Below are 57,671 nucleotides of genomic sequence, written 5' to 3' on the forward strand. Positions count from 1 at the left end.
CCGCATTGCTCGGCTGGGTATTTTTATCAGAGGAACTACCCTTCCAGGCAATTATCGGAATTTCTATCGTGATAGTTGGCGTTTTGATGGCCATTGCATTCGGTAAACGAAAAGACCAGTTGCACAAATGGGAGAGCATAAAAGGCCCCATTGTCGTTGGTGTTCTGTTCGGCACATTGGCTGCGCTTTCTCAATCCGTTGGATCCATCATCATCCGCCCCGTAATGGCAAGCGGTGCTGATCCCGTCGCTGTGTCCTTAATGCGCTGTACCATTGCTGCATTTGGTTTGCTGGCGCTGTTCTACCTGCCGGGAAGACCATTCAAACTTGCCAATCCAATAAACAAAGAAATTGTAGCCTTGGCTTCACTCTCAGGCGTGCTGGGCATGGGTATTGGGATGACCTTGATCCTCTACGCTCTGAGCGGAGGTGAAGTTGGCATTGTGTCCACACTCTCAGCAACCACACCAGCAATGATGCTGCCCGTGCTCTGGTCTCAAACAAAAGAGTGTCCAGCTGTTGGTGCGTGGGTTGGGGCGGCATTGGTTATTGTTGGCTGCGGATTGCTCTTCATGAGCTAGGCGGCGTGTCACTGTTGCTACCAGAGCTAGAGTTTTACCGTATTGAAATACAATATCTGTGAATTTAGCCCGTTAATAGTCTGATTTGGCGAGCGTGCAGTTCCAGATGCTTGACGGCCCCCATTCTAATCTGATCAATAGAATTGTATTTGGTATTTTTGTCATGTTGGCAAAAATGAAAAGGGAACACGATCCGCATAGCGAAAGCCGTGGCTGCCCCCGCAACTGTGAGCGTAGAGCTGATATCCATTATTGCCACTGACAACAGTGTTTAAAGCTGAGTTGGGAAGGCCGGATATGAGTGATGACGCGCAAGCCAGGAGACCTGCCAAATACAGTCACTCACCCAAAGCGCGGGGCGTGCTGTGGGGCGGTACTCCGTTCAAGTGACATTCACAGTGCGTCTGGGCACAAAACCGTTCCTCCTGTTTTTCAGTGGGTCGGGATTGCTGTGTCCGGATATGCACAATGCAAGCAACAGCATGGCATCCAACAGATGCTGTGAATGGTGGACACGACTGTGCGTTTACAAACTCAATACTCAGCTGCGCTGAAATCCAGCGCCGCATTCATTGCGCTCCTCAGCACAATTGCAACCGGCAAAGCAGAGGAGGTTCTGCTCGATGACGTGATCGTCACCGCAAATCGGTATGAGACAGAAGCAGGAAAAACAGGCTCCACCACTATCGTGGTGACAGAAGAAGAGCTGGAAGAAGATGGCTCCGTCTTCGTGCAGGAGTATCTCGCAAAACTGCCGGGTCTCTCTTTTACTCAAAATGGCGGTGCAGGCAAAAAAAGCACAATCACCCTTCGTGGTATGTCGTCGCGCTACATTAAAGTTCTGGTAGACGGCATCGATATCTCCGACCCATCCGGGCCGCAGGTTTCAACTAGGTTGGAACATCTTCTTCTCGCCGATGTTGAACGGATTGAGGTGCTGAAGGGCTCTCAAAGCGCGCTGTATGGCGGCCAAGCGGTTGCAGGTGTCATAAATATCATGACAAAGCGTGCACCTGCCGGAACTGTAAAACAGAACGCTCAGGTGGAAGCTGGCGCTTATAAAACCTTTAAAGCATTCTACGGATTACAAGCCGCAACGGATCGCTCTGATATAGCCATCAGCGCAGAACATTTTCGAACAGAAGGGTTCAGTGCTCAAACTCCAAAGGGAGGCCCAGCTGATATGGATGGATATGAGAACACAACTCTGTCAGCGCGTGGCTCATTTGATGCGACCGACAATCTGAATATCTACTTTTCTGTACGCGGTGCTAAGGGGATTTCAGAAATTGATGGCTATAACGATCCAGATCGTCACGATGAAATGCTCTATCGACAAATCTCAGGGAAACTGGGAGCAAACATTCTCTGGCTGTCAGATCAAGTAACGAGTGATGTCTCGGTAGAGACTACGGATATAAAACGAGAACAAGACTATGCCAAAGCGGGCAAAGCAAACAGTGTTTTTGAGGGGGCTAGGTTAAAATTTGCTCTCCAAAATGACTTGGAAGTCAGTGATCGAGTGACCTTCAATTTGGGTGCCGACTGGATGCGCGAAACGGCAAGAGGTCAGGATGAAGCAAGGTTAGCAGGTGGCTTTGTTCAGGCTCTTATAGAGCCAGTTGATGGGCTCAACTTGGCGGCGTCAGCACGAGTGGATAACCACAGTGAATTCGGGAACTATTGGTCAGGCCGACTAACCGCATCCTATCAAATTTTAGAAAATACACGCCTTCACTCCAGCTTTGGAAATGGATTCAGAGCCCCCTCTCTTTACGAGCTTTACAACCCAGAATATGGCAATGAAAGCCTTGAGCCGGAAACTAGTCTGAGTTTTGATCTTGGAATTGAGCTAGGTTGGTTTGGTGATAAAATCAAAACTTCAGCAACCTACTTTGACATTCTGACAAATAACCTGATTGTCTACCATGATTTTGGAACTGTGAGTGATCCCTACAAAGGTGAATATAGGCAGATTACCGGAACATCTCGCAGTCAAGGGATAGAGCTTGGTGCCAGCTATGCCCCCGTCGAAAACCTACGCCTTTCCAGTGCATACACCTACACATGGGCAACCGAAGACGGTGGCAAGCGCCGGGACAGGGTTCCACTACATGACCTTAACGTTGCAGTGAGTTATGACCCGACAGAAGACATCACGCTTAACGTCAATGGGAACTTTATCGCAGGTCTCACCGACAAGGGCAAAGATATGAAAGATACATTCTTACTCGGAGCAAAAGCCTCTTACGATGTGACCGAGGAAGTGGAAGTCTATGTTCGCGGTGAAAACCTTCTAAATCAGCGATATGAGCGTATCAAAGGCTATCAGACGTCCGGTCTGGCAGTTTATGCTGGTCTGCGTGCAAGTTTCTGATTAAAAAGGCCGTCCGGTTTCAGCTCCTTCTCGAAAGCCTGTGCTAAGTTCGGGAAGGAGCTGGCGAACCGTTGGACGGGTCTCTTTTCAAGGTCATGATGCGAAACAAAATAAAAAAAACCGTGCAGGCAGCACTGCTGATATTGCTCAGCATCAGCGCTACCCCCGCGCGTGCAGACCGGCTAGAGACACGCTATCCTGAGCGCGTTGTTTCCATGAATCTTTGCACCGACCAGTTTGCCATGTTGCTTGCCAGCGAGAGGCAGCTCATTTCAGTTTCCAAACTTGCGTCCAATCCGATGCTGTCTGTTATGAGTGAAGCTGCCAAACGCTATCCGGTGAATTTTGGGGGAGCGGAAGAAATCTATCTGATGAACCCTGACCTGGTCATCGCTGGCACATACACCAACCAAACCACGGTCGAGCTACTACGTGGCTTGGGTATAGAAGTGGTACAGGTTCCTCCGGTTCGCACCATCAATGATATTGCATCAGAATTGCGCAGACTGGGAGGGCTTTTGGGTCGCCAGCAACGTGCGGAAGAACTCGCCAGCGACTTTGAACAAGCCATCACAAAGGCCGTCGAGGCGCAGCCGAACAGGAAGCCACGCGCCGCAGTTTACTACGCCAACGGCTATACAGCGGGGGATGGCAGTCTCGTCAATGAGATCATCAAAACCTCAGGTCTTCAAAACATTGCAAATAATCTCGGATTAAAGGGCACCAGCAAATTGCCACTGGAACAACTGATCCTCGAAAACCCACAGGTGTTGGTAGAGGGAACCCAGTTTTCCGATAAGCCTGCACTGGCGTTCGAACTGCTGGCACATCCCGCTTTGCAACGAACTCTCGGCAACAGCGGTAAGGTTCTGGTAGAAGACAAATACACCATCTGTGGACTTCCATTCGTTACAGAAGCAATTAAGAAGCTGGCAAACCAAGCCGCACGTTTGGAACCCAATGAAAATGAATAGGCATCCAGACAGGCTGCTCATCAGTGTACTTACGCTCGTGTGCTTCAGTCTCTTTTTCACATCCCTGCTCATCGGCTCTGCTAATCTATCAATTGCACAGCTCATGCAAGCTGCGGTCTCAGTCGATGAAACTCCAATCTCCATTGTTTTTTGGGAAATTCGCGTTCCCCGCGCCATTCTCGGACTGATCGCAGGCGCAACGCTCGGCCTTTCCGGTGCCGTGCTACAAGGACTGCTGCGGAACCCACTAGCCGAACCGGGCCTGATAGGTGTGAGCTCTTCTGCAAGCCTGGGTGCCGTCATTGCCATTTACACAGGGCTAACGATCACCATGCCCTTTGCTCTCCCGGCCTTTGCGCTTATCGGGGCAGGAATCGCAGCGCTTTTACTGCCGATGCTGGCAGGGGGAAGAGGACAAACCCTGACGCTGATTTTGGCAGGTGTAGCCATCTCAAGCATCGCCACATCCCTGACGTCGCTGGCTCTAAACCTGTCGCCCAACCCGTTCGCCGCAATGGAGATTGTGTTCTGGATGCTGGGTTCGCTCAATGACCGATCTATGCAACATCTATACATAATAACGCCATTCATTCTGGTTGGTTGGACGCTGTTGTTGGTCACTGGCAGAGGCCTTAACGCACTCTCCTTGGGCGAAGAAACCGCACACACAATGGGCGTTTCGCTCCCACGGCTCCGCTTCTGCGCCATTGCGGGCACAGCAGCAAGCGTTGGCGCGGTGACTGCGGTAACGGGCACCATCGGCTTCATTGGGCTCATTGTCCCGCATCTGCTGCGCAAGTTTGTGGATGGCGAACCCGCTCGCTTGTTGGTTCCCAGTGCAATTGCGGGTGCATGTCTTCTGACTGCGGCGGATATCGCTGTGAAGTTATTCGGGCCACAATCCAACCTGAAACTTGGTGTGCTCACCGCAATTGTCGGAGCTCCATTTTTCCTCTGGTTGATCATAAAACAGCGCAAGGCCCTGATTTGATGGTACTTCAACTCAAAGATCTCACAGTCAACTACGGTCAAAAACTGGCGATCAGCTCGGTGAACCTGACGGTGAAGAGTGGCGAGATCGTCGGCCTTATCGGGCCCAATGGCTCTGGCAAGTCCACGCTCATGAAAGCAGCCGTAGGTCTCCTGCCATCAACAGGGCAGGTCACGTACAGCGGAAAGCCTCTGCGCAGCATCAAGGCAAAACAGCTTTCAAAGTATGTTGCGTACATGGCGCAGGAGCGTGACATCGCTTGGGACCTCACTGTCGAGCGCATTCTCGCTCTGGGGTGTGAGGCAGTTGGCGGTTCTGTGAGGTTGGCCGCACAAAGGCAGAAGTTTGAGGAAATCATCACCCGCCTTGGTTTGGAAAGCATCAGAGCCTCCTCAATCCTTCAGGTCTCGGGCGGTGAGAAGGCAAGGGCACTTCTGGGCCGCGCATTGATGCAGAATACACCACTAATCATTGCAGATGAACCAACCGCAGGTCTGGACCCGGAACATCAATTGGAGCTTCAGGACATATTTCAGGATCTACAGAAAACCGGTACATCCATGCTTGTAAGCCTGCATGATTGGACCTATGCAGCTCGGCTATGCACCAAACTGGCAATGCTGAAGAACGGAAAGCTGGTTGCCTACGGAACCCCGGCAGAGGTGCTGACTGAGGAGAGGGTACGGCAGGTCTACCACGTAAAAGCGCACATCACCCAAACTGAATTCGGGCCAGTGATCACTCCAACACAGCTGATATAAACAATGAGGCCTTAGTCCGGTGTCAGGATTTTACGGAACATCCGGTCCAGATAGGCGGCTGCATCCACAAAGCGGTCCTTGCCTTTGTCATCAGGAAGAAGCGTCTGCACCTGACTGTCAAAATCCGCGTAATGCTGTGTTGTTGACCAGATCGAAAACAGCATGTGGTACGGGTCTGTATCTGCGATCTTGCCAGCGTCAATCCATCCCTGAATAACAGTTGTCTTGTCATCGACGAGCGCTTTTAAAGGCCCTGCGATCAGGGACTTGATGCGCGGTGCTCCCTGCAAAATTTCGTTGGCAAACAGCCGGCTTTCGCGCGGGTAATCGCGGGCCATTTCAAGTTTGCGACGAACATAATCGCAAATCTCTTCAATCGGCTCACCCACCGGGTTGAGCTGGTGCAGCGGATCAAGCCAGATGTAAAGCAAGCGCTCAATCAGTTCAGCATGGATGGCGTCTTTGCTGTCGTAATAATAAAAGAGGTTCGGCTTGGACAAACCGGCTTGCTGAGCCACCTGATCGATGGTGGACCCACGAAACCCATAGGTAGAGAAAACATCCAGCGCAGCAGCGAGGATCTTTTCAGTTTTCTCTATCTGAATCCGTGTTTTACCTTTTGCTTCAGAAGCTTTAGCCATTGTCTCTTCCAGACTACGAAGGGCGCCAAATTCTAAATTAGATATTCGACATAAATAAGTTAGTTAGCACCTACGAAAACACAGGGCGGATATCAAGCCAAACACCAGCAGAAAAGTCACAATGAGCCAACTCACCGGAAAATATGTTGTTTTTGTACAATAAAGCGTAGTCCTGAAAAGTGGACCCGGTTTGCGAATAAGAATACGCACCAAATGAAAAAGGCCGAGTTCAATATAGAACCCGACCTTCATTGGATTAACCTACAGTTTCAAGGGTCTTGGCATTTTCTGCCTCAAACACAGGAATGATCTTTTCGCCATAGTCCGCGATGATCTTTTCTTCATCACCACTGTCCAGATAGATATTGAACTGTGTGACGCCTGCATCTTTCAACTGGTTTAGCTTCTTGATGTGGTTTTCAGGTGGGCCGAGAACTGCAAAGCTTTCAACAATATCATCGGTAATGAAGTCAAGGAACGGATTGTCGCTCTGACCATGCTTGGAGTAGTCGTAGCCGCGACGGTTCTCAATGTAGGATGTCAGGCTCGAAGGAACCTGATCCGTGTTAGAGCCGTACTTCTCCACGATGTCTGCCACATGGTTGCCCACCATAGCCGGGAACCACTTGGTCTTTTCAATGCCTTCTTCCAGTGTACCGGTATGTGCAGGGGCGGCAGCCATAATGCCGAACTTGCTCATGTCACGGCCAGCGTTTTTACCAGCAGCAACAGCTTGGTCACCAAGCCACTTACAAATGCCCGGTTCGGCAATTTGGAGGATAAGACCATCACCAACGCGGCCAGCAGAATCCAGCGCCTTAGGACCGTAAGCTGCAACCCACACAGGAAGCTCATAGCCGTTTGCCCATGGGAACTTCACTGGCTCAGGACACTCACCGTATTGCGCTTCTTCACCGCGGATAAGCGCTTTCACAACATGGGTGAACTCTTCCAGGCGCTTCAGCGGAGCAGGCTTCTTGCCCATCACACGCACAGCACTGTCACCACGGCCAAGACCGATGTCGAAACGACCATTGGACTGCTTGGCAAGAGAGCCGAACAGGCTTGCAGCGTGAGACCAGTCACGGGTGTTTGGGTTGGTCACACAGGGGCCAAAGCGCATGGTGGTGGTATGTTCCATACACATTGCCATGGCAACGAAGCTTTCGCGCCAAAGGATGTGGCTGTCGTAAAACCAGCAATACTTAAAACCAGCGTTTTCAGCTTGGCGAACCAGTGCTCTTGCGCGATCAGGTTCTACAAACCCTTTAAAACAAATACCAAAATCCATGAGTTCTCTCCTCCTCATTTGTGAAAATATGATTAGTGATCAGGTGCCCAGATGCGGATGCCCGCATGCGTGAAGGGCACAGCTTTGGAAATATTCTGACGAATTAAAATAGGGGTGATGGCCTCAATACAGCGGGCAGCCTTGGCATTGCCGCTGTTAAAAGTCTGCACATCCAGCTTTTTAACCAGCTCCATCACAACCTTACGGGCTGGAAGGCTGTCACCGCAGACCAAAATATCGCAGTTGATCGCCCAATCCAGATTGTTCAACGTAGTCGCAGAAACGTTATGCAACGCTCCGACAACTGGGATATCTGGACCAAGAAGGGCTTGTGCAGCTTCAGTGGCAGAACCTTCCGGGGGCATCTCAACCGTCTTCGGATCACCCGGCGCAAGAGGAACGACGATATCGATAAGGATCTTACCAGCCAAATGCGGCTTCAGTGCTTCAAGTGTCACGTTATGTGCAGCATAAGGCACAGCCAGCATTACGCATTCGCTCGCCGCAGCAACGGCTGCCTCATTGCCCATACCATCAATTTTGGCGGAGCCCGCAGGTAACTTGGTCATCAGATCATCGGCAATTTCTTTACCGCGTGCTGCATCCCGGGAGCCGAGTGCAACAGGAACACCTGCACGGGCAAACCTGAGTGCAAGCCCCTGACCCTGTGGTCCAGTTCCTCCGATAATAGCTAATGTCATCGGAACATGTCCTCCTTCTTTGATCTAATTAAATCTTGTGCGCAGCTCTCCGTGGACTGCCAATTGAGTCCGCGGAAAAGCACCACTGGCGTTTGTCCTGATTTGGTAATCACGAGCCCGGACGCAGCTGCCAGCTCATCAGCAAAAGCGGGTTCGGTAACACTCAGCATCCGTCCATGAGCGTCCGTATTGCCTTGTTCTTTTATGGTCGCGGGAACACCGCTGAGTCCAACTGTCACATTCACCTGGCCTAGTCGCCATGGACGCCCAAACGTATCTGTAATTGCAAAGCCGATCCGGGCATTGAAACGTTTTGAAAGTGCCTCCTGCATACGTTTGGCACTTGCGTCCGGGTCTTTGGGCAACAAAATCAGCGTCTCGTCTTTTCCGCTGTTGGATTCGTCAACTGCAGCATTGGCAGAAATAAATCCCAGATTATGCTCACAAATCATCGTCCCTTCAGGCTGATTGGGACGCTTGAAATGACGAACAACGCGGATGGATTCCTGCAAGATCACTTCCACTTTGCGAGCGTCTTTGCTCAGCTCATCCGCATAGCGCAGCGCCTCTTCAGAGGGCGTCACATCAGCCAGCGAAACAACACGGCCTTCTGCTTTGGAAAATATCTTATGAGCGGAGGTGAGAACGTCGCCATCTTGCAAAGACAAGCCAGCTGCCTCGATGGCATCACCAAGAATGGCAGCGAGATCATCCCCCGGTTGGATCTCAGGAATATTCGGAATGGCGTGTAGCGAAAGTGTATGCATCAAACAGCTCTCCGATCAGAGATTTTCTCCAAAAGCTGAGGCAAATGCTGGGTTAGATCTTCCATACGGTCTACGTCTTTTGAAAAGGGAGAGGAGGGTGCAATCACACAATCAATGTTGCGTGCTGCGGCTTGCGTTTGATGCTTGAGGAACGAATTGCTGCCATATGTGAACTCAATCGCATCTGGTGGTGTTGCGATCAGCACGTTAGTCCCGTAATCAAGCGCCGGGCAAAGCACGACGGATTTGGCAGAGGGACGCAGACCTAACAGCCGGTCAAACTCGCTTATATCCGGTGCTGCTATGTCGGCAGGCAGGACACAAAGGGTCGTGTAGGACCGTTCAATTGCCCAACTTGCCGCAAAGCTTAAAGCTTCATTGAGCCCGGTCTCAAAGCCCTCAAAAATCAAATGCAATCCCTGCGTATTTACATATTCCGCAATATCAACAGAGCTGGTTACCACTGCAATATCAAAGGGAACGCCGCTTTGTTGTTGAGCGGCCATTAAAAAGGTAAGGGTCTGAACAAACAGTTCTGCTGCGACTTCAGCGCGTTGATTTGAATCCAGATGGTCTGAGAGCCGTGTCTTTGCGCGGCTCAAATCTTTCATCGGCACGACTACGAGTGTTTGCGAGGTGGCATCAGTCATGCGCGCTGCTCCACACTTTCAGCTCCAAGCGTGTCCAGTACGCCAGAAACAGCAAGTAGCTCAGCAGCCAACCGCTTCTTGTCTTCCAATGTTTTCATTAGGATGGTGTCGAAGTGTGTACTAAGGCCAAGCGCGTTAATGGCTGATGCATGCGTTTTATCGAGATGGTCAAGGACAAAGCAATCCAAAAACTCGGCGTAAATCCGAGCAACACCAAGCGCAGTTGCGTCATGCCCCATGGACGCCAACATCTTGTCCGCAGGACCCTTCACAACGCCGCCATTGATGATCGGTGATACGCCAATTTTCGGCGCTTTTGCGGCTTTGATAGCCTCCAGTATGCCCGGAACCATCATGATTGGCAGGATGCTAACGAGAGGATTACTCGGTGCAACAACAATAAGGTCAGCACCCGCAATCGCACTCAGGGCTTCCTCGGTTGGTGTTGATTGCTCAATCCCATCGTAATGCAGTTTCAATACATCTGGTGCGCAGTGCTCTTTGACGAAATACTCCTGAAAACTCAACCAACCCGATGCGGTTCGTACTTTGGTTTGAACCGTGTCATCCGTTGGCAAAATCAAGTTGCACGTCAGGCCAAAGCTCTTGGCAATGTCAGCGGCGATATCAGTCGGGCGGTCACCGTTGTGACGGCGATTGGTGCGGTAGATATGAAGACCAAAATCCCGGTCACCTAGCGACATCCACGTATCCTTACCGAGCTTGCTCAAAGTCTCCAATGCACGGTGGCCTTCATCCGCAACACCCCAGCCTTGCTGCCGGTCAATTTCGCCAGCCAGCGTGTAGGTGAGAGTATCGATATCAGGTGACACCCAAAGCCCGTGAAAGGCTTCATCATCTGCAATGTTGCCGATGATTGAAAGCTCTACATTTTTAAGGTTGTAAAGACCTTCTGCCATCTTTGCGCCACCGACACCGCCAGCAATTAATACTACCTTGATTGCACCACCTAGGCTCATTCAACACCCCCAACAACTTTGGTGAGAGCAGGTTCACTCTCATCCAAAAAATAGAGAAGGCTTGAGTTGACGCGGGCCACAAGCGGTGCTTGCTTTTTCGGCAGGCCCTCGGAAAAATCGTTCAGCACATCGTAAACCGTATTGCGCTGTATAGGCGTTTTTCTGGCGTCCTGAATAACCTGACACATCTCAAAGGCAGTGATCTCCTGCCCATGGTCAGCACCAGCAGAGCGAGAGATGCTTTCGTTCATCAACGTGCCGCCCAGATCGTTGACGCCGCAGTTCAACAAATCAGAGGCAAACTCAGCGCCAAGCTTTGTCCAGGAGACCTGAATATTATCAATCCAACCATTGAGGATGATCCGCGCAACTGCATGCATCTTACGTACTTCAAGATCGGTTGGGCCGGGACGAACTTTGTCTGGATTATCAGTAAACAGCGGACTTTCAGAGTGCACGAAACTCAGAGGCACAAGCTCAGTAAATCCGCCTGTGTCTTTCTGAATATCCCGCAGCAAAGTCAGGTGCGCCGCCCAATGCTCTGGCCCATCAATATGACCGTACATAATGGTCGCGGTGGTTGGAATGCCAACCGTATGGGCGGCCTTGATGATCTCAACCCATTTTTCGGTGCTCAGCTTGTTACGGGTGAGCTGCTGGCGAATATCAGTGTCCAGAATTTCTGCCGCTGTGCCGGGCATGGACCCCAAGCCGCAATCCTTCAAGTCCTGAAGGAAATCCTCGTAACTTTGTTTGGTCTTTGATGCGCCATACCAAATCTCAAAAGGTGAGAACGCGTGGATGTGCATATCTGGCAAAGCTTTTTTGATCGCCAGCACAATCTCGCGATAATAGGTGCCAGACATTTTGGGGTGTAGGCCGCCCTGAATACACACCTCAGTCGCACCGCGAGTCCACGCTTCTTGTGAGCGAGCGACGATCTGCGCAGGTTCAAGCCATTCGGCTTCCGGGTCTTCCGTGCGTTTGGCAAAACCACAAAATTTGCAGCCCATGTAACAAACATTAGTGAAGTTGATGTTCCGATTGACCACGAACCCGACTTGATCGCCATTCGCCCGTTGCCGTAAAGTGTCTGCAACATACGCAATAGCCGGGAACTCGGCAGCACTGGCGCGAAACAAGCATTCGCCTTCAGCCTGTGAAATTTCAATACCAGCAAGGGCTTTACTCAAAATATCGGAGATAGGTGCACTCAATGGATGAGACGTGAGCCTATCAGAAGTTGATTTCGGGAAACTGTGAAGGGTCATACAGATCCTCCTGTCTGGAGCGTAGCAGAGGTATTCATTTGTTCCCAAAGCCCTTGCGATTTTGAAAGAACGGTTGGATCCACGAACTCGGATTTTTCCGCAAGATAACTTGGGTAAACGGCAAGGCGTTCTTCAAGCGTCTGGCCCGCGAGCTGAGTTGATTTGGAAAGTTCGTCAATCACTGGCCAGCGATGCTGCGGATTGATGAAATCGATGGTTACAGGTGAGATCCCGCCCCAATCATTGATCCCTGCGCCAAGGTATTCCATGTGCCGCTCACTCAGGTTTGGAGGGGCTTGAAGGCTGATGTCAGGAGAGAGGATCAGGCGCGCAACAGCCAGTGTGCGCAGCATGTCGTCAAGCGTGGGCTCAGGATGGTTTTCCATGCCAATACCCGGTTTTCGTTGGAAATTCTGGATGATAACTTCCTGAATGTGACCGTATTGAGCATGGCTTTCATTAATGGCCTCAAGCGCTTCAATGCGCTCCTCCCATGTCTCACCAATGCCAATCAACAGACCAGTCGTAAATGGTATTTTTTTCTGACCGGCTCGCTCAAGCGTACGCAAACGTTGAACTGGAGATTTGTCGGGGCAAGCAAAATGCGGCTGGCCTTCCTTCATCAGCCGTTTGCTGGTGGTTTCCAGCATCATGCCCATGGAGGCCGCGTAGGGACGAAGCTGATCAATTTCGTCATCGCTAAGAGTACCCGCATTCACATGCGGGAGCAGGGTGGTTTCAGAGAGGACCATCTCGCAAGCATCCGCCAGATAGCTGGTCATGGAGTTGTAACCAAGCTGGGCCAAGGCCGCTTTTGCTTGCTCGTATCGCAGCTCAGGTTTTTCACCAAGGCTGAAAAGCAATTCCTTGCAGCTGGTCGCCTCTCCGGCACGTGCAGTTTTCATCACCTGTTCAAGCGTCATAACGTTGGCTTCGGGAGAACTGGGATGCTTTACGAAAGTGCAGTACGTACATGTATCGCGACACATATTGGTCAGCGGTACAAAAACCTTACGGGAGTAGGTGACTGTATTGCCCCAATACTGTTTTTTTAACCAAACGGCCTGTTGCATCAGATTAGCTAAATCTGTGCCCCGTGCGTTTCCCAGTTGTCGTGCTTGATCAGCTGTCAGCATAATTTTTTACCTCTCGGTCAAAAAAATATCCGCAACTACCGGTTAGTCAAGTATGAAATATCTACTAGAGTGAATATTTGTGCTGCGCTGCAAATAAAATGAGCATGAATACAAGCTTATTTCATCACCTAAACTTCATATATAACAATAGTTTCTCCCATTTATAATTGTAGTCGCAAGTGCAAACAAACCTTGATGCGTAAATATTTTGCAGCACATGCAAAAATATATGTCTTTTAAAACTGCCGGTTTATTTTGTAAGCAAATAGACGGAGTTTGATTCTAGCGAAATCTTGAATTTTCATCGGTTTGACTTAGGAAACTGTGGAGTTTTTATGCCTTTTCCATCTGATTAAACGTTTTGAAAGAAGGCATCTAAGTGTTTTACCCATTGGAATATCACAAGAAATTCGGAATTCACCTGATGAAAATGATCCATTTCTGATGGTGGGTTGACAGATAATTGACTGTTTGGTCCAATTTGCCTCAAGTTTTGGGAGGGGAGTATCCAAGGTTTAAGCTGAATCCAATTGTTGCATGAGCAGGAATGCTCTGCGAGACTGCTACTACTATTCCAAATGGGAGAAATAACCCTGCGGGAAAACTATTAAGTTGAATTTGAAGAGGTTTTGGAGCCCTAAAAGAAGGGCTCATTACTTCACAGGTTCAAGCGTCTTTTTGATGCAACTTGGCTTAGATCCTGAGAAAATCCTCATCAGTTTTCAAAGGCAATTGCTCTGTTTGGAGCGGAAATAGGCATGGCTTGCCCGCTGAATTTGAATAATCACGGGGACGGGCAATCCAAATAAAGCGGCGTCGAGATGACGTTATCGGAGAGACCTATGAGTAGACTTGGCGCAAATCATCGCATTAACGGTGATCGATTGTGGAACAGCCTGATGGAGATGGCCCTGATCGGACCTGGCGTCCGCGGTGGCAACAACAGGCAAACCCTCACGGATGAAGACGCCGAGGGCCGCAAACTCTTCACCAGATGGTGTGAAGCGGAAGGCATGACCATGCATATTGATAGCATGGGCAACATGTTTGCACGCCATGAGGGAGAGGACCCAAGTCTGGATCCAATCATGATTGGGTCGCATCTGGATACCCAGCCAACTGGCGGCAAGTATGACGGTGTTCTGGGTGTGCTCGCAGGTCTGGAAGTGATCCGTTCTATGCGTGAGCGCGGCATAAAAACCAAACGCTCGATTGAGGTTGTAAACTGGACCAACGAAGAAGGAACACGGTTTGCGCCTGCCATGCTGGCTTCTGGCGTATTTGCAGGCACGCATACACAGGATTGGGCCTATGCCCGTGAAGATGCAGAAGGAAAAACCTTCGGTGATGAGCTGAAACGCATCGGTTATGTTGGCGACGAACCAGTTGGTGCACGCAAACTGCATGCAATGTTTGAGCTTCACATCGAGCAGGGACCAATTCTGGAAATTGAAGAGAAAGACATTGGCATCGTCACCCATGGTCAGGGGCTCTGGTGGCTTCAGGTCACGTTAACGGGTAAAGACAGCCACACCGGTTCGACCCCAATGCCAATGCGTAAAAATGCAGGTCTGGGTATGGCGCGCATTACCGAGTTGGTGCACCAGATTGCCATGGAAAACCAGCCGGAAGCCGTTGGTGCAATTGGTCATTGTGATGTCTATCCGAACAGCCGCAACGTGATCCCCGGTAAAACCGTTTTCACTATTGATTTCCGCTCTCCGCATCAAAACATTCTGGATGGAATGAAAGCCAAACTGGAAGCTGAAGCACCAAAAATTGCAGCTGACCTAGGTCTTCAAATTGAGATCGAAGCGGTGGGCCATTTTGATCCGGTGACGTTTGATGATGGATGTGTGTCTGCCATTCGTGCAGCTGCCAAGCGCCTTAGCTACTCACATCGCGATATTATTTCCGGAGCAGGGCACGATGCCTGCTGGATCAACCGTGTCGCACCAACTGCAATGATCATGTGTCCATGTGTAGGTGGCCTCAGCCACAATGAGGATGAAGAGATCTCCAGAACATGGGCAACAGCAGGCGCTGATGTGCTGTTCCATGCAGTGCTGGAATACGCTGAAATGAAGCAGGATGCTTCAGAGCCGGCGGAATAACCCTCAAAGATCATTGGCCTATTAAAGTTGAGAGACCAACAGTATGACCACAGTGATTAAAGGCGGCACCGTTGTAACTGCCGACAGAACTTACAAGTCCGATCTGCTGATTGATGGTGGCAAGATCATCGAAATTGGCGAAAATCTCAGTGGTGACAAAACACTGGATGCCTCTGGCTGTTATGTCATGCCGGGCGGCATCGACCCGCATGTGCATCTGGAAATGCCGTTCATGGGAACGCATTCTGCAGACAACTTTGAAATCGGCACCAGAGCAGGCCTGGCTGGCGGAACAACCATGGTGGTGGATTTCTGTCTACCAGCACCCGGCCAGTCCCTGATGGAAGCCCTTGCCATATGGCAGCAAAAATCAGGCGCAGCTTGCTCGGATTATTCCTACCATATGGCTGTCACATGGTGGGGCGAGCAGGTCTTCAATGAAATGCAGGAAGTGGTCGATCGCGGCATCAACACGTTCAAGCATTTCATGGCCTACAAAGGCGCCTTGATGGTGGATGACGACGAGATGTTCGCCTCCTTCCAGCGCTGTGCAGCTTTGGGAGCCATGCCGCTCGTACATGCCGAAAACGGCGATATTGTCGCGACCATGCAGCAAAAATTGCTGGCAGAAGGCAACAGTGGACCCGAAGGACATGCCTACTCTCGTCCGCCAGAAGTTGAAGGCGAAGCAGTCAACCGCGCAATCATGATCGCAGATATGGCAGGCGTTCCGCTATACATTGTGCATACAAGTTGTGAGCAGGCTCACGAGGCCATTCGCCGGGCCCGCCAGAAGGGTATGCGGGTTTATGGCGAACCTCTGATCCAGCACCTGACATTGGACGACAGCGAATACGCAAACCCGAATTGGGATCATGCAGCGCAACGCGTTATGTCGCCTCCATTCCGCAATAAAATGCATCAGGATAGCCTTTGGGCCGGTCTTCAGTCTGGTTCCTTGCAGGTTGTTGCAACAGATCATTGCGCCTTTACGCTGGAGCAAAAACGCTTTGGTCTTGGTGACTTTACCAAGATCCCCAATGGCACAGGCGGTCTGGAAGACCGTATGCCAATGTTATGGTCAACTGGTGTTCGTACAGGTCGTTTGACTATGAACGAATTCGTTGCTGTCACATCCACCAATATCGCCAAAATTCTGAATATGTATCCTAAAAAAGGTGCAATTCTTGAAGGGGCGGATGCCGACATCGTTGTTTGGGATCCAAACCGTTCAAAAACAATAACTGCATCCAATCAGCAATCCTGCGTCGAATACAATGTATTTGAAGGCAAGGAAGTTGTTGGTTTGCCGCGCTTTACGCTCACCCGCGGAAAAGTAGCGATTGAAGAGAGTACGGTTAAAACCGAACCTGGTCACGGTGAATTTGTTGCCCGCGAGCCCAATGCTGCGGTCAATTCGGCTCTATCGCAATGGAAGGAGATTACAGCGCCGCGCAAAGTTGAGCGTCGGCCTGAACTCATGCCTGCAGGCGTTTAGCCTGACCACGAAGCATACGATCCGCATGGGTGCGCGGGTCATTTTTTAAAGCAGCGGGAAATTCAAGAGGGGTACCGCTGCATTTAAAGTGAGGGGGAAATATTATATGTCAGATTCAACTTTAGGCTCAGCTGGCTCGGTCGTACCAGACGAGTTTGGTATTATCCATCAGGAACTCGTCGGCATTGACGCCGATCTTTACAACGAAGACCAGTTGCCAACCGCAGCTGTTGCCCGCACATGGAACTGGGTTTCCATTTCCGCCCTGTGGGTGGGTATGGTCGTTTGTATCCCAACATACATGCTTGCATCCTACTTGATTGGTGCAGGCATGAGCTGGGATCAGGCAGTAACAACCATTCTGCTTGCAAACGCTATCGTGCTCATTCCAATGGTTCTCATTGGTCATGCAGGCACAAAATACGGCATTCCGTTCCCGGTTTTGCTGCGCTCATCCTTCGGTCCAGCCGGTGCTAAGTTCCCGGCGGTTGCCCGTGGTGTGGTCGCCTGTGGCTGGTTCGGTATTCAGACATGGGTTGGCGGATTGGCCATCTATGTCATCCTGAATACCCTCAGTGGTGGGTTGCTGGCAGGTGAGCCGTTGCCTATCCTTGGCATCAATATGGGCCAGTTTGTTTGCTTTATGGCATTCTGGGGCCTGCATCTGTACTTTATCAGAAACGGCACAGAATCCATCCGTTGGTTGGAAACTTATGCAGCACCGTTCCTACTTGTTATGGGCCTTGCTCTGCTGGCATGGGCTTATGTAAATGCTGGCGGTTTTGGTGCAATGCTTTCCACGCCAAGCCAGTTTGATGAAGGCATGCCAAAAGAAGGTCAGTTCTGGTCTGTTTTCTGGCCAAGCCTGACAGGTATGGTGGGCTTTTGGGCAACGCTTGCTCTGAATATTCCCGACTTTACGCGGTATGCAAAAAGCCAGAAGGATCAATTTATAGGACAAGTGATAGGCCTTCCAATTCCGATGGCCTTGTTCGCCTTCATTGCCTCCGCAGTGACCTCAGCAACTGTTGTGATCTTTGGCGAAGCAATCTGGAATCCAATTGATCTGGCAGAAAAAATGGGCGGAATGGGCATCATCATTGCGCTGATTGCACTTGTGGTTGCAACGCTGACAACCAATCTGGCAGCAAACGTTGTGGCACCAGCTCACGGTTTCTCAAACCTAGCTCCAAAATCCATTAATTTGAGAAGAGGCGGCTACATCACTGCGGTCATTGGTGTTGTGATGTTCCCTTGGGTGCTTATTGATCACATTCAGGGCTGGTTGATTGCTTACTCAGCTCTGTTGGGTCCAATCGCAGGCATCATGCTGGCAGATTACTACATCCTGCGCAAAACTAAGTTGATCGTGGAAGATCTCTTCAAGCACAACGGCATCTATTCCGGCTCAAACGGTTGGAACTGGGCTGGTGTGCTGGCATTGGTCATTGGTATCCTGCCAAACCTTCCAGGCTTCCTGGCTGGTGTTGGCCTGACAGGGGCGGCTTCTCCATTCTTTGCGATGGTCTACACCTACGCTTGGTTTGTAGGTCTGTTTGTTGCCGGTCTTGCCTACCTGATCCTTGCGAAGATCCTGAACAAATAGGGTCTGCGCAAATCAGAAGACACCACAAGAAGCGGCGGCATCATGCACGCCGCTTCTTTTTCTTAAAACGAAGGAAACCGGAATGCCTAAAGCCTATTGGATCGCACACGTTACCGTAACAAACCCAGAGCCATACAAACTTTACGCAGATGGCGCGTCAGCGGCCTTTAAAAAGTACAACGCCAATGTGCTCGCGCGCGGCGGTAAGTTTGAAGACCTTGAAGGCGACAATCACCCGCGCAATGTGGTTATTGAGTTTGAAGACATGGAAACTGCATTGGCTTGTTACAACAGTGATGAGTATCAGGAAGCGAAGACGCATCGCGAAAACGCCGGTATCGCGAATATCGTGATCGTAGAAGGTGCATAACTCACCACGTTCAATGCAAAAAAAGAGCCGCTGCGATAAAACAGCGGCTCTTTTTATAAGTGTGTGCCTAATCTAATGATTGCGCAGCTCACGGCGCAAAATTTTACCAACGGTTGACTTCGGAAGTTCCTCCAAAAACTCAACATGCTTAGGCACCTTGTAGGCGGCCATGGCATCATGACAGTACGCCTTAATAGATTCCGGCGTCACATCCTCGCTGCTGCGCACTACAAACGCCTTAACAGCCTCGCCTGTGCGCTCATCCGATGTGCCCGCAACAGCAACTTCCACCACGCCTTTGATTTCGGCAATCACCGCCTCAACCTCCGCTGGATAGACGTTGAAACCGGAAACCAGCACCATGTCCTTCTTGCGATCAACGATCTTGAAGTTGTTGCGTTTGTCCATGATCGCCACATCGCCAGTGCGGAAGAAACCGTCTGGCGTCATTGCATCCGCAGTCGCCTCGGGCTTGCGCCAGTAGCCCTGCATGATCTGCGGACCGCGCACACATAGCTCTCCCGGTTGACCCGGTTCAACTTCCTTGTCATCGCTATCAAGCAATTTGATCTCGGTCAGCGGCATGACCTGCCCGACAGTCTCTGTAAACTCGGTACTATCAAACGGGTTCACAGAAAGGATAGGCGAGGTCTCACTGAGGCCATACCCCTCTATGATATGGTGACCGGTAATCTTCTTCCATTTATCTGAGATCGCGCGTTGAATGGCAGAGCCACCACCCATGGCAAAGCTGTAATTGCTGAAGTCCAGCTCATCGAAGCCAGGTGTATGCAGAAGGCCGTTAAACAGCGTGTTGACACCGGTAATCACACTGAATTTGCATTTGCCAAGCTCTGCCACAAAACCGGGCATATCCCTTGGGTTTGTAATCAGAACGTTTTTAGAGCCAAGCCAGTAGAACGACAGACAATTCACCATCAACGCAAAGATGTGGTAGAGCGGCAAAGCGGTGATGACGATTTCTTCGCCAGCAGACATAAAGCCCTCTGTTGCAGCATCAAACTGCATGACGTTGGCAACCAGATTGCCGTGACTGAGTGCTGCGCCCTTGGAAAGGCCTGTCGTGCCACCTGTATACTGCAGGAAAATCAGATCTGCTGAATCAATTGGTGGTGCCGTGAACTCCAGCTTCTCACCCTTAGTGATAATATGGTTCACAGTATCGCGTTCAACGAACATGTCATGGGCCGGTGGCGAAGGTAGATCAACGCCGGAGGCATCTCCAACATTCGCGATTATGACGTTCTCAACGGAAGTATCGTCAATAACCTCTGCCAATGTCCCGCTAGAGCCAGAAAAGACAAAAACCGTTTGCGTATCTGCATCGTTGAGCTGGTGTTTCAACTCACGGGGGGTATAGAGCGGGTTGACGTTCACTTGAACCAGCCCGGCTCGCATAATTCCAAACATCACCACCGGAAAGGCGAGGATGTTTGGCAGCATGATAGCAACGCGATCACCCTTTTTCAGGCCAAGGTCATTTTGCAGATAGGCCGCAACGGCACGTGATTTTTTATCTACCTCTGCGAATGTCAGCGACTGGCCAAAATTGGTAAATGCCACATGATCTGTAAAACGGCTATTTGCCTCTTCAAATATCTCAACAACAGATCTGTAGGCATTCACGTTGATTGGTTTCGTGAACACCGTTTTTGTTCTTGTCAGAACGCTCAGTGTATCAGTCATAATTCCTCCCAAAAATTAAAACTTCTACTTGTATGTTAGTCCATATTCGCGCAAAACGCTCTAATCATATGAGCCATCATTCAGCATAGTATTGATCTTTAATTGAAGTTCTTCAAAGTCTTGCGGTGGCTTTAATCCCATCACACCCATCGCCCCCATGAAGAGCAAGTCGACCAAATCCTGACTACCAAAATGTGCCGGGCCAGTATCACGGATGGCTTGGTTTGCGACGTAACCGGTAATCAACTGGACGGCGCGGCGTACATAAAGTTGCCAGTCTTCAAAAGGGATTTGATCCTTATAAGGCTCGCTGAGCTCCAAGATGCGATCCATAGTTTCAATTGAAAGTTGCTGAAACCGTTTCCAGATGTCAGGCTGTTTTGTGGAAATTTCGTGAGCGGCTTTATAAACCCCCACATTTTCCTGCAGCAATTTATGGTTCAGCGCGGCTAGAAAATAGAGAACGCTCTCAAGTGAACCGTCAACGTCCTTAAGTTTAAGAATAAGTGAGCGAGCATGGTCCTCATAGATTTCGAACATGCGCTCAAAAAGCATTTCTTTGTTCTTGAAGCGAAAATAGAAATTTCCCGTAGAGGAACCTGCAAGTTGAACGATGTCTGAAACTCGCGCCCGTTCAACACCTTCTTTAGCAAAAATTGTTTTTGCTGCATCCAGAAAGTTTTGTTCAGCTTCGTAGCCACGTTTTTGTTTCGGCTTATAAGATTTCATTTTACAACTCAAACTAGACAGGTAATTCTACTTTTGATAATGGGGGTAGTGTTGTCAAGTTATATCATCATGCAGTTTTAAACTAAAGATAATACAAAAATGCACTGGTGATTTGACTTAGGAGGGGGAACAATGAAATTTCGCGGTTTACTATTGAGTTCTGTATTATCTCTGATCGCATCTACGGGGATGTCAGAGGCTGCAAAAGAGCTCACATTTGCGACAAGTGCCCCATTGGGAACGCCATGGGTTGACCATATGGATGCAATTGCAGAGAAAATCATTACAAATTCGAATGCTGCAATAACAGTTAAACAATTTCATGCAGGCCAGTTGGGAACTGAGCCCGTCATGGTCCAGAAAACAGTTCGCGGTCGCATAGATATTATTGGTACATCTATGACTGCATTTACGACAGTTGTTCCTGAAATGGCTCTCATGGGGGTGCCTTTTCTTTGGGATTCTTACGAGCAGGTCGACTGTGCTATGGATCAGTATTTAACGCCTGTTTTTGAACCTCTTTTCGCAAAAAAAGGCCTCAAATTCCTGCAGTGGAGCGAGCTTGGGTGGGTCCATGCGTTCGGCAAAAACCCACTGCTTACGCTCGGTGATATGAAAGCTTTAAAGGTACGTGCTGCACCAGCCAAATATTCCGTCAATTTCTGGAAAGGGATCGGCGCAAACGGAATCGTATTGCCATTGGCTGAAACTCCATCTGCCCTGCAAACGGGGATGGTAGATGGCGGTGCTCTGCCTGCTATGACTTATATTGCGATTGGCATGAACAAGCTTGCACCTAATCTCACACTATCTGCTCATCTTTACCAGGCTGGTGCAGTGGTTATGAGTATGCGGACCTGGAAAAAACTGAGCAAAACAGAGCAGCAAAATATTTCGGAGGCTTTGGTACCAGTGCAAGGGCTGCGTACTGATGTGCGCCAGATGGCTGACAGCATGATTGTGCGCTACAAGGAATCTGGTGGACCTGTACATGAGCTAAGTGCAGAACAACGCGCTGCATGGAAGGCCGCTGTTGTTCCATACCGCAAGGAGTTGGTCTCCTCAATTGGTGGTTCAGCAAAAGACGTATGGCCGAAGATTCTAGCGGCAAAAAAAGCCTGCTCCCAATAAAATATCAATATTAAAAGGGGGAGCCGCGTTCGGTCTACGCGGCTCTTGATGGCGTTCTATGAGATTGTTTCTAAATGTATTATTTCGGCTGGAAGCAGTGTTTGCTTCTCTGGCCTATGTCGTTGTTTTAGGTGCGATGATGGCGGGTATTATCGCGCGTGAGTTTTTCGGAATATCATTCCTTTACACCAACAAAATTGCGTTATTTGGGGCTATTTTTGCTGGCATGGTTGGTTTGGGGTTAGCAACTGCGTCCGGCAATCACATCAGGCCAAAATTTACAGACGGTTGGATGCCAGAAAACTGGCAAAGCACCCTGAAAAGACTCGGGGATGTCATTAGCGGCTGTGTTTTTTGCGTCGCTGGATACATCTCTGCCCTGCTGGTTCAATCCTCCTACGAAGTCGAGTTTCTGGTGCCTGTCGTTGATTGGCCGTTATGGTGGTTCCAGCTTATTATGCCCTATGCCTTTTTTTCCAACGCATTGAGACATTTCGCTTTTGCGATCATGCCCTCTTTAAAACCTGAAGAGGAAATGATGGAATGACGACGGCTGTTTTCCTGACGTTTATGGTGATTGTACTGCTGGTTTTGCGCCAGAACCTTATTGTCATTCTCTTGCTATTTGGCGGCGCTGTTCAGTTGCTCTACAGCGATGGCGAGCTGATCTACATGGCCGAGGATTTCTGGTCAGCAATGGATCGCGAAGCACTGCTGTCTATCCCTGTTTTCCTGCTTTGTGGGTCAATCATGAGCCGTGGGGCAATTGCAGAGCGACTGGTTGCCGTGCTCAAGGAGCTTACAGGCTCAATTGCAGGGGGGCTTGGTGTCGCGACAATCATGTCCTGTGCATTTTTTGCCGCAATTTCAGGTTCGTCAATGGTCACATTGCTGGCGGTTGGATCTGTGCTTTATCCGGCACTGCGAGAGCAGGGCTATTCCAAGAGCTATTCCCTTGGTGCATTGACCAGCGCAGGGACGTTGGGAGTGGTCATTCCGCCCAGTATTCCGATGATCATTTACGGGATCATTACTGAGACCTCGATTACTGATATGTTCTTGGCCGGGATCATTCCGGGAATTATGCTAACTGCAATACTTGCAGGGTATTCAGCTTGGGTGAATAGAAACATACCGCGCAAAGGTTTCAGTTACACCAAAGCAGGCGCTGCGATCAAAAATGGAATTTGGTCAATTCTGATGCCTGTCATATTGTTGGGCGGCATCTATTCGGGGTATTTTACCGCAACTGAGAGCGCAGCAATTGCTTTAACCTATGCCGTGCTAATTGAGCTATTCGTCTATCGTGAGCTAACACTCACAGAGCTTTGGAAATCCGTGTTGCATACAACTCAGTTATTGGGTGGCCTGCTTCCTATTATTGCCATTGCTTCCAGTTTGAACATGTTGCTCACAACAGAGCAGGTACCTACGCAACTGGCGGAGTGGATGTCCGCTCATGTAGAGCAAAAATGGGTTTTCCTGATTGGCCTGAATATGTTGTTGTTGGTCATCGGATTTCTGATGGAAATCATCTCGGCTATTTTAATCATGGCGCCAATCCTGTTGCCTGTTGCGTTGGCCTATCAGATTGATCCTGTGCATCTTGGCATTATCATGATTATCAATCTGGAAATCGGCCTGCTGACACCTCCTGTTGGCATCAACCTTGTCGTCGCCTCTCAAGCCTTCAAAGAGAGCTTCCTGAACGTGACACGGTCTGTTCTGCCCTTCGTTGCACTCATGTTAGTTGTGCTAATTCTGGTCACGTTTATCCCTACAATCTCGCTGTATTTCGTCACTTAAGGAGCATTTGAAAATGACACATAAAATTCTCAGTATGTCCGCCATTGATGTTTCCAAAATGATCCGAAATGGCGAAACAACATGCTCCGATGTGCTTGAGACACATCTCGTACAAATCGATAAGACAGCGTATTTGAACGCGGTAACAACCAGATATGATGATGTTGCGCGGCAAGCAGCCGATGACGCTGATCAAGCATTAAAGCGCGGTGATACGATTGGCCCTCTCCATGGAATTCCGGTTACGATCAAAGAGAATATTGATCAAAAAGGATGCTCCACCAACAACGGAGTTAAAGCCTTCGCAAATGTGATTGCTTCTGAGGATGCCCCCTTGGTGCAACGGTTAAAAAATGCCGGAGCCATCCCAATTGGGCGGACCAATACGCCGGAAATGTCCTGGCGCTTTCACACAGATAATGTTTTGTTTGGCCAAACGCTCAACCCGTGGAATTCCAAACTGACGCCCGGCGGATCCAGCGGAGGGGCTGGCAGTTCCCTGGCAGCAGGTGTTGGATATATAGCCCATGGTTCGGATTTGGCTGGGTCCATCCGCTTCCCTGCATATTGTTGCGGCGTCTTGGGCTTGCGCCCCTCCCATGGACGCATCCCGTTTTACAATTCCACGGCGGTAAGCGAACGCCCAATGACCATTCAGTTGTCTTCTTCGCAAGGGCCGCTGGCACGGTCCGTTGGGGATCTGAAACTGGCCTATGAAATTATGGCTGGTTCCTCAGATCTGGATAGTTGGTCCCTGCCGAATTTTGAGAGACATGCAAATTCTCCAGTGCGTGTCGCACTCATAACTCCCCCAGAAGCCCATCCACAAATCAACAAGGCTATCGAAACCATGGGCCAGGTTCTCGCGCGTCAGGGATATATTGTAGAAACAGTCTCGCTCGATTTTATCAAAGAGGCCTTCGATCGCTATATGGCTATCCTCATTACTGAGGTGTTTCTGCAAAAGGAACTCATCGTAGACAAGTTTGGCTCAGAGCAGCTTAAAGCCGCCTATGAATATTATGCCCAGATTGTTCCCCCACTCAGTCACGGTGAGTATGCAAAGAGCTTAGCGTCCAGATCTCACTACCACCGCCTGATTGACCAATTTCAACGCAAATTTCCCCTAATCCTTTCACCAATTTGCACAAACCACGCATTTGAGGCGGGCGCGGACATCAAGTCGGTAGAGCACTTGAAAAACCTCATGCAGACAATGACTTATCTCGGCACAATGAATTTTCTAGACTTGCCATCCATGAATGTCCCGACTAAGGGCGTTTTAGAAGGGATTCCAGTCGGGGTTCAACTGATTGGTCCAAGATATGGAGAAGATCTTGTTTTGGAGGCTGCGCGTGTATTGGAAGAGCAGGGTGCTTTGTCTTCTAATCTTGCAATGAGTCCTGCAGAAAATACCTTATGAGGTGAAATATGTAAGGAGATTACACGCCAACTCGCGACAATCTCCTATATTTTGCCAAGGTTACCGGAAATTTAGAGTAGAAAACGGGAAGAAATACACTTTGTTGGCCCTTAGGTTGCTTTCAATGGAAACCTGACCTTTGACTTGAGCCAAATGTGTCTCTGAAGGGTCTCAAACGAACTATGCAATCTTAAAGAACCGGCGGGTTCTGCAAGGCAAATGGGAGAAAAGCATGGCCCGAAACCCAAAAATTACGTTTATTGGCGCTGGTTCAACAACCTTCATGAAAAACATCATTGGCGATGTTCTTCAGCGGCCTGCTTTGTCCGGTGCGCATGTAGCGCTTATGGATATCAATGATGAACGTCTTGGCGAATCTGAAATTGTTGCGAAAAAATTGGTCGCGACTCTTGGCGTATCGGCTACAATTTCAACGCACACAAATCAGAAAGAAGCTCTTGATTCTGCTGACTTTGTCGTCACTGCATTCCAAGTCGGCGGCTACGAGCCCTGCACTGTAACCGATTTTGATATTCCTAAAAAGTACGGCCTCCGCCAGACGATTGCCGATACCCTCGGCATCGGTGGCATCATGCGCGGCCTGCGTACTGTTCCCCATCTCTGGAGCATTTGTGAGGACATCTTGAAGGTGTGCCCAGATGCTGTGATGTTGCAGTATGTTAATCCTATGGCGATCAATACATGGGCGATTGCGGAAAAGTACCCGCAAATCAAACAGGTAGGTCTTTGCCATTCCGTTCAGGGTACAGTGAAAGAACTGGCTCATGACTTGGATATGGATCCGGCCAAAATCCGTTTCCGCAGTGCAGGTATCAACCACATGGCATTCTATTTGTACCTTGAGGAGATCAAGGAAGATGGAACCTATGCGGATCTCTATCCAAAGCTCATGAAGGGCTATAAGGATGGGGTATACCCGAAGCCGTCTACGTGGAATCCTCGGTGTCAGAACGTTGTACGTTATGAAATGCTCACCCGTCTTGGTCATTTTGTGACCGAAAGTTCGGAACATTTTGCGGAATATGTTCCATGGTTCATCAAGCGTGATCGGCCTGATATTATTGAGAAATTTTCCATTCCTTTGGATGAATACCCAGTCCGTTGCGTAGAACAAATTGACCGTTGGAAGTCTCAAGTAGAAGAGTACAAGACGGCAGATACTATCGAGGTTGAAAAGAGCCAGGAATATGCATCTACCATCATGAACTCTGTATGGACTGGTGAACCTGCTGTGATCTACGGAAACGTGCAGAACAAAGGTTACATCACTTCTCTTCCGCAAAATTGTGCTGTTGAAGTGCCATGTCTGGTCGATCGCAACGGCATTCAGCCGACCCATATTGGTAAGCTTCCTCCGCACCTTGCAGCGCTCATGCGCACAAACATTGGTGTTCAGGAGTTGACGGTTGAGGCTCTTCTGACTGAGAACCGCGACCATATCTACCATGCAGCAATGCTCGATCCGCACACCGCAGCAGAACTTGATTTAGAGCAAATCTGGGCGATGGTTGACGAGCTGTTAGAAGCACATAAAGATTGGTTGCCAGCTTGGACTCAAAAGAAGGTGCTAGAGCCAGTATCCTAAGCTAACTAACTGGTTTTAATATAAAATATAGTCCTGAGCGGCTGCCTTGCCTAAGGCAACCGCTCAGTGTATTCCTGATATATCAAGTTAATATGCGAGTGCGCGGCGCTGCAGGGGAAATATATGTCTGATCATGTCACCTTTCACGATCTGAAAGATGCAAGTGTCTTCATTACCGGCGGCGGCGCTGGTATCGGGGCAAGCTTGACTGACGGCTTTATGGCTCAAGGGGCCAGGGTCGCTTTCGTTCAACGTTCTGATGCCTCTGGTTTCGTTGAAGAAATGACGGCAAAGCACGGTGTTGCGCCGTTGTTTATCCAATGTGATGTAACGAATATTGACGCGCTGCAACAAGCTGTTGCGGATGCAGGAAAGGCACATGGTACCGTGACTGTTCTAGTGAACAATGCAGCTAATGACACGCGTCATGACTTGCAAGGGTTCACGCCAGATCAGTGGGACGCATCCATGAATGTAAACTTGCGCCCGCATTTCTTTACAGCTCAAGCTGTCGCACCGGCAATGAAAGTTGCAGGTGGTGGGTCCATCATCAACTTCTCCTCCATTTCCTACATGATGGGCAATGCAGGTTACCCGGCTTATGTGGCATCTAAAGCAGCGATCACCGGTTTGACTCGCGCTCTTGCGCGCGAGCTTGGCCCGGACAACATTCGCGTAAATGCATTGATGCCGGGTTGGGTTCTGACACAACGTCAGAAAGATCTTTGGGCGACGCCGGAAGGTCTAGCGGCACACTTGGTGCGCCAATGTTTGAAAGCACATCTTGATCCGGACGACATTATTGATGCGACACTGTTTTTGGCATCCAAAGCAAGCCGGATGATGACCAGTCAGGCTATGGTTGTTGATGGTGGTGTTGTTGTTACTGGGTAAGCGACAAAAGGGCGGATCAGAGCCTCTGATCCGCTAAATCTTACCCACAAATCGTGTCTGCTTACGAAAAGCTGCAGGTGATGTGTGGAAATGGTTCTGGAAAGCTTCATAGAAGCTCGAAAGCGACCTAAATCCTGCGTCCATCGCAATGGAAAGGATTTTCATTTCAGATTCCGCCAACAACATGCGGGCATGAGAAAGTCTGACACGCGTCAGGTGTTCCTTGATCGGGAGCCCGACAATCCGCTTGAACAATGTCATTGCATGGCTTGGCGATAAGCCGACATATTCGGCAACACCTGTCACTGAGATATCTGATGTGTGGTTTTCGGAAATAAACCGAAGCATTTCCTCTACATGCAGCATAGATTTCCCACGGCCAACAACAGTCTTTGCCTGCCGATAGTCATGGTGCAGTGTATCCCAACCCTCAAGTGCAAGACGCGTGAAACGAGCCGATATCTCGCTAAGTACCAGTTTTCGCCAGTTTACATCGTCTTTATTGTATTCGTGTGCCCATTGTCCAAACCGAATAGCATCAATTTGACATGCGTTTAGATTACAGATCACATCACCAGAAATTAGGGCGTCGGTAATATGAGTCGGCAACCCCCATTGCAGTATCTGGGCAAAGGATATGTAAACATTCACCATATCGCCATTGCCACGAACATCCACAACCCCATGAGGGGCGGCGCCCCAGAAACATACCATATGTCCGGAGTTTACCGTGACATGACTTCCAGAAAAAGAATAATCCATTTCGCAGTCAATTAAGAAATTCACTTCAATTGAAGCATGGTGATGATAAGGTATTCTCGAGAATACCTTAGGTTTATGCCGCCTGATAAGGAAATTATCCGTGGACGGAATGACACTTTGATCAAGATATTGGCGATATAAATCTTCGTTTGAACTCAAATATACTTCCTCCCCAAGCGTAATTATTCAAGATGGCCAATCGCAAGGCGCGTCTCATTCTCCCATAGTCCAATCAAGCCTCAATGGAATATAGTATAGAGAAAATTTGAAATTAGAAGTCGCTGCGAAGATTATCGGAATTTATGAGTAGATATCCGGAAGAAATGAACCTGCTTAGGCAGCAATGATGGCATCGGGAGAAACCAACGGGGAGGACGATATGTATTCCAAAAACATTTTTTCAAAAATTTGCATGCTTGCAGGAGTAAGCGCAGTCGCAGTATCAGCTGGATCTGCTATGGCAGATAAAATGCCAGTTGAGCAGTCTATGCTAACATGGAACACCAAAGGCGCAGTGAAAACTGAATTGTTGTCAAGAAGTGATCTGTGGAGCTACAAAAAACTGCAGACCTACAACGAAGCACCATTTCTGTCTGACATGGTGAAGGAAGGTCTTTTGCCTCCTGTTGCAGAACGGCTGCCGAACGAACCACTTGTGATGAGCACAAAGGCAATGTCCGATGGTATCGGTGTCTATGGCGGTATCTTCAGACACGTAATTGGCGGTCGTCCAGAAGGTTGGAACTGGCTCGCTGGCCAGACGCAGGGCTGGGGCGGCATCAATATGGCCGTGCAGGAGTGTCTTGTTCGCAATGGCCCACTGTGGCAGGTGAAAGCTGAAGAGCAATCCGGTCCACTTCCTAACCTTGCAAGAAGCTGGGAATGGAATGAAGACAAAACCGAGCTGACTATGCACCTGATTGAAGGCGCGAAATGGTCTGACGGCAATATTTTTGATACCGAAGACATTCGTTTCTGGTGGGAAGATAACGTTCAGGATGCAAACGTTGCTTCCCGTATGCCAAAAGGTGGACTTGGTGAGGGAACAACCCTTGAAGTGCTGAGCGACTATAGCTTTAAGTTTATCTTCAGTGAGCCTCAGGGATTAGGTGTACTTAAGTCACTTGCATATATTCAGGGGTGCCCTGGCCCAGCACATGTGTTGAAAGATAAACACCCGAAATACAATACTGAGGCGAGTTACGAGGATTACCGTAACGCGCAGCCTGCAGATGCGGTGCCACCGGTTGTCATGGGCGCATGGGTTCCTGTTCGCCATAAGGCAGATGAACTGGTTATTATGCGTCGCAATCCATATTACTGGAAGACCGACGAAGTTGGTAATCAGCTGCCATACATCAACGAAATGCACTTCAAACTGACCACTTGGTCTGACCGCACCACGCAGGCAGTTGCTGGCACGGGTGATTTTTCCAATATGGAAAACCCGGGCAACTTCGTTGAAGCACTCAAACAAACACTTTCAAAAGATGCTCCGGTAAAAGCAAATTTTGGAACTCGTGTACTTTCTTGGCGCGTGGAGTTGAATTTCTCCGAAACAAACGGAGTTCACGACGAAGTAGATGCTGAGCTGCGCACGTTCTTCCGCAATAAAGACTTCCGTGTTGCAATGAGTCATGCGTTGGATCGTCAGTCCATTGGGCAGTCTGTTGCACGTGGTCCATTTATGTACCCGTACACAGGCGGCTTTTCTAGCGGCTCACCTTTCTATGATTACGACAGTACTGTGTACTACCCGTATGACCTCGCAAAAACCAACGCTATGCTGGATGAGCTTGGCCTGAAAGATACGGATGGCAATGGTGTCCGCAACCTTCCAGGAACTGGAAGTGATCTTGAAATCGACCTCATGGTCGAACGCGCGCAGGTCACAGATAAGAAGCAGGTGGATGCCATCATTCTGATGTTGGCAGAAGCAGGTATTCGCGTGCTCGTACGTGGTGTGGATGACGTTACATCTGCATCAAAAAACGGCGATTTCAATATGTTGATCCGTCGCCGCGAATGGAATATTCCAACGCGTGAAACTTGCAGACAACTTCCTATTGCAAATAGCTGTCCAGATTTCCATCTTTCTGGTGCAGATGGAACGCGTGAGTTAATGGACTTTGAAGTTGAAATTGTTGATGCCTACAAGCAAATCCTGGCAAGCTGGGATCCTGTAACTTCTGCAGAAGCGGCAAAGAAAATCCAGAACCTGTGGACCGAAAACGTTTACACAATCGGAACTGTACAGTCTCCTGCAGCGCTGCTGGTCAACAAGCGTGTCAAAAACGCTCACCCAGGGACGCCCGTCAATATGTTTGAATGGGCAGAAGACGGGGTGGTTCGTGAGCGTTTATGGACTCCAAAAGACCAACAATTGAAAGAACTCCTCCCAAATACGATCGCTAAATACTAAAGCGAAACAGGCGGGCCATACGTGGCCCGCCTTCAAAATAACAAGAATGAAAATTGCTCATAGTCGGGAGGGCTATTAAATGGGCTTGTTACGCTTTATGGCGCAACGTGCCGCAGCCACGCTCTTGCTGCTCATCGGAATCTCCATAGTTTCCTTTGCTATTATTCAAGCTGTACCGGGCGACTACGTGGACATCTGGATGTCCAAAACAACGGCGCAAACAGGTCTGTCCCGAATGGAGCTGGAACCGCAAGCCGTTATATTGCGCAGTCAGCTTGGGTTGGACCAGCCCGTTGTTGTCCAGTATTGGCGTTGGATCTCAGGCATTGTAACAGCCGGTGATTTTGGTCAGTCTTTCTTCTTCACCAAGCCCGTAACAGAAGTTATTGCCCTGCGTTTACCCAGGACGCTTGCGCTCGCTTTTACTGCATTGGTGCTTGCTCAGGTTATTGGTGGGTCCCTCGGTGTTTACGCGGCAATGAACCAGTACAAGCTTGGTGACACGCTCTCCACTGTGGTCGCGTTTATCGGTATTGTAATTCCTAAATTCGTGATCTCCCTCGTTATTCTCTACTACTTGGCGTACGTTTGGCATTCTCCCTATATAGGTGCCCTGCAATCACCTGCGTTTATTCTTCAAGACCACTGGAACCTTGCCAAGCTTTGGGATTTTCTAAAGCATGTATGGCCAATTTTGCTCATCTCCATCTGGGCAGGGCAGGCCTACACACTGCGAATGATGCGCGGCAATCTGTTGGACGTGATGAAAGCTCAATATATTGAAACTGCAAGGGCTAAAGGTCTGTCCCGCCGCCGTATTATCTTGGTGCATGCAATTCCCAATGCGTTGCACCCAGTCATCATGAATCTCGGTAGCCGTTTTGAATACATGATCAAGGGTGAGATCGAGATCGCAATTGTATTAGGTGTCCCAACAATTGGCCCTCTGATCCTGTCTTCTGTTGCTGAGCGCGATATGTACGTTGTCGCTGCAATCTTCATGCTCGTTGCCATGATCATGGTGATCGGAAACCTCGTCGCCGACCTGCTTCTGGCGGTTGTAGATCCTCGTGTTCGTCAAGCTGCGATGGAAGGAAACTGATAATGGCTCAGATTGATAGTGACGCCATCTCTCATGGTAGTGTTGACGCCGAAGTCCTTGCCAGCAACCGCCCGTCCATCTCTTATTGGGGATTGGTGAGCCGCCGATTTCTGCGCAATCGTTATGGAATGATAGGTCTTGTTGCCTGTCTTCTTATCTTCACGACCGCAATTTTTGCAGGGTTCATCGCGCCATATGGACCTCAAACAGCGGATAGAACAGCTCTTTACTCACCGCCACAGGGAATTTATTTTTTTGCGGAGGATGGGGCTTTGACCATGCCTTATGTCTCCGGTTTTAAAGAGGAAATGAACCCGCAAACATTTGAAATAAGCTTTATACCAGACCCAACAAAGGCCACGCCGCTTTCTATGTTTGTTAGAGGCGAGCCCTGGCAGTTTTTGGGATTGACATTCACAACGCGCCTGTTTGGAACGCAAACCGCTACTAAATTCCATATATTAGGCACAGACAACCTTGGCCGAGACGTATTCTCGCGCATGATTTATGGAACACGCATCACATTATTGATGGCCTTGATGGTTGTTGGGGCAGCTTGTGTGATCGGGGTTATTCTTGGTGTGAGTTCCGGTTATTTTGGTGGCCTTTATGACCTTGTCATCCAACGATTGGTGGAGTTCATCAAGGCGTTCCCGGATCTCCCTCTATACTTGGCCCTTGTTGCTTTGCTTCCGCGCAGAGCAGAACCTATGAGCATATTCATTATGTTTGCTTGTATTCTGGTGCTGCTGAGATGGGCGGATCTGTGCCGAGAGCTGCGCGGGAAAGTTTTCTCAATGCGCAATCTGGAATATGTCCGGGCTGCAGAAGCTGTAGGCGCGTCGAGTTCCAGAATTATTAGTGCTCACATCGTTCCCAATACATCCTCGCATATCATTGTCTGGACCACTTACCAGCTGCCGGAGGTTATCCTGCTGGAAAGTTTCCTGTCCTTTCTTGGTGTTGGCATTCAACAACCGATGGTGTCTTGGGGCAGCATGCTCAATCAGATTCTGGATTTCCAGTCCTTCAGCGCGGCTCCGTGCGTATTCCGGGGCCATCCGGCCACCGATTCCGATAGCATCCGGCCACCGATTCCGGAACATCCGGCCACCCCCTAATTTGCAACTGTTTATCTAGCTGCGAGGCGATCTGTAGCAGGCTACTGTTCCGTTCTTTTTGAGCTGGAAAGAGCCTTTATGAAGAGATTGCCAATGCGGAAGATACGGGAAGCTTTGCGGCTTCGAGGGGATGGATTTTCAGGACGTCAGGTGGCGCGGAGTCTGTCACTTGGACGTGCAACGATATCGGAGTATTTCCGGCGCGCTGATCAGGAAGGTCTGCGTTGGCCGCTGCCTGCCGATCTGTCTGATGTGGAACTTGAGCGCCGTTTGTTCTCTCATTCTCCCAGCGAAGTGCGCCTCGCCGTTCCTCACCCTGACTGGGTGTATGTTCATGCCGAGTTGCGGCGCAAGGGTGTGACGCTGTTGTTGCTTTGGGAAGAGTACCGGGCGGTTCATCCTGACGGCTTTGGCTATAGCCGGTACTGTGAACTTTACACCCGTTGGTCAGGTAAGCTGTCGCCGGTGATGCGCCAGTGTCATCCTGCGGGCGAGCGTCTGTTTCTCGATTATGCGGGTCAGACCGTGGATGTGGTTTGCCCAAAGTCCGGCAAGGTGCGCACGGCACAAATCTTTGTCGCCACCTTGGGGGCCTCCAGTTACACTTATGTTGAAGCCAGTTGGACGCAGAGCCTGCCTGATTGGATATCCAGTAATGTCAGGGCGTTTGAGTTCTTCGGCGGCGTGGCCGCACAACTGGTACCGGACAATCTTAAGGCGGGTGTTACCAAGGCCTGTTTTTATGATCCGGCGATCAACCGCACCTATGGCGATATGGCCAACCATTACGATACGGCGATTGTTCCAGCCCGTCCGCGTAAACCCAAAGATAAGGCGAAGGTGGAAGGCGCAGTTCTGATAGCTGAGCGCTGGATTTTGGCGCGGCTGCGCAATCAGCGGTTCTTTGGCCTTGATGAGGTGAACGCTGCGATTCGCCCACTTCTGGATCAGCTCAACGGCAAGGTCAGTCGTCATCTAGGTGCCAGCCGCCGTGATTTGTTCGAACGCCTGGATCGGTCAGCGCTGAAGCCGTTGCCGATTGAACCATACGTATATGCCGAATGGAAGCAGTGCCGCGCAGGTTTTGATTACCATGTTGATATTGGCCGTCACTATTACTCGGTACCCCATCAATTGCTAAAACAAAAGCTATGGGCACGGATCACCGCACGTACGGTAGAGGTCTATTTTAAAGGGCAAAGAGTGGCTTCGCACGCCAGAACCTGTGGCAACCACCAACATTCCACGCACCGTGATCACATGCCCGCGCACCACCGGTTCCGTGAAGACTGGACACCAGAGCGTATCCGACAAAAAGCCGCGCGGATCGGCGCAAATGTCGAAGTATTTGTCGGTGTGATCATGCGCAAGCGGCAGCACCCTGAGCAGGGATATCGCAGCTGCCTTGGCGTGATCAAACTAGCCAAAGCCTTCGGCTCGGGTCGTCTGGATGCCGCCTGCGAACGCGCGCTTGAGATCAACGCACATTCCTACACATCGCTGCATTCCATTTTGAAAAATGGTCTGGATCGCAAACCTCGAACCCGTGCCACGGAAGAGCCTGCAATCACACATCCCAATATCCGTGGCGCGGATTACTTCCATTGAAAAGGACCAGATATGCTTGATCACCCAACGCTGGATCAGCTCAAAACACTTAGGCTCGACGGTATGGCAGAAGCCTTCACCGAGATGCAATCTCAAGACGGCACTGCCGGGCTTACCCATGCTGAATGGCTGGGACTACTCATTGATCGCGAGACAGCCAGCCGTGAGACCAAGCGGTTCGAGAGCCGCATGCGCGCAGCAAAATTGCGCCATGTCGGTGCTGCCCCTGAGGACGTTGATTACAAAACACGGCGTGGCCTCGACAAAGCTCTGTTCCAGCAGATACTGACTGGGCGCTGGATCAAAGACAAACGCAATCTGATGATTACAGGCCCCTGCGGGGTCGGCAAAACCTGGCTGGCCTGCGCTTTGGCGCAAGCCGCCTGCCGTGATGGCGTTACCGTGCTCTATAAACGTATGTCACGCCTCTTTGATGAACTCGAACTGGCCCATGGGGACGGGCGTTTCCCACGGGTGTTTAAAGCGCTGACCAAAACCCAACTGCTGATCTTGGACGACTGGGCCCTCCGTGCCAATAAGTGTGAGACATTCCACTGGCCAAAGTTTACACTTGATGGCGTAGGAGAACGAACCCATGGTTATGCCTTCACAGACACCGCTTTCACCCGATACTGGACCTGATGATATTGTGCCCCCGCCACCGCCAACCCGCATGGTGACAGCGCCAGTGCAGCCTACAGCCGAGTTGACCGCTATCCCTAAGCGGAGAAGTTTCACAGCCAAATACAAACTGCGCATTCTGGACGAGACGGACCAAGCAGCAGACACAGGTGGTGTTACAGCCATTCTACGGCGCGAAGGGCTTTATTCTTCTGCGCTAACGGATTGGCGTCGGGCGCGCGCTGCAGGCTCATTGGGATCATTGCAGCCGCGTCAACGTGGCCCACAAAAAGCACCCGCCAACCCATTACAGGCCGAACTGTCCAAGGCTAACCGTGAAGTTTCAGCACTACGGCGGCGTCTGGACCAGGCGGAAGCCATCCTTGCAATCCAAAAAAAAGTGGCGACATTGTTGGACGAGATGGAGCAGACGCCAGAGCGCAGCGGCAAGTCATGATGGCCGTCGCGATTGCTCTGCCCTCAGGCAGCGGCCTGACCTCAGCCGTTTGCTCCGCGCTCTCTTTGTCGCGGGCAAGCGTTTTTCGCCATCGCGCTACATTGGCTGCTCCGCCACGCGCGGTAAAGCCACGTCCCCCCTCAGCGCGTGCCTTGCCGGAAAATGAACGGGCTCGGGTACTGGACCATCTGTGTGGGCCCAGGTTTACCGACCAGACCCCCACCGAGGTATTCGCCACTTTGCTGGATGAAGGCACCTACCTCTGTTCGATCCGCACGATGTATCGGATACTGGCCGCTCAGGGCGAAGTCATTGAGCGTCGCCGTCAGCGCACGCACCCTGTCTATCAAAAGCCGGAACTTCTAGCCGAAGCTCCCAATCAGGTCTGGTCTTGGGATATTACCAAGCTGATGGGCCCGGTGAAATGGTCTTACTTCTATCTCTATGTCATCTTGGACATCTTCAGCCGCCGTGTTGTTGGCTGGCGCATTGAGCAGGCCGAAAGCGCCAGCCAGTTCAAGGAACTGTTCATGGATGCGATGGGAAAGCATGCTGTTCCACGCGATCAGTTGACATTGCATGCCGATCGTGGCGGGCCAATGAAGGCAAAGACAACGGCTCTGATGCTGGTGGATCTTGGTGTGCTCAAATCCCACAGCCGACCCCATACCTCAAACGACAACCCGTTCTCAGAGGCCCACTTCAAGACGCTGAAATATCAGCCCGAATTCCCCAGGAAGTTTGAAACCATCGAGCAAGCTCGCGACTTTTGCCGCAGATTCTTTGCATGGTACAACGAACAACACCATCATGCAGGCATCGGACTCATGACCCCTGATCAGGTCCACTTTGGACAGGCCGAGGCTGTCTATGCCGCACGCCAAGCAACTCTCGAGGCTGCGTTCATCAGTACACCCGAGCGCTTCGTACTAAAACCGCCAAAACCACCTCAAATCCCGACGGCCGTCTGGATCAATCCACCAAAGCCAGAGAAAGAAAATCAAGCTTAAAGTCCAAATGCCACTGTCTCAAAGTCGTTGACACGTTCCGGGGGGCCGGAGCGTCTCAACGCCAGCCAACGACGTGACATGATGGAAATCGTTGAAGATCGATACGACGCTGGATCAATTCTGATCACAAGCCAATTGCCCACCGACGCATGGCATGATGTGATCGGCGAACCCACCTTCGCTGATGCCATCCTCGACCGCCTCATACACAACGCTTACCGCGTCCAACTCGAGGGACAGAGCATGCGAAAAAACAAACTCAAAACAGGTGACGAAAGCACCCAAAACTGATAATCAAAACTCAGGCCTCGCAGCCGCCAAACAAGGGGTGGCCGGATGTTCCGGAATCGGTGGCCGGATGCTCCGGAATACGCAGCTCCGTGGATGATGGCTCCTGTTGGAATGATTATCGTTTCCGTTCTCGCTTTTAACGCAGCAGGCGATGGCCTTCGTGATGCAATGGATCCCTATAGCAATGCCTAGTCTTGACCAAATTGAACACAAAGACCTTCTCTGCATTCAAAATGTGGCTGTCAGCTTCAAAACAGTCCTTGGCAAAGTGGATGCGGTTAAGGGTGTCAGCTACTCAGTTGCCAAAGGTGAAACCCTTGCAGTGGTAGGGGAATCCGGCTCTGGTAAATCTGTAACAGCCCGCGCGATTATGGGAATGCTGGCGGAAAACGCTACGCTGCATAAAAATGCGCAAATCCATTTTGATGGACGTGATCTTACAGCTCTCAGTGAATTGGAGTTCCAAAAGATCCGCGGCAATCGCATTTCCATGATCTTTCAGGAGCCGTTGACCAGCCTCAATCCAGTGTACCGCATTGGCGGGCAGATCGTTGAGATGATCCGTACGCACAAGCGGATTTCAAAGGCTGCAGCAAAGATTGAAGCGATCCGGCTGCTGGAAGAAGTGAGAATGCCAGACCCGGAAATCCGCTTCAGCCAGTATCCACACCAACTCTCTGGCGGACAACGTCAGCGTGTTATGATTGCCATGGCCCTTGCAAATGAGCCGGACCTTCTGATTGCGGATGAACCAACCACAGCGCTGGATGTAACGGTACAGGCCGAAATCCTGAGCCTGATGCAAGACTTGCAAACCAGACACAACATGGCGATCATTTTGATTACCCATGACTTAAACGTGGTTCGTCAGGTCAGTGACCGCGTTTGCGTGATGCGGGCAGGGGAAATTGTTGAAACCGGATCAACTGAAAAGGTCTTCAGCACTCCATCTCACCCATACACGCGCCATTTAATCGATAGTGAACCAACAGGCTTCCCTGATGCGTTGAAAGCAGGTCTACCTGAAATCGTGAGTGCAGATAAAGTGCGCGTGGTGTTCAGCTCCAAACATGGTAGCTTCCTGAAGCGGAAAACCAGAGATCTGGTCGCAGTCAACGACATCTCCTTGTCGATCAAGACCGGCGAAACACTTGGTATCGTTGGAGAGTCTGGCTCAGGAAAATCGACACTCGGCATGTCTATCATGCAATTGTTGAAGACAAATTCTGGGGTAATTACCTTCGATAATAAGCGCATCGACAATCTGACCAGGAAAGAGATGAAGCCGCTGCGAACCGATATGCAGGTTGTGTTTCAGGATCCATTTTCCTCGCTTAACCCACGTATGGTTGTTGGGGAGATCGTTGGCGAAGGATTGAAGGTTAACAATATCGGGGCATCGAGCAAAGAACGTCAGCAGATGGTTGTTGAGGCACTGGATTCTGTACAAATGCCCCGCAGTGCGATGGACCGGTTCCCTCATGAATTTTCTGGTGGGCAACGCCAGCGTATAGCGATTGCTCGCTCCATCGTTTTGAAACCTAAGTTTATGTTGCTGGACGAACCCACATCTGCACTGGATCTGTCGATTCAGGCGCAGATTATTGAGCTGCTCAAAGATCTGCGTGAGAAGTTGAGCTTGAGCTATCTTTTCATCAGTCATGATTTGAAGGTGATCAAAGCACTTTGTCATAATGTGATGGTCATGCAAAATGGCAATGTGGTTGAAACCGGAAGAACCATAGATGTGTTGCATAATCCGCAAACTGAATACACCCAGCGCTTGGTTTCAGCTGCGTATTTGTAAAAAAAATTGCACTGGAGGCGTTTGACCTCCAGTGCATAATACGAGCCATCGTGCGCTCTTTTGACTTTCCTGAGGGGGGACTAGAGCCCTCCAGCAACAAAGGGAACAGCAAGCGCCATCCGCAGTGTTGGTTCTACCGGTGAGCCAAGCGTTTTTGCACCTTTGAGCGCGTATCCAATCAAGCTGGTCACATAGTAGATGTCCGCTTCAACTGATTGCCCAGATGCCTGTAGCAATACCAGCAAATGAGCAGGCTCATGACGTTTCTGCTCATCCTCCAGCATAAAAGTATACTGAGCAATATCCCATTCACCTTCCAAAGGCACAAAGGGCCGTGCATGTCTCTCGTCGAGAAGTTTTTCACGTTCGGGATGGCATCGAAAGTTATGTGTTGGCGCAGGTGCATCCAACATGTCCTCAATCTGGCTCAAAGCGTTTCCCCTCTTTAAGTCAGAAAGGAGAGTGTTGAGCAAAGTCAGGAGTGCGGCCAGAGAATAATCATTATTGCGGTGTAATGTCGCATCTGCCTTTTATGCGGTGTTGTCTCAAGATTGGATGATTGTTGCATGCACCCGCGAAAACAATGGGTTTAATTTGTCACGTAAGTGCTGTGAAACTGTACTCTAGACAGCCAACGGATTCTTGCGTTGGCAATTTTCTCCCGAGCCAATTATTCCCCAAGGAGTGGCCCTATGAAAACTATGAATATAGCATCTATTGCCTTTGCATTTTCAGTGACGACAGCATTAGCTGAAGGGAACATTCCACAGCAGAATAATGACTGGTTTAAAGCTGGTGAAGCGGAGATTCAGAGTAAAATTGCGCAACAACCCATTACAAAGCCAGCAAAGAACATAATCTTGCTCATTGCAGACGGGAACGGTGTTGGCACCAATTACGCCACGCGTATCTTCGCCGGTCAGCAGAATGGGTTGTATGGGGATGAAAATGTTCTCCCTCAAGAAGCATTTCCAAATCTTGGTCTCGTGAAAACCTACAATGTGAACGCACAGACCCCAGACTCTGCTGGCACTGGTACTGCTATCCATTCGGGCGTAAAAACCAAAGCGGGTGTTCTGGGCGTTGATGAAACTCTGAACCGTGGAGATTGCTCTCAAGTTGAAGCTGCAAAGGTTGCGACGATCGCGGAAGTTCTTTCTGACCAAGGGAAATCGGTCGGAATTATTTCAACAGCGCGTTTGACCCATGCAACACCTGCATCCGCCTACGCTCATTCCGCAGATCGAGATTTTGAAAATAATTCCGATCTTCCGGAAGGCTGTGAGACTCCGGATATTGCGGTTCAGCTAATTGACCAAATGAAATCCGGCGTTGTGGATCTGGCTCTGGGCGGTGGGCGCAGTCAATTTCTTCCCAAGTCAGCCGTGGATGAGGAAGGTAAGAACGGAAAGCGTACTGATGATCGCAATCTCATTGATGAGGCCACAAAATCTGGCGTTTCCTATGTTGGTAGCGGTCCAGCGTTTAGTGAGCTGGATTTAAAATCGGACAATCCGATCCTTGGTTTGTTTGGGTCTTCTCACATGCAATACGAATATGACCGCACAGATGAACCATCCCTTGCCGAAATGGTAAAGGCTTCAATCACAGCATTGCAAGACAATGAAAGTGGTTATTTCCTGACTGTTGAAGCTGGCCGTGTTGACCATGCCAACCACGATGGTAACGCCTATCGCGCCCTGACTGATGGCGTTGCATTTGCTGAGGCGATCGCGATGGCGGATAAATTGACCAGTGATCAGGATACCTTGATCATCGTCACTGCTGACCATGGACACACAATTTCATTCAATGGGTATTGTGGCCGCGGAACGCCAATCCATGGCCTCTGTATGGGAGTTGATAATGATGGCGTGAAGCATACTGATCAGATCCAGACCATGAATGATGGTAAGCCTTATTCCGTGATCGGGTACATGAATGGCCCGGGATCTATCCTCAAAGAAGACCAAAACTGGGAAGGTTTCCGTCCTGACTTGACGCAGGCGCAAGCCTTGGACCCAGATTTTATACAGCAAGCCTTGTTGCCGCGCGATTCAGAAACTCATTCAGGCGAAGACGTTGCCGTTTATGCCCGTGGTCCCTGGGCACATCTTCTCAATGGTACCGTCGAGCAAAGCTACATCTTCAATGTGATGAATTACGCTGCAAACGCGAAGTAATCCCGATAAATGAATGGGTTAAAGGCTCGCTATGGGTGGGTCTTTTTCTTTGACCGTAATTTTGCCGGGGTTAGAGGCCAGTTACATCTCGAAATTCAGAGTCACGTATCGTAGGTTTCGAAGCTTAATCATATTTTACTGCGAGTGTTTATGACGGAATTCGAAAGCAAACTGGAAACCGCTCTCTTGGAGCATGACAACAGCGAAGACGCCAGCCATGATCTGTTCCATGCCCGCCGTGTTAAACTTGCAGCGTTGGAAATATCCAAACGGCGTAATGAGGGGGATCATGAAGTCCTTATTGCAGCAGCTTACCTGCATGACCTCGTGAATGTACCAAAAAATTCACCAGATAGAGCCAAAGCGTCCACGTTGTCTGCACAAGCTGCTGAACCAATACTAAGGAATCTGACGGTTTCTGACGAGCAAATTACCAGTATCCAGCACGCAATTGAGGCACATAGCTTTTCAGCCGGAATTGAACCTAAAACAATTGAAGCTCAGATCTTGCAGGATGCTGATCGATTGGAATCTGTTGGTGCCATTGGCATCGCACGAACATTCTACATCGCAAGCTCAATGAATTCAGGCCTGTTTGATGGCGGTGATCTGTTTGGTGAAAACCGCGACCTTAATGATAAGACATACGCCGTCGATCATTTCGCACTCAAACTCCTGCAACTGCACAAAACCATGTGTACGAAGGAGGGCCGCGAAGTTGCCAAAGAACGAACTGATTACATGATTGGATTTTTAAAGCAGTTGGCTGCCGAGACGGGCTTTGATTACCCAGCCGGCAACGAGCGTTGGTCTTAAACTCCCAAAGAAAACGACTGGCAGAGGTCATTAAATTAGAGCACTGCCAGCTCTGAAAATGCAATATTAGGGTCTTGAATAGTCTGCTCAAATGGACCATCCGGTTTTTCCATGGTTTTGAGAAGGTTCATACCCAGCAGCATTCCAGCTTCTTGAATGTTCTCATCGATATTATCGATATTTGGGTCAATCTGGTGCAACGTTTGAGAACTGGATTTCACCACAGCATCAAACGCAATGCCGCGCTCTTTGCCTGCTTGCCGATACCCACTTGCAATCGCGAGGAAAGAGGTTTCACCTGGGCAGATAAACCCATCAGGAGCGTTGTCAGAAGCTGCTATGTTGCGGGCCCACTCATTGATTTCGTGCATGTCAGAATCAAGGTTTATACCCTCAGGAATGTAGCATTCCAGCCCTTCTTGACGAATTGCTCGCATATATCCGTAGTTCAGATGCTGATGGAAGCTGAAGATATTGGGCGGCAGGATTATACAAATCCGGCGGCGACCTTTTTGCATCAAGCGCAAGACGGATTCAAATGCAAATTTCTCGTTATCGTAGTCAACATAGGAATGTTGGTAGCCAAACTCTGTGCGCCCATGGGTCGAAAACGGAAAGCTGAGTTCTCGAAGCATCCGCACACGTTCATCGAACGGGCGGGTACGAGAGAAGATAATGCCATCTGCCAATTTATTGCGCACAATATAGTTCACTGGATCAATCGGATCCCCGCCGAGAAACTGCGGTGTGACGTTGAGATGGAAATCGGTGCCTGCAAGAGCATGCGCCACGCCCGTAATGAGAGAGGTTCCAAACCCGAGAATCTCATTATGCGGGTCGAGAATCAGAGATACAACTTTGGTCTTCCCAGTCCGCAAACGTTGTGCTGCACGGTCTGGTACATACCCAATTTCTTTGGCAATGTCGCCTACGCGTTTACGCGTGGAAAGGGCAATCTTTTCATCACCCTTCAGTGCTCGTGAAACGGTTGTTACCGCAAGACCGGTAATTTCCGCAATGGTTTTCTGAGTTGGTCTCTGACCCGCAGGAAGAGAGGGAATTGGTGGTTTTTCTAATTTCATAACGAACCAGTTTACCTCCCGTAAGTTGTACATTAGAGCTGTTATAACGATATAATTATCATACTGAAGCCCATCTGATAAAAAAAGACCATTTATGTCAATGCTTTCAAATTCCTCATTGACAGGTGAGATAGTTATAACGTTATAAGTGATATGTTAGTCTAATTTTTGTGTAATATCTATGTTGTGATTGGGAGGCGACACATGCACAAGCTTTTAATAAAAACGACGTCCGTTCTGGCTCTTCTGGCCGCGTCTGCAACTGCTACAGTTGCAAGCGATGTTGAAGTTCTTCACTGGTGGACTGCTGGTGGGGAAGCCGCAGCTCTTAGTGTTCTCAAGGACGATCTTGAATCACAGGGCATCGGCTGGGCTGATATGCCTGTTGCCGGTGGTAGCGGTGAAGCAGCTATGACTGTTTTGCGCGCCCGTGTAACCGCTGGTAACGCACCTACTGCAGTTCAAATGCTTGGGTTTGATATTCAGGATTGGGCAAAACAGGGCGCTTTGGCAAACTTGAATGCTGTAGCTGAAGCTGAGGGCTGGGATGAAGTTGTTCCAGAAGCGCTCCAGAAATTTGCAAAATTCGACGGCCAGTGGATTGCTGCACCTGTTAACGTGCACTCAACTAACTGGGTTTGGGCAAACAAAGCCATTCTTGATGCGAACGGTATTGCTGTTCCGCAGACTTGGGAAGACTTCACGGCAGCTCTTGCTAAGTTGAAAGCTGCTGGCGTAACTCCACTGGCTCATGGTGGCCAGGCATGGCAGGACGCAACGCTTTTTGATGCTATTGTTATGAGCACGGGCGGTCCAGCTTTTTACCAAGCAGCTTTGATTGACCTTGATGAGGATGCGCTTGGTTCTGACACCATGAAAGAAGCCTTCGATCGCATGGCCGTTTTGCGCGCCAATGTTGACGATAACTTCTCCGGTCGTGACTGGAACCTTGCAACTGCAATGGTTATCAACGGTGAAGCTGGTTTCCAGATGATGGGTGACTGGGCAAAGGGTGAATTCCTCGGTGCTGGCAAAAAACCAGGCGAAGATTTCCTCTGTTTCCGATTCCCGGGTACTCAGAATCAGGTCACTTTCAACGCTGATCAGTTTGCTATGTTCGATCAGGGTGGACAGGTGTCTGAAGAACAGGCAGCTCTTGCTAAAGCGATCCTTTCTCCTGAATTCCAGGTTGCGTTTAACGTTGTGAAGGGGTCTGTTCCTGCTCGTACTGATATTTCAGACGAAGCCTTTGACTCATGTGCAAAACAGGGCATGAAAGATCTCGCAGCAGCAGCATCAAGCGGTAACCTGTTCGGTTCTATGGGACATGGGTATGGTGCTCCAGCTTCCATCAAAAACGCTGTTTATGACGTTGTAACTGCACACTTTAACGGCGAATTCGATTCCGCAACTGCAGTTGTTGAGTTGGTAGACGCTATCTCTATCGCGAAGTAATCCAAATGGGGCCGGTTTTCATCGGCCCCATTTTTTTGATCAATAACAATAGTATCTAGGGGCAGGGATCATGGTCGATCAGACCACTTCATCCGTTGCCATGGCTGCGAATATCGCATCGCCAACGGCAGTAAAACCGGACCTGCGGACAAGACTTCAGAATCTCATTCCCAAATTGGTGCTCTCACCGTCCTTGGCTTTGATCCTGGTCTTTGTCTACGGATTTATCATTTTCTCAGTCTATTTATCATTCACTGGCAGTCGTCTTCTGCCATCCTATGATTGGGTTGGACTGGAAAACTACGAAAAGTTGTTTCGGTTGCGACACTGGTCCGTGGCAATCACCAACCTCGGAATTTTTGCCAGCCTGTACATCGGAATTTGTACAGTCATCGGCTTGAGCCTCGCTATTTTTCTGGATCAGAAAATCCGTGGCGAAGGGTTCCTGCGCCCAATCTTCCTGTATCCAATGGCGCTTAGCTTTATTGTGACAGGGACAGCGTGGAAATGGTTCCTTGATCCGGGTATCGGCCTTGAACACACCATGCAACTTTGGGGCTGGACAAGTTTTGAGTTTGACTGGATAAAAAACCGCCATTTCGCCATCTACACGGTGGTTATTGCAGCTGTCTGGCAAACCAGCGGGTTCGTCATGGCCATGTTCCTTGCTGGCTTGCGGGGCATCGACAACGAAATCCTGAAAGCAGCACAGATCGACGGTGCGTCTAATTGGAATATGTACCGCCGCATTATTATTCCGCAACTGCGTCCAGCGTTTTTGTCTGCCTTTGTAATCTTGTCTCACCTTGCCATTAAGTCATACGATCTCGTCGTTGCCTTGACAGGTGGTGGTCCGGGCAGGGCAACAGAAGTGCCTGCAACCTTCATGTATTCTTATACGTTTACGCGAAACCAGATGGGTATCGGCGCAAGCTCCGCGGTGATCATGCTGATGACCATTGCTGCAATCATGATACCTTATCTTTATGCCGAACTGCGGGAGAAGAAATAATGTCCGTAGCCTCGTCAGACACAGCTATCAGCACAGGCCGCATTACGCGCGCGGTCATCTACTTGGTGTTGATCCTGTTTGCGCTGTTCTATCTGCTGCCTTTTGCAATCATGGTGCTGAACTCCGTTAAACCTCTCTCCGAGATTACCGGTGGCAATATGATGTCATTGCCGCAAGCCTTCACGTTGGAGCCATGGTTCAAAGCATGGAACAGTGCCCAAGTCGGCATTGAGCCAACTGGCTTGAAACCATACTTCGTGAACTCACTCAAGATGGTGTTGCCAGCGGTGACCATCTCAACCATTTTGGGTGCACTCAATGGCTATGTGCTTACCAAATGGCGCTTTAAGGGCGATACAATCCTGTTTGGCTTGATGCTATTTGCCTGCTTCATTCCGTTCCAGATTGTGCTGATCCCAATGGCACGCGTCCTCGGTTTCCTGGACATTGCCGGCACCACGCCGGGTCTTGTTCTGGTCCATGTGGTCTATGGCCTCGGCTTCACCACGCTGTATTTCAAAAACTACTATCAGGTGTTCCCCACTGAGTTGGTTCGCGCCGCGCAGATTGATGGGGCAGGGTTCTTCCGCATCTTCTGGCGCATCATGCTGCCAAGCTCGGGGCCAATCATTGTGGTCTCTGTCATCTGGCAGTTTACAAACATCTGGAATGACTTCCTGTTCGGTGCATCATTTGCTGATCTGGATAGCCAACCGATGACGGTTGCCCTCAACAACCTCGTCAACTCTTCAACGGGCGTCAAAGAATATAACGTTCATTTTGCCGGAGCGATCATCGCTGCACTTCCAACTCTGTTGGTGTACATCGTGGCTGGCCGCTACTTTGTAAGAGGCCTGATGGCCGGATCGGTGAAGGGATAAGTACTATGAGCTTTTTAAAAATAAACAACACCACCAAATCCTACGGCTCAACCAAAGTGCTGCACAACATCGATATCGACGTGCAGGAAGGGGAATTCCTCGTTCTCGTTGGTCCATCAGGGTGCGGTAAGTCTACTCTGTTGAACATGATCGCAGGCCTTGAGGATATCACCTCCGGTGAGATCTCCATCAAAGGGCAGACCATGAACGGGGTCCACCCGTCCAAGCGTAACATTGCCATGGTGTTCCAGTCATACGCGCTGTACCCAAACATGACTGTTGGGCAAAACATCACCTTTGGTCTGGAAATGCACGGTGTTGCCAAATCCGAACGCGAGAAGTCTATGGGCACAGTGGCAGAAATGCTGCAAATCACACCATTACTGAATCGCAAACCGGGCCAACTTTCAGGCGGTCAGCGCCAACGTGTGGCTATGGGGCGTGCATTGGTTCGTGACCCGGATGTCTTCCTGTTTGATGAACCGCTCTCCAACCTTGACGCAAAACTTCGCGTTGATATGCGGACTGAAATCAAGAAGTTACACCAGAAACTGGGCACAACGATTGTCTACGTTACCCATGACCAGATCGAAGCGATGACGCTTTCAACACGCATCGCGGTGATGAATGGCGGGTACGTCCAGCAGCTTGGGTCGCCCAAGGAAATCTATGACACGCCGACAAACTTGTTTGTTGCAAGCTTCATGGGTTCCCCAAGCATGAACTTGCTGCCAGCGAAAGTAATCGCCAATGGGGATGGCATTTTTGCGCAAGTGACAACAGGTCTGCAAGAACAGGTGAATCTCAAGTTCTCGCAGCCGACCGAAGCTCTTAAAGCTTTTGATCAGAAAGAGATTATCCTGGGTATCCGCCCAGAAGCAATCACAGATCCAGATGGTGCAGACCGCAAAGCAGGCCATGTGGAGCAGATCATGAACCGCGTGATCGTGACAGAGCCAGCAGGCTCCGATACCTACGTGATGTCGTCTCTGAATGGTAAAGACTGCAACGCGCGTATGCGTGCTGATGCATTGGTGAAAGCTGGTGAAGACGTGCCATTCGCGATCAATATGGATAAGGCTCTACCTTTCGATCCAGTCTCCGAGTTGCGGATCGCATAAACACGACACAGTTACAAATCACAAAAAGCCGGCTTGAAAAACAAGTCGGCTTTTTGCTTGCTTAGTGTGCCTCGAGTTCCGCAATCTCGTCGTCCATAAGCGCTTGCCATTCTGCTTGAGTAACTTCTACGATCCTGTAGGGACCAACTGCCACGCTGCAAAGCACAACATTAGCAGCCAACTCCCGCAGCCTTTTCAAAGTGATGAGTAAATCCGCCTTATCTCCCCCATCATTGGTCATGATCAGTGTACGGAACGTGTTGTTATCTAAATAGATTGTGTCACCAGTAAAGAGATAATTCTTTCCGGTTGGAGAGGGGTAGTAGAAGCAAAGATTATTGTCGGTATGCCCAGGCGTATAAAGTGCCTGAAAGTCGTCTGAACCGGTAAAAGGTCCATTCCCTTGAAGATACCTGTCGGGAGTGGTGTCACTGCTAAAGTGGCGAGCAGCCCTCTCATGAGCAATCAGTTTGGAGCCGAGTGCAAACCGGAGATCTCCAAGGCTCTGGGTAATCTCATGGTTATGGGTCAGATACTGTTCATCAACACCGCCCAACTCTCGAAGACTACTGATACTTTCCAAGTCATCAAAGTGCGAAATCAGTATGTTTCGCTCAGATGTTTTGAGCAAGTAGGCGTGGGAGGATAACGTTCCAAACCTCTTCTCCAATGGGACCTGCCATAAGTCGTCATAGATCTGGTTCATTTGTCTCTCCGCATTGTGATTTGTATCTTGTTGTGTTTTGTTCTAATTCCTCAAGTAATGTTGAGGTCAAGAAGATAATGAAAGGATAGCCAATGGTATCCGCAATGGGTTTGACAGTGGGGCAGGTGGCTGAAAGGAGTGGATTGGCTGTATCAGCTATACATTTCTATGAGGAAAAGGGCTTGGTCTCCTCGTGGCGCAACAACGCCAATCACCGCCGTTATTCTGCTGCGGTTCTCCGTAAAATAGCGGTGATAAAGGCTGCACAAAAACTGGGTGTGTCATTAAAAGAAATCAAAGCAGCAATGGAGCAGCTTCCAAACGAGAAGAAGATTACGGCTGCAGATTGGGCGAAGCTCTCTACGTGGTGGCAGCAGGATCTTGATAAACGCATTGCTGAGCTTCAAGATCTAAGAGAAGGTCTGAATGAGTGCATTGGCTGTGGTTGCCTGTCTTTGACCGATTGCCACCTGCTAAATCCAGAGGATAAGCTCGCAAAACAAGGGGCAGGAGCGCACCTATTAGGCTGGCGCAGTCAAGGAGGTGGTCATCATGAATGACTCCGCGAAACCAACCTTTTGCGAGCAGGTCTTGACTCCAAACGGGAACTCCAAAACTGAATATCTCTGTTGAACCAAGAGGATAAGCAGGCGCTGATGCAAGCGCCCATTGGTTCGCTAAAGCAGTGCTATGCCAACGCTCATTCCACCACATACAAAGAGTGTCTGCCCGGTGATAAAGCTGGATTTGGGATCAGCAAAGAACATGAACGCATTGGTGATGTCCTCAGGTGTGCCAATCCGCCCAACTGGAATGTTCTCCGCTAGCTTTTCTTCTTGCTCACTCCCCTTGGGAATTATTCCCCAAAAATTGTCTGTCAAAACAGGACCCGGCGCCACAACATTCACGGTGATTTGATGCTGTGCCAACTCCAATGCCCATGTGCGAGCCATCCCAATCATACCGGCTTTGGACGCGCTGTAGGCAGTGCGGGTTTTTGCACCGAGGGCTGCCCGTGAGCCATTGAACAGGACGCGCCCAAACTTGCACTCTTTCATGCTTGGCAAAAACGCTTTGAGCAATGTGAGCGCTGACCCAAGATGAAGCTGAGCCAAGTCACTGATATCGTCAGGTTCAGCCTCTTCCACCAGATTAGGGATAATCATACCAGCGTTGTGAACCAGATGGGTTACATCATGTTGCGCCGCAATGGTTTTTGCAACGTCACTGACTTGTGCTTTGTCGAATAAATCGGTCTTGTAAAACTCAAGGTTTTCGTGGCTAAACTCCGGTTCACGGCGAGAGATGCAGAGAACCTTGTATCCGGCATCCAGCATTTCCTTGGCGAGAGATGCACCGATGCCCTTGTTACCACCGGTGATAACTGCTGTGTAGGAGGGGGGCATCACTGTTCTCCTTTCGGGACGAGTGCCAACACCCGCAACGGGCTTCCTGTTCCATTTTTAATCTTGAGGGGAGCACACAGGATCATCGCACCGGTCGCTGGCAGCAGGTCTAGATTTGCCATGCACTGCAACCCATACTTACCGGCTCCATGAAGGTAATAATGCGCAGGATAAGGTGGGGTATAATGCATGCCTTGCCCTGCGTCTGTACCAACAGTTTCAGTTCCAAATCCACGAATATTGCGATGCTCTATCAAGAGCTTAATGGCGTCTGGCGTTGGCCCCGGTGAGTGCGGGCCATCATCTTGCATGTTAAGATAAGCAGCCCCTTTGCGCTTGCCCCAGTCCGTCCGCATAAAGACCCAGCAACCTTCTGGGATGCGCCCATGTTCGGCTTCCCAGTTCTCAATCATTGCAGGTGTCAGTTCAAAATCAGCATCAGCTGCTGCACCATCAGAGCAATCAATTACAACCACCGGGCCAATGAAGTTTTCAGAGGGGATAGAATCCACGGTGTTGTTGGGCAGATCCTTGCCGGAAACCCAGTGCGAAGGTGCATCAAAATGCGTACCGGTGTGTTCCGAGCACGTAAATGTATTCCACTTCCATGCCGGTCCGCGATGATCGTAGGCAGATATCTCCTCCATACGGAAACGGGCACATTGTCCAAACTCAGGGGGAAGAACAATCACGGGAAAGTCCGGGTCCAGCGTGTGTGTGAGGTCTACAATTTCGACCTCACCACAAACCAGAGCGCTGCTGAGCATCTCAAGTGCTGTTTTCTGTTTGTCTGCAACAAGTTCCATAGTTACAGCGCCTCCAAGCTAGTGAGTTCTTTTTCAAGCACTTTCGGGCTTTCCATAAACTTCCGGCGGATGTCTTTTGCAACATCACCAACGTAAACATCCTCCAATCCATTCTGCAAAGCTTTCACCAATTCTCTGGCTAGGGCGTTTGCAGGCACTTTGGGTGGAGGAAGCGGCTGATGCCATTCATCATCCGTTGGGCCAGTGTAAACGTTCACAACCCGAATACCGGAGGTGGCCAATTCTGCGCGTAAACACTGCGAGAACGAATGAGCAGCGGCGTTGGAGGCCGCGAAGCTGCCAAAGGCCGGACTATTTATGAGAGAATAAACCGAGAGAACGTTGACCCAGGCCACAGCGCAATTAACGCCGTCTGCACTGCGTCCAGCCATTCCGGGTGCAAAGGCTTGTGCCAGCCGCATAAGGCCGAAATAGTTGACTTGCATCTCGTCCATAGCAAATCCAATATCATCGCGATCCTGAATGCCACCGGGCCTTACAAAACGGGCGTTGTTGATGAGGATATCAACCTTGCCCCCAATCTCGGCTGCCAGCTCTTTAACGGAAGTGGTATCCGTCACATCAAGTGGAACAACCTCAACTCCTTGAAGGCGTTGCAGTTCCCTGCGCCACTGATACGGGCGCCAGCCCTCCGCCTCGCCAACAAACACTGTAGACGCCCCAGCAGAAAGCAACTGATTTGCAAGAGCCATACAATTGGGATTACGGGCATCTGTAATCAGTATACGGCGGTGTTTGGGGTCACAAGTGAGTTCACGAAGCTGCATATCATCCCCTTGATTAGCGGTGTCTTCCAGCGGCATAGCAAGAAAAACACTCTGACCGGATTTGTCTAACCGATTGATCAGCCGCACATTATCGCTCACCTCAACATCACCATGCAGATGGCATATGACTGAAGGGCCGATATCCAGTTGCACAGTCCCTAATCTCCAAGGCATGCGTTCTTTAAAGTAGGTGCTGGTGCTAGTGCGCACGGTCGATGTGGCGATCAGCTTGCCAAGCGGAGAAACCTCCTGCCAGATCAAGTTATTAGATAAACAATGACTGCAAGCATCTCGCGCAGGATATTGAATTGACACACATTCCGGTTCTCCGCAAACTTGCAACATAAACCGGCCTTCAGCGGCAGCTGCAGCCAAAAACAACGCAGTTCGACTGCGAAGATGCGACGGCAGAGTAGGGACACGGGTACGAAGCTGAGGGTTCTTTTTGAGTGGCTTTTGGATGGGAGTAACCATCAGTTATTCCCCCGCAAAATAGCAGCGCTGGTACAAACACCGCGATCATAGTTGATGACACCAAAGCCGGAAACCAAAGCAGTGTTGGCACCGCTCACCTGTGTTCCGTCAGCTGTCCCAGTCACTTGGCGCAGAGCTTCCACAAGCCCGATAAACCCACCAGCAGCCCCGGCCTGACCGGCAGAAAGCTGCCCGCCAGAAGTGTTGTGGGGGAAATTGCCATTAATTGTCAGGTCTTTATCAGCAAGGAACTGAGCAGCTTCCCCTTTGCCACAAAACCCAAGATCTTCTATCTGCATCATGACGATGATGGGATAATCATCATAGCTCTGTAGGATATCTATTTTGTCTGGACCGTGACCAGCCATCTCGTAAAGCTCGTCGATGTCCATAGCCCAACCGCCGCGCATTTGTATGGGATCCTCAGGAAAAGCGTTGTGGCGCTCAATGGTTGCGCTGATGTGTGCGTAAGGTATCCCCGCTGCCACCGCATCTTCTTCCCGCATCACCAGAAAACTCTCCGCTCCAGCCACAGGCATGACGCAATCATATAGAGTGATCGGATCACTGATCTCGCGGCCCAGTAAATACTCGCTCATGGTGAGCGGCTTTTTCATTATTGCGTTCTTGTTCCTCAACGCATTTTCCCGCTGAGACACACAGATTTTGCCAAAATCTTCCCGTGTCGCACCAAACTCGCGCATGTAATAATCGGTCAGCAACGCAAAGCAAGCATTGGGCCCGCCAGCGCCATATGGGTAGGAGGCATCCTGCGCAAAGCGCGAGAAACTACTCAACATCCTCCGAAAACTATCCACGTGGTTGGTATCACCTGCTACACAAGCCACCACGTTTGCATCGCCGCTTTGAACGGCACGAGCAGCGCGGCGAAGAGCGCTTGGGCCACTTGCGCCGCCCTGTGGAATGTGGTCCAGCCAGCGAGGTATCAACCCCAGATGCTGGGTTAATCCCACAGCTGTATCAGGAAACAGCGAGAAGCTGGAGACGGAAAACCCGTCAATGTCCCGTGGCAATAAACCGGCAGACTTGATTGATTCTCTGAGCGCTTTGGCAATCCACCAATGTGCGGTCTCAACCGAGTAACGCTCATACGGCGTGCTGGCAGGCGCTGCCAACACCACTCCGTCATACCCCATGCGTTTTCGAGTTATACTCATGAAACCAGCTGCCTCCGCTTTAAGTGTGTAGTGTTGAAGGTCATAGAATTATCAAGCAATTCAAGGGCTTGCTGCTTTAGCGTCGCTCGGTGAATTTTTTGCGTGGAAGTGAGTGGAAGTGCGTTGCTAAAGGAGATAAAGCCCGGAACCTTGTAATAGGCCATCCGTTCCAACCCCCAGCGCACAATTTCCTCTGCCTGAGCCTGCGTTTTGTCCTTGCGCCATACAATAGATGCAAAAACTTCATTCTCGCGGATAGGGTCAGGAACAGGGCAAACGGCGACAGCCTCAATGTCTGGATGCTGCATCAAGACCGATTCCACATCAACAGCGGCGATGTTTTCACCACTGCGGCGGATCACGTTCTTCTTGCGATCAACAAAAAAGAAATCCCCGTCCGTGTCACGTCTGACAATATCACCTGTATGGAACCAACCGCCCTCCCAAGCCTCCAAGGTCGCAGCCTCATCCTTGAAGTAGGAGGAGAAGAACCCTGCGCGCGGCGAGGAGCCTTTGCGCCTCACCAACAGCTCACCGGGTTCTGTACCCTCAATCGGAGTTCCATCATCGCCCATGATGCACACATCCATCTCAGGGCCCGGATGGCCGAGGCAACTCATGCCGCGTTTGCGAGGTTCCGTATTTGCTGCAATCACTGAGCCTGCGCCGGTTTCTGTCATAGCCCATGCTTCGACAAGGGGAATGTCGAAGCGCTCTTCAAACGGAATGTGCAGCTTGGCATCTATGCCCGCGCCAAACCCAAACCGAGCGGAATGCGCCTTGTCTTCAGGTGCATTCGGCATGCTCATCAAAATGGACGGCATCACACCCAGATAATGCAGGCAAGTCGCATTTGCGTCACGAACGTTTTGCCACCATGATCGGGGGTGGAACCTATCGAGAACTGTCAGACACCCCCCAACAGCGATCATTGCCATGGCAGAGTAAGTCATCGCGTTCATGTGGAAGATTGGCAGCGGCGTAATCATACGCTCACCGTCTTCACTCAAGGAGCATATGCCGCCCGCATTGGCGTACCAGTGCCCCGCCTCCAGAAAGTACAGGTTGGAAAGCACACAGCCTTTGGGGCTTCCGGTGGTGCCGGATGTGTAAAGCATCGCCGCAGGATCTCCCTGCTTGGCAACGTAATCGTCCTTGGCACAAGTCTCATTCAAAACGGGCAGCTCTTCGCCAAGCACAGCAACGGGAAAATGCTGCTCACTGTCTTGCGCTGCTCGTTCCAGATCCGGTCGCCGCGCATCAATGCAAACTGCAAGAACGGGCTCGGCATGCCACCCGATATATTCCAGCTCAGAGCTTTGCAGATCCGGGTTGATGGGCACAATAACAACACCAAGGGCATTGAGCGCGATCCAGTGCAGGAAGAATGCAGGCCGGTTCTCCATTAGAACAAGAACCCGGTCTCCGGCTCTCAATCCAGCAGCATTATAGGAGGTCACAGCATCTTTGATCTGCGCATAGGCCTGCTTGTAGGTGATCTCACCCGCACCAATACCGTAAATACCAGCGGTTTCTGGCAGCACATTCAAGAAAGGGCGGTCCGGCCATTTAAGAACTGCTTTGCCAAACACATCATAGATAGATCGTTCTGTATTCATAAAAGCTACCTAGATAAACAGCTGGATGTTGCCAAAGGCAGCATCGCAGTTGAGCAGATCGACCCGCTTCAGTTTCATGCGTAACTCACCATCTATCATCGTGAAATGATGGTGCACCGTTGCAGCCAGCAAGAACTGGTTATCAAGCCGCGCCTCCACGTAATGCACGGAAGTGCGCGTGGTGTAAGACTCTGAGACACTGTCAAACTCTTCAATACTTGGCCGGTTAAGGATGTGAGAACAGCGGCTTTTTGGTTTTTGTGAAAACGTCCGCAAACCGTTCAAACGCTCAACGCGCAGCTTCCGCAAAAACTCATCCTCATACATAAGGGAGCTCATGTTTTTCGGGTCACGTTGTTGGTAATCCAGCGGCATCCAGTAGTAGCTGTCCGGCCCCCACAACTCCAGCCATTCATCAAAGCGGCCTTCATCAATGAGGCGGGCCTCAAGGTAGACAAAGTCAATCAAGTCATCACGCGTCGGCAAGGTCATGAGCGTCTGCCTCCATGCTTTTTAAGATAAAGGTCTTCCATGCGTGGAGTTGGTTGCGCATCTGGCGTTCAGTGGTTCCGTTCTCAACCGCTTCCACCTCAAAATCCTCGCCCTCTTCATAAAGGCGCTGAACGTTGATCCATTCCAGCTGGTCGGACTGCAAACCTTCCTGTGCGCGCTCATACATTTCCAGATCATCATGCCCAACAATGGAGGTCGGCGCGTTGATCAGCCGGTTGTACATGGCCGTGCGTTCCAAAAGCATGTCAGGTGCATCTACCAGCCGGAAGATGTAACTCTCCACCAGCGTCTTATCTGCTGCTATGGGGATGAACACCCGCAGCTGCTGGATTGGCCCTTTGATCATGATGTTCGGGAAATAAACGGTGTTATGCCGGTTCTCACCAAGAATGCTCTTGGCTCGTTCCTCACCATAGGCTTCCACCATCTGCTCCAAGTATCCCGGAATAGCCGAGTAATCTGAGTGGATTGAGTGGTGAACACCAGTGTGACCATGCCCATTGGGCCATGTGCGAATGCCCATGTCCTCAAAAAACTCATAGGGCGACATGAACGGCGCTATCACCTCCATCGCCATAGGCGTTTTGGTGGTCTCATCCTTGTCCATACTCTCCCAGATCTTCACGGCAGTCCCGGCGGAGCTTTCATGCGCGACCATCGGGTGGCAGGTGTCGGTCTGGTTATCGACGAGCATTTTCCAGTTGCAGTTATGCATGTAGCGCAAAGGTGGGCCAGCGACTTCCAGCTTCCCCGCGGGGGAGCGATCCACCATATTATCGAGGGAAGACAGAGAGTTCCCGAAGTACTCCTCAAAGCTGATGCCGTCTTGCTTCAGACGTACGAAGATAAAGCCGCGGTAATTCTTCACACCGCCAACAGCAGGCAAGCCGTTCTGGCCCGCTTCGCTCTCCTCAAATCCGGTGTTTTTGTAGCCCTTCTTCAGCGGAATGGCCAAGAGCTTACCGTTGGTGCGGAAGGACCACGCATGATACGGGCAACGAAAGAACTTGCCGGTGTTGCCGCTGCGGTCGATGACAATCTTGGTGCCCTTGTGAGGGCAGCGATTGTGCAACACATGCACATCACTATCGGTGTGCCGCACCAGCAAAATGGGTTGTCTTGCAACATCGGTCGCGAAATAATCGCCAGCGTTGGGCACCTGACTATCATGCCCCACATAAACCCAAGTGGACGCAAACAGGTGCTTCATTTCAATATCGAAGACTTCGGGATTGATGTAAACATCCCGGTGAACCTCAGCAGGGCGGATGAGATCGCGCACCGCCTGCGGGTTATCTTTGTACTTAGGCGCCATAAGCTTCTCTCCCCAAAAGCCTAGAGTGAATTTTGAAAGCGTAGTCCCGAAAAATGCTCCCGGTTTTCGAATAGGATTACGCGTGAAAACTGGGAACCTACTTCAGAGGTCCAATAGTAATCGCTTGGATTTTGCCCGTGATACGCATATGTGCATCACGTCATTGGCGGCTTTCTCATCATCTGAAAGCACCACATCGCGATGGTCCGGCTCTCCCTCCAGAACATCAACCTGGCAAATTCCACAGTCGCCGCGCTGACAGTCATAAACGAGGTCAACGCCGCCGCTCTCCAAAACATCAATGATGGATTTATCGGAGGGCACCCAAAACACCTCACCGGAGGATTTTAACGCAACTTCAAATCCGTCGGCCTGCTGCTCAGAGGCGCCACTGGCAAACAGTTCAAAGTGGATGCGCTCTTTCGGGAAACCAGCAGCAAGCGCTGTTTCCCGCACCACCTCGATCAACCCCTTCGGGCCGCATACATATATATGGCTCTCTGGATCGAGCGTTGGCACCAGAGCCTTCACATCCAGACAGCTACTTGCATCATCATCACTGTAGAGACGAAGGGCAGGGCCACATAGTTCACCAAGCTCCTCCTTAAACGCCATCTCCTCCAGCGCGCGGCCAGAGTAATGCAACGTGTAAGGTCTGGAATCCCGTTTAAGGCTTGAGGCCATGCTGATCAGGGGCGTAATTCCAATTCCGCCAGCAATCAAAACAGAAGGACGGTCATCCTCAATGAGCGGAAAATCGTTCTTAGGCGGCTTGACCTTAACCCTTTGGCCTAACTGCAATCCATGCATATGAACAGATCCACCGCGACCCGTCTCCTCCAAAAGGATACCAAGCGTGTAGCGTTGATTCTCATGAGGTAAGGTGTTTCCAAAGTCGATCAGTGAATAGTCACGAAGCGTCCCGTCACTCACTTCCACGCACAGATGCGCACCAGCGGAAAAACCATCAAGTCTCTCTGTGGTCTCGGCCTTTAAATCAAAGACCTTGATTCTTGGGGTAACCGTCCGAACACCCTCAATAATAAGTGTTTTCATGCTTTTGGCATCCTCCCTCAGAGCCAAAACTGGGACCCTTCTCGCGTAAAATTA

51 protein-coding genes, 2 pseudogenes and 1 riboswitch (1 of these 54 only partly in view) are annotated in these 57,671 nt (G+C 50.2%); of the genes and pseudogenes, 31 read left to right on the forward strand and 22 right to left on the reverse strand.

Features of this window, described 5'->3' with window-relative positions:
• The 5 genes from BLS62_RS10220 to BLS62_RS10240 all read left to right on the forward strand — a co-directional run.
• Positions 1-581, forward strand: partial view of a DMT family transporter gene (locus tag BLS62_RS10220; RefSeq protein WP_093180184.1) — the 3' portion only. It extends 313 nt beyond the left edge of the window; only the last 581 of its 894 coding nucleotides appear in the window; its start codon lies beyond the left edge, outside the window; it ends in the stop codon at positions 579-581.
• Positions 582-714: 133 nt separating this feature from the next.
• Positions 715-929: riboswitch (cobalamin riboswitch) on the forward strand.
• 172 nt (positions 930-1,101) lie between these two features.
• A complete protein-coding gene (locus BLS62_RS10225; protein WP_208990799.1) occupies positions 1,102-2,958 on the forward strand; it encodes a TonB-dependent receptor plug domain-containing protein in 1,857 nt (618 codons plus the stop codon).
• A gap of 71 nt (positions 2,959-3,029) precedes the next feature.
• On the forward strand, positions 3,030-3,932 hold the full coding sequence (locus tag BLS62_RS10230; protein ID WP_208990800.1) for an ABC transporter substrate-binding protein: 903 nt from the start codon (positions 3,030-3,032) through the stop codon (positions 3,930-3,932).
• Entirely contained in the window at positions 3,925-4,923 is a 999-nt protein-coding gene (locus BLS62_RS10235; protein WP_093180193.1) for a FecCD family ABC transporter permease, read from the forward strand. The genes BLS62_RS10230 and BLS62_RS10235 overlap by 8 nt, the downstream gene beginning before the upstream one ends.
• Entirely contained in the window at positions 4,923-5,684 is a 762-nt protein-coding gene (locus BLS62_RS10240) for an ABC transporter ATP-binding protein (protein WP_093180196.1), read from the forward strand. The genes BLS62_RS10235 and BLS62_RS10240 overlap by 1 nt, the downstream gene beginning before the upstream one ends.
• Before the next feature lie 11 nt (positions 5,685-5,695).
• Here the strand turns inward: BLS62_RS10240 and BLS62_RS10245 are convergent, their stop codons facing one another.
• The 8 genes from BLS62_RS10245 to cofG form a co-directional block, all read right to left on the reverse strand.
• Positions 5,696-6,325 (reverse strand): TetR family transcriptional regulator C-terminal domain-containing protein, encoded by a 630-nt coding sequence (locus BLS62_RS10245; protein ID WP_093180199.1) that lies wholly within the window; start codon positions 6,323-6,325, stop codon positions 5,696-5,698.
• 256 nt (positions 6,326-6,581) lie between these two features.
• Positions 6,582-7,616 carry a TIGR03842 family LLM class F420-dependent oxidoreductase gene (locus tag BLS62_RS10250; protein WP_093180202.1) on the reverse strand — a complete coding sequence of 345 codons (1,035 nt, stop codon included), beginning with the start codon at positions 7,614-7,616 and terminating at the stop codon, positions 6,582-6,584.
• A 32-nt stretch (positions 7,617-7,648) separates the two neighbouring features.
• Positions 7,649-8,317 (reverse strand): NADPH-dependent F420 reductase, encoded by a 669-nt coding sequence (gene npdG, locus BLS62_RS10255; RefSeq protein WP_093180206.1) that lies wholly within the window; start codon positions 8,315-8,317, stop codon positions 7,649-7,651.
• The gene (gene cofE / locus BLS62_RS10260; protein ID WP_093180209.1) at positions 8,314-9,084 is read right to left on the reverse strand and encodes a coenzyme F420-0:L-glutamate ligase; all 771 of its coding nucleotides are present in this window, start codon (positions 9,082-9,084) and stop codon (positions 8,314-8,316) included. Before cofE ends, npdG begins: the two co-directional genes overlap by 4 nt.
• A complete protein-coding gene (gene cofC, locus BLS62_RS10265; RefSeq protein WP_093180212.1) occupies positions 9,084-9,734 on the reverse strand; it encodes a 2-phospho-L-lactate guanylyltransferase in 651 nt (216 codons plus the stop codon). Before cofC ends, cofE begins: the two co-directional genes overlap by 1 nt.
• A complete protein-coding gene (gene cofD, locus BLS62_RS10270) occupies positions 9,731-10,714 on the reverse strand; it encodes a 2-phospho-L-lactate transferase (protein ID WP_093180215.1) in 984 nt (327 codons plus the stop codon). Before cofD ends, cofC begins: the two co-directional genes overlap by 4 nt.
• Positions 10,711-11,985 (reverse strand): 5-amino-6-(D-ribitylamino)uracil--L-tyrosine 4-hydroxyphenyl transferase CofH, encoded by a 1,275-nt coding sequence (gene cofH, locus BLS62_RS10275; RefSeq protein ID WP_093180217.1) that lies wholly within the window; start codon positions 11,983-11,985, stop codon positions 10,711-10,713. Before cofH ends, cofD begins: the two co-directional genes overlap by 4 nt.
• Positions 11,982-13,121, reverse strand: a complete 1,140-nt coding sequence (gene cofG, locus BLS62_RS10280) for a 7,8-didemethyl-8-hydroxy-5-deazariboflavin synthase CofG (protein ID WP_208990801.1) — start codon at positions 13,119-13,121, stop codon at positions 11,982-11,984. The genes cofH and cofG overlap by 4 nt, the downstream gene beginning before the upstream one ends.
• Positions 13,122-13,963: 842 nt before the next feature.
• Between cofG and BLS62_RS10285 the strand changes: the two genes are divergently transcribed.
• From BLS62_RS10285 to BLS62_RS10300, 4 genes are all read left to right on the forward strand, one after another.
• On the forward strand, positions 13,964-15,235 hold the full coding sequence (locus tag BLS62_RS10285; protein WP_093180220.1) for a Zn-dependent hydrolase: 1,272 nt from the start codon (positions 13,964-13,966) through the stop codon (positions 15,233-15,235).
• Between the two features lie 43 nt (positions 15,236-15,278).
• Positions 15,279-16,733, forward strand: a complete 1,455-nt coding sequence (gene hydA / locus BLS62_RS10290; protein WP_093180223.1) for a dihydropyrimidinase — start codon at positions 15,279-15,281, stop codon at positions 16,731-16,733.
• A gap of 106 nt (positions 16,734-16,839) precedes the next feature.
• Entirely contained in the window at positions 16,840-18,339 is a 1,500-nt protein-coding gene (locus tag BLS62_RS10295) for an NCS1 family nucleobase:cation symporter-1 (RefSeq protein ID WP_093180226.1), read from the forward strand.
• A gap of 82 nt (positions 18,340-18,421) precedes the next feature.
• Positions 18,422-18,709 carry a DUF1330 domain-containing protein gene (locus BLS62_RS10300; RefSeq protein WP_093180228.1) on the forward strand — a complete coding sequence of 96 codons (288 nt, stop codon included), beginning with the start codon at positions 18,422-18,424 and terminating at the stop codon, positions 18,707-18,709.
• Positions 18,710-18,781: 72 nt separating this feature from the next.
• On the opposite strand, the gene BLS62_RS10305 is transcribed toward BLS62_RS10300, so the two are convergent.
• Together BLS62_RS10305 and BLS62_RS10310 are read right to left on the reverse strand one after the other, a co-directional pair.
• A complete protein-coding gene (locus BLS62_RS10305; RefSeq protein ID WP_093180231.1) occupies positions 18,782-20,416 on the reverse strand; it encodes an AMP-binding protein in 1,635 nt (544 codons plus the stop codon).
• 60 nt (positions 20,417-20,476) lie between these two features.
• Positions 20,477-21,145 (reverse strand): TetR/AcrR family transcriptional regulator, encoded by a 669-nt coding sequence (locus tag BLS62_RS10310; protein WP_093180234.1) that lies wholly within the window; start codon positions 21,143-21,145, stop codon positions 20,477-20,479.
• Between the two features lie 132 nt (positions 21,146-21,277).
• Between BLS62_RS10310 and dctP the strand changes: the two genes are divergently transcribed.
• The 6 genes from dctP to BLS62_RS10340 all read left to right on the forward strand — a co-directional run bounded on the left by dctP (position 21,278) and on the right by BLS62_RS10340 (position 28,005).
• A complete protein-coding gene (gene dctP / locus BLS62_RS10315) occupies positions 21,278-22,276 on the forward strand; it encodes a TRAP transporter substrate-binding protein DctP (RefSeq protein WP_093180237.1) in 999 nt (332 codons plus the stop codon).
• Between the two features lie 58 nt (positions 22,277-22,334).
• Entirely contained in the window at positions 22,335-22,823 is a 489-nt protein-coding gene (locus BLS62_RS10320) for a TRAP transporter small permease (protein WP_093180240.1), read from the forward strand.
• Positions 22,820-24,082, forward strand: coding sequence for a TRAP transporter large permease (locus BLS62_RS10325; protein ID WP_093180242.1), 1,263 nt, complete (start codon positions 22,820-22,822; stop codon positions 24,080-24,082). Before BLS62_RS10320 ends, BLS62_RS10325 begins: the two co-directional genes overlap by 4 nt.
• Before the next feature lie 13 nt (positions 24,083-24,095).
• Entirely contained in the window at positions 24,096-25,505 is a 1,410-nt protein-coding gene (locus BLS62_RS10330; RefSeq protein WP_093180245.1) for an amidase, read from the forward strand.
• A 232-nt stretch (positions 25,506-25,737) separates the two neighbouring features.
• Entirely contained in the window at positions 25,738-27,111 is a 1,374-nt protein-coding gene (locus BLS62_RS10335) for an alpha-glucosidase/alpha-galactosidase (RefSeq protein ID WP_093180248.1), read from the forward strand.
• A gap of 123 nt (positions 27,112-27,234) precedes the next feature.
• Positions 27,235-28,005 carry an SDR family NAD(P)-dependent oxidoreductase gene (locus BLS62_RS10340; protein ID WP_093180250.1) on the forward strand — a complete coding sequence of 257 codons (771 nt, stop codon included), beginning with the start codon at positions 27,235-27,237 and terminating at the stop codon, positions 28,003-28,005.
• Positions 28,006-28,038: 33 nt separating this feature from the next.
• Here BLS62_RS10340 and BLS62_RS10345 read toward each other — a convergent pair whose 3' ends face one another.
• On the reverse strand, positions 28,039-28,926 hold the full coding sequence (locus tag BLS62_RS10345; protein WP_208990802.1) for a helix-turn-helix domain-containing protein: 888 nt from the start codon (positions 28,924-28,926) through the stop codon (positions 28,039-28,041).
• A gap of 220 nt (positions 28,927-29,146) precedes the next feature.
• Here BLS62_RS10345 and BLS62_RS10350 point away from each other — a divergent pair, with 220 nt between their 5' ends.
• From BLS62_RS10350 to BLS62_RS10390, 9 genes and pseudogenes are all read left to right on the forward strand, one after another.
• Positions 29,147-31,189 carry an ABC transporter substrate-binding protein gene (locus BLS62_RS10350; protein ID WP_093188753.1) on the forward strand — a complete coding sequence of 681 codons (2,043 nt, stop codon included), beginning with the start codon at positions 29,147-29,149 and terminating at the stop codon, positions 31,187-31,189.
• Positions 31,190-31,268: 79 nt separating this feature from the next.
• Entirely contained in the window at positions 31,269-32,291 is a 1,023-nt protein-coding gene (locus BLS62_RS10355) for an ABC transporter permease (RefSeq protein ID WP_093180252.1), read from the forward strand.
• A gap of 2 nt (positions 32,292-32,293) precedes the next feature.
• Positions 32,294-33,412 (forward strand): ABC transporter permease, encoded by a 1,119-nt coding sequence (locus tag BLS62_RS10360; RefSeq protein ID WP_093180254.1) that lies wholly within the window; start codon positions 32,294-32,296, stop codon positions 33,410-33,412.
• Positions 33,413-33,490: 78 nt separating this feature from the next.
• Complete coding sequence (gene istA / locus BLS62_RS10365) at positions 33,491-35,020, forward strand: IS21 family transposase (RefSeq protein ID WP_093180255.1); 1,530 nt, start codon at positions 33,491-33,493, stop codon at positions 35,018-35,020.
• A 12-nt stretch (positions 35,021-35,032) separates the two neighbouring features.
• A complete protein-coding gene (locus BLS62_RS10370; protein WP_208990803.1) occupies positions 35,033-35,662 on the forward strand; it encodes an ATP-binding protein in 630 nt (209 codons plus the stop codon).
• A 61-nt stretch (positions 35,663-35,723) separates the two neighbouring features.
• A pseudogene (locus BLS62_RS10380) lies at positions 35,724-37,108 on the forward strand (IS3 family transposase); the annotation flags it as partial.
• Positions 37,109-37,168: 60 nt separating this feature from the next.
• Positions 37,169-37,399, forward strand: a pseudogene (locus tag BLS62_RS10385) (ATP-binding protein); the annotation flags it as partial.
• A 45-nt stretch (positions 37,400-37,444) separates the two neighbouring features.
• Positions 37,445-37,591, forward strand: a complete 147-nt coding sequence (locus tag BLS62_RS31020; RefSeq protein ID WP_159436517.1) for a hypothetical protein — start codon at positions 37,445-37,447, stop codon at positions 37,589-37,591.
• Positions 37,584-39,206, forward strand: coding sequence for an ABC transporter ATP-binding protein (locus tag BLS62_RS10390; RefSeq protein ID WP_093180257.1), 1,623 nt, complete (start codon positions 37,584-37,586; stop codon positions 39,204-39,206). Before BLS62_RS31020 ends, BLS62_RS10390 begins: the two co-directional genes overlap by 8 nt.
• 80 nt (positions 39,207-39,286) lie before the next feature.
• Here the strand turns inward: BLS62_RS10390 and BLS62_RS10395 are convergent, their stop codons facing one another.
• The gene (locus tag BLS62_RS10395; protein WP_143521536.1) at positions 39,287-39,637 is read right to left on the reverse strand and encodes a DUF3422 family protein; all 351 of its coding nucleotides are present in this window, start codon (positions 39,635-39,637) and stop codon (positions 39,287-39,289) included.
• Between the two features lie 261 nt (positions 39,638-39,898).
• On the opposite strand from BLS62_RS10395, the gene BLS62_RS10400 reads away from it, so the two are divergent.
• Both BLS62_RS10400 and BLS62_RS10405 read left to right on the forward strand, forming a co-directional pair.
• Positions 39,899-41,389, forward strand: a complete 1,491-nt coding sequence (locus BLS62_RS10400; protein ID WP_093180259.1) for an alkaline phosphatase — start codon at positions 39,899-39,901, stop codon at positions 41,387-41,389.
• 150 nt (positions 41,390-41,539) lie between these two features.
• A complete protein-coding gene (locus BLS62_RS10405; RefSeq protein ID WP_093180260.1) occupies positions 41,540-42,205 on the forward strand; it encodes an HD domain-containing protein in 666 nt (221 codons plus the stop codon).
• A gap of 35 nt (positions 42,206-42,240) precedes the next feature.
• Here BLS62_RS10405 and BLS62_RS10410 read toward each other — a convergent pair whose 3' ends face one another.
• On the reverse strand, positions 42,241-43,287 hold the full coding sequence (locus BLS62_RS10410; RefSeq protein WP_093180261.1) for a LacI family transcriptional regulator: 1,047 nt from the start codon (positions 43,285-43,287) through the stop codon (positions 42,241-42,243).
• Positions 43,288-43,491: 204 nt separating this feature from the next.
• Here BLS62_RS10410 and BLS62_RS10415 point away from each other — a divergent pair, with 204 nt between their 5' ends.
• The 4 genes from BLS62_RS10415 (at position 43,492) to ugpC (ending at position 47,756) form a co-directional block, all read left to right on the forward strand.
• Positions 43,492-44,742: an ABC transporter substrate-binding protein gene (locus BLS62_RS10415; protein WP_093180262.1), complete on the forward strand. Its 1,251-nt coding sequence runs from the start codon at positions 43,492-43,494 to the stop codon at positions 44,740-44,742.
• Between the two features lie 100 nt (positions 44,743-44,842).
• Positions 44,843-45,754, forward strand: a complete 912-nt coding sequence (locus BLS62_RS10420; protein WP_093188755.1) for a carbohydrate ABC transporter permease — start codon at positions 44,843-44,845, stop codon at positions 45,752-45,754.
• Positions 45,754-46,635 (forward strand): carbohydrate ABC transporter permease, encoded by an 882-nt coding sequence (locus BLS62_RS10425; RefSeq protein WP_093180263.1) that lies wholly within the window; start codon positions 45,754-45,756, stop codon positions 46,633-46,635. Before BLS62_RS10420 ends, BLS62_RS10425 begins: the two co-directional genes overlap by 1 nt.
• Before the next feature lie 5 nt (positions 46,636-46,640).
• A complete protein-coding gene (gene ugpC / locus BLS62_RS10430) occupies positions 46,641-47,756 on the forward strand; it encodes an ABC transporter ATP-binding protein (protein ID WP_093180264.1) in 1,116 nt (371 codons plus the stop codon).
• Between the two features lie 61 nt (positions 47,757-47,817).
• Here the strand turns inward: ugpC and BLS62_RS10435 are convergent, their stop codons facing one another.
• A complete protein-coding gene (locus tag BLS62_RS10435) occupies positions 47,818-48,462 on the reverse strand; it encodes an MBL fold metallo-hydrolase (RefSeq protein WP_093180265.1) in 645 nt (214 codons plus the stop codon).
• A gap of 92 nt (positions 48,463-48,554) precedes the next feature.
• Here BLS62_RS10435 and soxR point away from each other — a divergent pair, with 92 nt between their 5' ends.
• Positions 48,555-49,022: a redox-sensitive transcriptional activator SoxR gene (gene soxR / locus BLS62_RS10440; protein WP_093180266.1), complete on the forward strand. Its 468-nt coding sequence runs from the start codon at positions 48,555-48,557 to the stop codon at positions 49,020-49,022.
• 117 nt (positions 49,023-49,139) lie between these two features.
• On the opposite strand, the gene BLS62_RS10445 is transcribed toward soxR, so the two are convergent.
• The 8 genes from BLS62_RS10445 to BLS62_RS10480 all read right to left on the reverse strand — a co-directional run bounded on the left by BLS62_RS10445 (position 49,140) and on the right by BLS62_RS10480 (position 57,617).
• A complete protein-coding gene (locus BLS62_RS10445; RefSeq protein WP_093180267.1) occupies positions 49,140-49,868 on the reverse strand; it encodes an SDR family NAD(P)-dependent oxidoreductase in 729 nt (242 codons plus the stop codon).
• Positions 49,868-50,674 carry a cyclase family protein gene (locus tag BLS62_RS10450; RefSeq protein ID WP_093180269.1) on the reverse strand — a complete coding sequence of 269 codons (807 nt, stop codon included), beginning with the start codon at positions 50,672-50,674 and terminating at the stop codon, positions 49,868-49,870. Before BLS62_RS10450 ends, BLS62_RS10445 begins: the two co-directional genes overlap by 1 nt.
• 2 nt (positions 50,675-50,676) lie before the next feature.
• Positions 50,677-51,936 (reverse strand): SDR family NAD(P)-dependent oxidoreductase, encoded by a 1,260-nt coding sequence (locus BLS62_RS10455; RefSeq protein ID WP_093180271.1) that lies wholly within the window; start codon positions 51,934-51,936, stop codon positions 50,677-50,679.
• Positions 51,936-53,114, reverse strand: coding sequence for a thiolase family protein (locus BLS62_RS10460; protein ID WP_093180274.1), 1,179 nt, complete (start codon positions 53,112-53,114; stop codon positions 51,936-51,938). Before BLS62_RS10460 ends, BLS62_RS10455 begins: the two co-directional genes overlap by 1 nt.
• Positions 53,111-54,733 (reverse strand): AMP-binding protein, encoded by a 1,623-nt coding sequence (locus tag BLS62_RS10465; RefSeq protein WP_093180277.1) that lies wholly within the window; start codon positions 54,731-54,733, stop codon positions 53,111-53,113. The genes BLS62_RS10460 and BLS62_RS10465 overlap by 4 nt, the downstream gene beginning before the upstream one ends.
• Before the next feature lie 9 nt (positions 54,734-54,742).
• Complete coding sequence (locus BLS62_RS10470; RefSeq protein WP_093180280.1) at positions 54,743-55,225, reverse strand: aromatic-ring-hydroxylating dioxygenase subunit beta; 483 nt, start codon at positions 55,223-55,225, stop codon at positions 54,743-54,745.
• Positions 55,206-56,561, reverse strand: coding sequence for an aromatic ring-hydroxylating dioxygenase subunit alpha (locus BLS62_RS10475; protein WP_093180283.1), 1,356 nt, complete (start codon positions 56,559-56,561; stop codon positions 55,206-55,208). The genes BLS62_RS10470 and BLS62_RS10475 overlap by 20 nt, the downstream gene beginning before the upstream one ends.
• Positions 56,562-56,663: 102 nt before the next feature.
• Complete coding sequence (locus BLS62_RS10480) at positions 56,664-57,617, reverse strand: PDR/VanB family oxidoreductase (protein WP_093180286.1); 954 nt, start codon at positions 57,615-57,617, stop codon at positions 56,664-56,666.
• Between the last annotated feature and the right edge of the window lie 54 nt (positions 57,618-57,671).

The organism is Pseudovibrio sp. Tun.PSC04-5.I4, assembly GCF_900104145.1.
GTDB lineage: Bacteria > Pseudomonadota > Alphaproteobacteria > Rhizobiales > Stappiaceae > Pseudovibrio.

What these genes read in the sequence shown, in the direction of transcription:
- BLS62_RS10360 (WP_093180254.1), top strand. Translation starts at nt 32,294, where the DNA reads ATGGCTCAGATTGATAGTGACGCCATCTCTCATGGTAGTGTTGACGCC.
- BLS62_RS10460 (WP_093180274.1), bottom strand. Translation starts at nt 53,114, where the DNA reads ATGAGTATAACTCGAAAACGCATGGGGTATGACGGAGTGGTGTTGGCA.
- BLS62_RS10425 (WP_093180263.1), top strand. Translation starts at nt 45,754, where the DNA reads ATGTCCGTAGCCTCGTCAGACACAGCTATCAGCACAGGCCGCATTACG.
- BLS62_RS10435 (WP_093180265.1), bottom strand. Translation starts at nt 48,462, where the DNA reads ATGAACCAGATCTATGACGACTTATGGCAGGTCCCATTGGAGAAGAGG.
- istA (WP_093180255.1), top strand. Translation starts at nt 33,491, where the DNA reads ATGAAGAGATTGCCAATGCGGAAGATACGGGAAGCTTTGCGGCTTCGA.
- npdG (WP_093180206.1), bottom strand. Translation starts at nt 8,317, where the DNA reads ATGACATTAGCTATTATCGGAGGAACTGGACCACAGGGTCAGGGGCTT.
- BLS62_RS10340 (WP_093180250.1), top strand. Translation starts at nt 27,235, where the DNA reads ATGTCTGATCATGTCACCTTTCACGATCTGAAAGATGCAAGTGTCTTC.
- BLS62_RS10245 (WP_093180199.1), bottom strand. Translation starts at nt 6,325, where the DNA reads ATGGCTAAAGCTTCTGAAGCAAAAGGTAAAACACGGATTCAGATAGAG.
- cofE (WP_093180209.1), bottom strand. Translation starts at nt 9,084, where the DNA reads ATGCATACACTTTCGCTACACGCCATTCCGAATATTCCTGAGATCCAA.
- BLS62_RS10350 (WP_093188753.1), top strand. Translation starts at nt 29,147, where the DNA reads ATGTATTCCAAAAACATTTTTTCAAAAATTTGCATGCTTGCAGGAGTA.
- BLS62_RS10355 (WP_093180252.1), top strand. Translation starts at nt 31,269, where the DNA reads ATGGGCTTGTTACGCTTTATGGCGCAACGTGCCGCAGCCACGCTCTTG.
- cofD (WP_093180215.1), bottom strand. Translation starts at nt 10,714, where the DNA reads ATGAGCCTAGGTGGTGCAATCAAGGTAGTATTAATTGCTGGCGGTGTC.
- BLS62_RS10310 (WP_093180234.1), bottom strand. Translation starts at nt 21,145, where the DNA reads ATGAAATCTTATAAGCCGAAACAAAAACGTGGCTACGAAGCTGAACAA.
- BLS62_RS10305 (WP_093180231.1), bottom strand. Translation starts at nt 20,416, where the DNA reads ATGACTGATACACTGAGCGTTCTGACAAGAACAAAAACGGTGTTCACG.
- BLS62_RS10450 (WP_093180269.1), bottom strand. Translation starts at nt 50,674, where the DNA reads ATGGAACTTGTTGCAGACAAACAGAAAACAGCACTTGAGATGCTCAGC.
- hydA (WP_093180223.1), top strand. Translation starts at nt 15,279, where the DNA reads ATGACCACAGTGATTAAAGGCGGCACCGTTGTAACTGCCGACAGAACT.
- BLS62_RS10335 (WP_093180248.1), top strand. Translation starts at nt 25,738, where the DNA reads ATGGCCCGAAACCCAAAAATTACGTTTATTGGCGCTGGTTCAACAACC.
- cofC (WP_093180212.1), bottom strand. Translation starts at nt 9,734, where the DNA reads ATGACTGATGCCACCTCGCAAACACTCGTAGTCGTGCCGATGAAAGAT.
- BLS62_RS10400 (WP_093180259.1), top strand. Translation starts at nt 39,899, where the DNA reads ATGAAAACTATGAATATAGCATCTATTGCCTTTGCATTTTCAGTGACG.
- BLS62_RS10470 (WP_093180280.1), bottom strand. Translation starts at nt 55,225, where the DNA reads ATGACCTTGCCGACGCGTGATGACTTGATTGACTTTGTCTACCTTGAG.
- soxR (WP_093180266.1), top strand. Translation starts at nt 48,555, where the DNA reads ATGGTATCCGCAATGGGTTTGACAGTGGGGCAGGTGGCTGAAAGGAGT.
- BLS62_RS10415 (WP_093180262.1), top strand. Translation starts at nt 43,492, where the DNA reads ATGCACAAGCTTTTAATAAAAACGACGTCCGTTCTGGCTCTTCTGGCC.
- BLS62_RS10250 (WP_093180202.1), bottom strand. Translation starts at nt 7,616, where the DNA reads ATGGATTTTGGTATTTGTTTTAAAGGGTTTGTAGAACCTGATCGCGCA.
- BLS62_RS10455 (WP_093180271.1), bottom strand. Translation starts at nt 51,936, where the DNA reads ATGGTTACTCCCATCCAAAAGCCACTCAAAAAGAACCCTCAGCTTCGT.
- BLS62_RS10240 (WP_093180196.1), top strand. Translation starts at nt 4,923, where the DNA reads ATGGTACTTCAACTCAAAGATCTCACAGTCAACTACGGTCAAAAACTG.
- BLS62_RS10300 (WP_093180228.1), top strand. Translation starts at nt 18,422, where the DNA reads ATGCCTAAAGCCTATTGGATCGCACACGTTACCGTAACAAACCCAGAG.
- ugpC (WP_093180264.1), top strand. Translation starts at nt 46,641, where the DNA reads ATGAGCTTTTTAAAAATAAACAACACCACCAAATCCTACGGCTCAACC.
- BLS62_RS10325 (WP_093180242.1), top strand. Translation starts at nt 22,820, where the DNA reads ATGACGACGGCTGTTTTCCTGACGTTTATGGTGATTGTACTGCTGGTT.
- BLS62_RS10295 (WP_093180226.1), top strand. Translation starts at nt 16,840, where the DNA reads ATGTCAGATTCAACTTTAGGCTCAGCTGGCTCGGTCGTACCAGACGAG.
- BLS62_RS10480 (WP_093180286.1), bottom strand. Translation starts at nt 57,617, where the DNA reads ATGAAAACACTTATTATTGAGGGTGTTCGGACGGTTACCCCAAGAATC.
- BLS62_RS10420 (WP_093188755.1), top strand. Translation starts at nt 44,843, where the DNA reads ATGGCTGCGAATATCGCATCGCCAACGGCAGTAAAACCGGACCTGCGG.
- dctP (WP_093180237.1), top strand. Translation starts at nt 21,278, where the DNA reads ATGAAATTTCGCGGTTTACTATTGAGTTCTGTATTATCTCTGATCGCA.
- BLS62_RS10405 (WP_093180260.1), top strand. Translation starts at nt 41,540, where the DNA reads ATGACGGAATTCGAAAGCAAACTGGAAACCGCTCTCTTGGAGCATGAC.
- BLS62_RS10285 (WP_093180220.1), top strand. Translation starts at nt 13,964, where the DNA reads ATGAGTAGACTTGGCGCAAATCATCGCATTAACGGTGATCGATTGTGG.
- BLS62_RS10465 (WP_093180277.1), bottom strand. Translation starts at nt 54,733, where the DNA reads ATGAATACAGAACGATCTATCTATGATGTGTTTGGCAAAGCAGTTCTT.
- BLS62_RS31020 (WP_159436517.1), top strand. Translation starts at nt 37,445, where the DNA reads ATGTTCCGGAATCGGTGGCCGGATGCTCCGGAATACGCAGCTCCGTGG.
- BLS62_RS10475 (WP_093180283.1), bottom strand. Translation starts at nt 56,561, where the DNA reads ATGGCGCCTAAGTACAAAGATAACCCGCAGGCGGTGCGCGATCTCATC.
- BLS62_RS10410 (WP_093180261.1), bottom strand. Translation starts at nt 43,287, where the DNA reads ATGAAATTAGAAAAACCACCAATTCCCTCTCTTCCTGCGGGTCAGAGA.
- BLS62_RS10390 (WP_093180257.1), top strand. Translation starts at nt 37,584, where the DNA reads ATGCCTAGTCTTGACCAAATTGAACACAAAGACCTTCTCTGCATTCAA.
- BLS62_RS10235 (WP_093180193.1), top strand. Translation starts at nt 3,925, where the DNA reads ATGAATAGGCATCCAGACAGGCTGCTCATCAGTGTACTTACGCTCGTG.
- cofH (WP_093180217.1), bottom strand. Translation starts at nt 11,985, where the DNA reads ATGACCCTTCACAGTTTCCCGAAATCAACTTCTGATAGGCTCACGTCT.
- BLS62_RS10370 (WP_208990803.1), top strand. Translation starts at nt 35,033, where the DNA reads ATGCTTGATCACCCAACGCTGGATCAGCTCAAAACACTTAGGCTCGAC.
- cofG (WP_208990801.1), bottom strand. Translation starts at nt 13,121, where the DNA reads ATGCTGACAGCTGATCAAGCACGACAACTGGGAAACGCACGGGGCACA.
- BLS62_RS10320 (WP_093180240.1), top strand. Translation starts at nt 22,335, where the DNA reads ATGAGATTGTTTCTAAATGTATTATTTCGGCTGGAAGCAGTGTTTGCT.
- BLS62_RS10445 (WP_093180267.1), bottom strand. Translation starts at nt 49,868, where the DNA reads ATGCCCCCCTCCTACACAGCAGTTATCACCGGTGGTAACAAGGGCATC.
- BLS62_RS10330 (WP_093180245.1), top strand. Translation starts at nt 24,096, where the DNA reads ATGACACATAAAATTCTCAGTATGTCCGCCATTGATGTTTCCAAAATG.